General features: G+C 49.6%; 45 protein-coding genes, 2 pseudogenes and 1 riboswitch (2 of these 48 running past the window's edge). Of the genes and pseudogenes, 32 read left to right on the top strand and 15 right to left on the bottom strand.

Annotated features, from left to right (window positions below; all coding sequences use genetic code 11):
• The 3 genes in view from zwf to PJI16_13845 are tightly spaced (at most 42 nt apart) and all read right to left on the bottom strand, a layout consistent with a single transcriptional unit that may run on beyond the window.
• On the bottom strand, positions 1 to 1053 hold the 5' portion of the coding sequence (zwf, locus tag PJI16_13835) for a glucose-6-phosphate dehydrogenase (GenBank protein ID MDT3778642.1). 498 nt of this gene lie to the left of the window's left edge; the window shows 1053 of its 1551 coding nt (coding positions 1–1053); its start codon is at positions 1051 to 1053; the stop codon falls past the left edge of the window.
• Positions 1054 to 1074: 21 nt separating this feature from the next.
• Positions 1075 to 1968, bottom strand: coding sequence for a decarboxylating 6-phosphogluconate dehydrogenase (gene gnd, locus PJI16_13840; protein MDT3778643.1), 894 nt, complete (start codon positions 1966 to 1968; stop codon positions 1075 to 1077).
• Between the two features lie 42 nt (positions 1969 to 2010).
• Complete coding sequence (locus tag PJI16_13845) at positions 2011 to 3882, bottom strand: glycoside hydrolase family 15 protein (protein ID MDT3778644.1); 1872 nt, start codon at positions 3880 to 3882, stop codon at positions 2011 to 2013.
• Between the two features lie 729 nt (positions 3883 to 4611).
• Here PJI16_13845 and PJI16_13850 point away from each other — a divergent pair.
• From PJI16_13850 to PJI16_13875, 6 genes are all read left to right on the top strand, one after another.
• Positions 4612 to 5721, top strand: a complete 1110-nt coding sequence (locus tag PJI16_13850) for a phosphotransferase (protein MDT3778645.1) — start codon at positions 4612 to 4614, stop codon at positions 5719 to 5721.
• Positions 5722 to 5743: 22 nt separating this feature from the next.
• Positions 5744 to 6469 (top strand): nucleotidyltransferase family protein, encoded by a 726-nt coding sequence (locus tag PJI16_13855; GenBank protein ID MDT3778646.1) that lies wholly within the window; start codon positions 5744 to 5746, stop codon positions 6467 to 6469.
• Positions 6470 to 6688: 219 nt separating this feature from the next.
• On the top strand, positions 6689 to 8635 hold the full coding sequence (locus PJI16_13860; GenBank protein ID MDT3778647.1) for a diguanylate cyclase: 1947 nt from the start codon (positions 6689 to 6691) through the stop codon (positions 8633 to 8635).
• Between the two features lie 580 nt (positions 8636 to 9215).
• Complete coding sequence (locus PJI16_13865; protein MDT3778648.1) at positions 9216 to 9962, top strand: OmpA family protein; 747 nt, start codon at positions 9216 to 9218, stop codon at positions 9960 to 9962.
• Between the two features lie 54 nt (positions 9963 to 10016).
• Complete coding sequence (gene ybgF / locus PJI16_13870) at positions 10017 to 11447, top strand: tol-pal system protein YbgF (protein ID MDT3778649.1); 1431 nt, start codon at positions 10017 to 10019, stop codon at positions 11445 to 11447.
• Between the two features lie 345 nt (positions 11448 to 11792).
• On the top strand, positions 11793 to 12902 hold the full coding sequence (locus PJI16_13875; GenBank protein MDT3778650.1) for an acyltransferase: 1110 nt from the start codon (positions 11793 to 11795) through the stop codon (positions 12900 to 12902).
• Positions 12903 to 13225: 323 nt separating this feature from the next.
• On the opposite strand, the gene PJI16_13880 is transcribed toward PJI16_13875, so the two are convergent.
• The 3 genes from PJI16_13880 to PJI16_13890 form a co-directional block, all read right to left on the bottom strand.
• Entirely contained in the window at positions 13226 to 14263 is a 1038-nt protein-coding gene (locus PJI16_13880) for a DUF362 domain-containing protein (GenBank protein MDT3778651.1), read from the bottom strand.
• Positions 14264 to 14298: 35 nt separating this feature from the next.
• Positions 14299 to 15153, bottom strand: coding sequence for a terpene cyclase/mutase family protein (locus tag PJI16_13885; GenBank protein MDT3778652.1), 855 nt, complete (start codon positions 15151 to 15153; stop codon positions 14299 to 14301).
• 415 nt (positions 15154 to 15568) lie between these two features.
• Positions 15569 to 16573 (bottom strand): phosphatase PAP2 family protein, encoded by a 1005-nt coding sequence (locus PJI16_13890; GenBank protein ID MDT3778653.1) that lies wholly within the window; start codon positions 16571 to 16573, stop codon positions 15569 to 15571.
• A 1155-nt stretch (positions 16574 to 17728) separates the two neighbouring features.
• Positions 17729 to 17809: riboswitch (cyclic di-GMP riboswitch) on the top strand.
• Positions 17810 to 17904: 95 nt separating this feature from the next.
• Between PJI16_13890 and PJI16_13895 the strand changes: the two genes are divergently transcribed.
• Both PJI16_13895 and PJI16_13900 read left to right on the top strand, forming a co-directional pair.
• Positions 17905 to 18078 (top strand): Flp family type IVb pilin, encoded by a 174-nt coding sequence (locus PJI16_13895; protein MDT3778654.1) that lies wholly within the window; start codon positions 17905 to 17907, stop codon positions 18076 to 18078.
• 149 nt (positions 18079 to 18227) lie between these two features.
• Positions 18228 to 18431, top strand: coding sequence for a Flp family type IVb pilin (locus PJI16_13900; GenBank protein MDT3778655.1), 204 nt, complete (start codon positions 18228 to 18230; stop codon positions 18429 to 18431).
• Between the two features lie 293 nt (positions 18432 to 18724).
• Here the strand turns inward: PJI16_13900 and PJI16_13905 are convergent.
• Positions 18725 to 19863 (bottom strand): IS3 family transposase gene (locus PJI16_13905; protein ID MDT3778656.1). Its coding sequence is split into 2 segments (ribosomal slippage): positions 18725 to 19611 and positions 19611 to 19863, totalling 1140 coding nucleotides; the frame shifts between segments, so codons are not numbered across the junction.
• A 198-nt stretch (positions 19864 to 20061) separates the two neighbouring features.
• On the opposite strand from PJI16_13905, the pseudogene PJI16_13910 reads away from it, so the two are divergent.
• The 11 genes and pseudogenes from PJI16_13910 (at position 20062) to PJI16_13960 (ending at position 32085) form a co-directional block, all read left to right on the top strand.
• Positions 20062 to 20307 (top strand): annotated as a pseudogene (locus PJI16_13910) (pilus assembly protein).
• Positions 20308 to 20534: 227 nt separating this feature from the next.
• The gene (locus PJI16_13915) at positions 20535 to 21428 is read left to right on the top strand and encodes a TadG family pilus assembly protein (GenBank protein ID MDT3778657.1); all 894 of its coding nucleotides are present in this window, start codon (positions 20535 to 20537) and stop codon (positions 21426 to 21428) included.
• Positions 21429 to 22715: 1287 nt separating this feature from the next.
• Complete coding sequence (locus PJI16_13920) at positions 22716 to 23243, top strand: A24 family peptidase (protein MDT3778658.1); 528 nt, start codon at positions 22716 to 22718, stop codon at positions 23241 to 23243.
• Positions 23244 to 23423: 180 nt separating this feature from the next.
• Positions 23424 to 24266 carry a Flp pilus assembly protein CpaB gene (gene cpaB, locus PJI16_13925; protein ID MDT3778659.1) on the top strand — a complete coding sequence of 281 codons (843 nt, stop codon included), beginning with the start codon at positions 23424 to 23426 and terminating at the stop codon, positions 24264 to 24266.
• 46 nt (positions 24267 to 24312) lie between these two features.
• A complete protein-coding gene (locus PJI16_13930; protein ID MDT3778660.1) occupies positions 24313 to 25812 on the top strand; it encodes a type II and III secretion system protein family protein in 1500 nt (499 codons plus the stop codon).
• Positions 25813 to 25838: 26 nt separating this feature from the next.
• Positions 25839 to 26267: a hypothetical protein gene (locus tag PJI16_13935; GenBank protein ID MDT3778661.1), complete on the top strand. Its 429-nt coding sequence runs from the start codon at positions 25839 to 25841 to the stop codon at positions 26265 to 26267.
• A gap of 1 nt (position 26268) precedes the next feature.
• A complete protein-coding gene (locus tag PJI16_13940) occupies positions 26269 to 27522 on the top strand; it encodes an AAA family ATPase (GenBank protein ID MDT3778662.1) in 1254 nt (417 codons plus the stop codon).
• Between the two features lie 34 nt (positions 27523 to 27556).
• The gene (locus PJI16_13945) at positions 27557 to 28882 is read left to right on the top strand and encodes a CpaF family protein (protein ID MDT3778663.1); all 1326 of its coding nucleotides are present in this window, start codon (positions 27557 to 27559) and stop codon (positions 28880 to 28882) included.
• 90 nt (positions 28883 to 28972) lie between these two features.
• Positions 28973 to 29950 carry a type II secretion system F family protein gene (locus PJI16_13950; GenBank protein ID MDT3778664.1) on the top strand — a complete coding sequence of 326 codons (978 nt, stop codon included), beginning with the start codon at positions 28973 to 28975 and terminating at the stop codon, positions 29948 to 29950.
• A gap of 9 nt (positions 29951 to 29959) precedes the next feature.
• The gene (locus tag PJI16_13955) at positions 29960 to 30913 is read left to right on the top strand and encodes a type II secretion system F family protein (GenBank protein ID MDT3778665.1); all 954 of its coding nucleotides are present in this window, start codon (positions 29960 to 29962) and stop codon (positions 30911 to 30913) included.
• Positions 30914 to 30978: 65 nt separating this feature from the next.
• Positions 30979 to 32085, top strand: a complete 1107-nt coding sequence (locus PJI16_13960; GenBank protein MDT3778666.1) for a tetratricopeptide repeat protein — start codon at positions 30979 to 30981, stop codon at positions 32083 to 32085.
• A 644-nt stretch (positions 32086 to 32729) separates the two neighbouring features.
• On the opposite strand, the gene PJI16_13965 is transcribed toward PJI16_13960, so the two are convergent.
• The 3 genes from PJI16_13965 to PJI16_13975 form a co-directional block, all read right to left on the bottom strand.
• A complete protein-coding gene (locus tag PJI16_13965) occupies positions 32730 to 35438 on the bottom strand; it encodes a PAS domain S-box protein (GenBank protein ID MDT3778667.1) in 2709 nt (902 codons plus the stop codon).
• Positions 35439 to 35490: 52 nt separating this feature from the next.
• On the bottom strand, positions 35491 to 36714 hold the full coding sequence (locus PJI16_13970; GenBank protein ID MDT3778668.1) for a DUF3391 domain-containing protein: 1224 nt from the start codon (positions 36712 to 36714) through the stop codon (positions 35491 to 35493).
• Between the two features lie 228 nt (positions 36715 to 36942).
• On the bottom strand, positions 36943 to 37515 hold the full coding sequence (locus tag PJI16_13975; GenBank protein ID MDT3778669.1) for a tetratricopeptide repeat protein: 573 nt from the start codon (positions 37513 to 37515) through the stop codon (positions 36943 to 36945).
• 165 nt (positions 37516 to 37680) lie between these two features.
• Between PJI16_13975 and PJI16_13980 the strand changes: the two genes are divergently transcribed.
• The 9 genes and pseudogenes from PJI16_13980 to PJI16_14020 all read left to right on the top strand — a co-directional run bounded on the left by PJI16_13980 (position 37681) and on the right by PJI16_14020 (position 49889).
• Positions 37681 to 39153: a YihY family inner membrane protein gene (locus PJI16_13980; GenBank protein MDT3778670.1), complete on the top strand. Its 1473-nt coding sequence runs from the start codon at positions 37681 to 37683 to the stop codon at positions 39151 to 39153.
• Between the two features lie 27 nt (positions 39154 to 39180).
• Positions 39181 to 40629: an alkaline phosphatase D family protein gene (locus PJI16_13985; GenBank protein ID MDT3778671.1), complete on the top strand. Its 1449-nt coding sequence runs from the start codon at positions 39181 to 39183 to the stop codon at positions 40627 to 40629.
• Positions 40630 to 40712: 83 nt separating this feature from the next.
• Positions 40713 to 41498, top strand: coding sequence for a hypothetical protein (locus tag PJI16_13990; GenBank protein ID MDT3778672.1), 786 nt, complete (start codon positions 40713 to 40715; stop codon positions 41496 to 41498).
• A 263-nt stretch (positions 41499 to 41761) separates the two neighbouring features.
• Positions 41762 to 41965: a hypothetical protein gene (locus PJI16_13995; GenBank protein MDT3778673.1), complete on the top strand. Its 204-nt coding sequence runs from the start codon at positions 41762 to 41764 to the stop codon at positions 41963 to 41965.
• A 247-nt stretch (positions 41966 to 42212) separates the two neighbouring features.
• Positions 42213 to 45902, top strand: a complete 3690-nt coding sequence (locus PJI16_14000) for an NB-ARC domain-containing protein (protein MDT3778674.1) — start codon at positions 42213 to 42215, stop codon at positions 45900 to 45902.
• 149 nt (positions 45903 to 46051) lie between these two features.
• Positions 46052 to 46924: a carbon-nitrogen hydrolase gene (locus PJI16_14005; protein ID MDT3778675.1), complete on the top strand. Its 873-nt coding sequence runs from the start codon at positions 46052 to 46054 to the stop codon at positions 46922 to 46924.
• 455 nt (positions 46925 to 47379) lie between these two features.
• A pseudogene (locus PJI16_14010) lies at positions 47380 to 47706 on the top strand (DUF559 domain-containing protein).
• Between the two features lie 168 nt (positions 47707 to 47874).
• On the top strand, positions 47875 to 48936 hold the full coding sequence (locus PJI16_14015) for an agmatine deiminase family protein (protein ID MDT3778676.1): 1062 nt from the start codon (positions 47875 to 47877) through the stop codon (positions 48934 to 48936).
• A complete protein-coding gene (locus PJI16_14020) occupies positions 48933 to 49889 on the top strand; it encodes an NAD(P)-dependent oxidoreductase (protein ID MDT3778677.1) in 957 nt (318 codons plus the stop codon). The genes PJI16_14015 and PJI16_14020 overlap by 4 nt, the downstream gene beginning before the upstream one ends.
• Before the next feature lie 101 nt (positions 49890 to 49990).
• On the opposite strand, the gene PJI16_14025 is transcribed toward PJI16_14020, so the two are convergent.
• Positions 49991 to 50323, bottom strand: coding sequence for a hypothetical protein (locus tag PJI16_14025; protein ID MDT3778678.1), 333 nt, complete (start codon positions 50321 to 50323; stop codon positions 49991 to 49993).
• A 208-nt stretch (positions 50324 to 50531) separates the two neighbouring features.
• Positions 50532 to 51809 (bottom strand): DUF3391 domain-containing protein, encoded by a 1278-nt coding sequence (locus PJI16_14030; protein ID MDT3778679.1) that lies wholly within the window; start codon positions 51807 to 51809, stop codon positions 50532 to 50534.
• A gap of 467 nt (positions 51810 to 52276) precedes the next feature.
• Between PJI16_14030 and PJI16_14035 the strand changes: the two genes are divergently transcribed.
• From PJI16_14035 to PJI16_14050, 4 genes are all read left to right on the top strand, one after another.
• On the top strand, positions 52277 to 52906 hold the full coding sequence (locus PJI16_14035; GenBank protein MDT3778680.1) for a hypothetical protein: 630 nt from the start codon (positions 52277 to 52279) through the stop codon (positions 52904 to 52906).
• Between the two features lie 218 nt (positions 52907 to 53124).
• Positions 53125 to 53793, top strand: coding sequence for a hypothetical protein (locus tag PJI16_14040; protein MDT3778681.1), 669 nt, complete (start codon positions 53125 to 53127; stop codon positions 53791 to 53793).
• Positions 53794 to 53921: 128 nt separating this feature from the next.
• Positions 53922 to 54407: a response regulator gene (locus PJI16_14045; GenBank protein ID MDT3778682.1), complete on the top strand. Its 486-nt coding sequence runs from the start codon at positions 53922 to 53924 to the stop codon at positions 54405 to 54407.
• A 451-nt stretch (positions 54408 to 54858) separates the two neighbouring features.
• The gene (locus PJI16_14050; protein MDT3778683.1) at positions 54859 to 55725 is read left to right on the top strand and encodes a hypothetical protein; all 867 of its coding nucleotides are present in this window, start codon (positions 54859 to 54861) and stop codon (positions 55723 to 55725) included.
• A 219-nt stretch (positions 55726 to 55944) separates the two neighbouring features.
• Here the strand turns inward: PJI16_14050 and PJI16_14055 are convergent, their stop codons facing one another.
• The 3 genes from PJI16_14055 to PJI16_14065 form a co-directional block, all read right to left on the bottom strand.
• Positions 55945 to 56553 carry a Slp family lipoprotein gene (locus PJI16_14055; GenBank protein ID MDT3778684.1) on the bottom strand — a complete coding sequence of 203 codons (609 nt, stop codon included), beginning with the start codon at positions 56551 to 56553 and terminating at the stop codon, positions 55945 to 55947.
• 477 nt (positions 56554 to 57030) lie between these two features.
• Positions 57031 to 57354: a hypothetical protein gene (locus PJI16_14060; GenBank protein MDT3778685.1), complete on the bottom strand. Its 324-nt coding sequence runs from the start codon at positions 57352 to 57354 to the stop codon at positions 57031 to 57033.
• A 25-nt stretch (positions 57355 to 57379) separates the two neighbouring features.
• Positions 57380 to 57671, bottom strand: partial view of a cytochrome c gene (locus PJI16_14065; GenBank protein ID MDT3778686.1) — the final stretch only. 314 nt of this gene lie beyond the right edge of the window; the window shows 292 of its 606 coding nt (coding positions 315–606); the start codon falls outside the window, past its right edge; its stop codon occupies positions 57380 to 57382.

The raw sequence follows: 57671 nt of genomic DNA on the forward strand, positions 1-57671 counted from the left end.
TTCCACAAAGACTTTTAAGGCAACGAATGTTTCCGTGGTGGAGTCAGGTTGAACTCCTTCCTCTCGTCGATAGCCTGGTACCTCCTGGCCCTTGATGTTGCCGTGGGCATACTGAGCGCGAACGGTCATCTTTTCGACGTCTTCTCCACGAATTGGGCGTAGTCCGCGTAACACATCCATTCGAGCGTTCCGAACCACATCGGGGTCCAGCGAGTAGGGGGGCTCCATTGCAATCAGACAGAGCAGTTGCAAAATGTGATTTTGCACCATGTCTCGAAGGGCTCCTGCCCCCTCGTAATAGGTGGCTCGCGTGCCAAGGGTAACGGCTTCGCTGACGGTCAATTGCACGTGGTCGATATATTTATGGTTCCATAGCGGTTCAAAAATGGAGTTGGCGAACCGCATAACCATAATATTCTGGACAGTTTCCTTCCCCAGATAATGATCGATGCGAAAAATTTGTGATTCATCGAAGACATTTCCAATAGCCGTATTAATGGCTTGAGCGGAAGACAAATCGTGTCCAATTGGTTTTTCCACAATGACTCGGGAGTACGTGTCCGCTTGATCAGGCGCAGCCACTAACCCGGTGTTCTGGAGCCCCTCACATGCGGGTGCAAAAGAAGTTGGCGGGATGGCTAAATAAAAGATGCGATTGCCTGGTAGTTTGAACGGTGATTCAATCTCCTTTAGGCGTTTCCGGATTGTTCCATAGTAGTCGGAGGCGACAATATCCCCTGCACAATAAAACAAGCGACTTTGGAAAGATTTCCACTTGTCGGGTTCAAGCGTTTGCCGGGAAAACTTTTCAATGCCTTTACGGGCGATACTGCGAAAATCATCATCCGACAGAGGTTTCCGTCCTAACCCCAGTACGGCAAAATTGTCCGGTAGCAAGCCGTCCAGGAGAAGGTTGTAGAGGGCAGGCAGAAGTTTGCGTTGGGTCAGATCGCCTGAGGCACCAAAGATGACTATCGTGCATGATTGAGTCGATGCAGTTCGGTTAGCCGTGACGGGTGTGTCGATTTTAGGAGAAGAATCACTCGGTGACATGTTGACCTCGCAAGAAACGGGTTATAGTCGGACGCTATGTCCCCCAAAAGCCTTTCGCAGTGCTGCTAACATTTTTTCCGCGAAGGAGGTGTTCTGCCGGGAGCGGAATCGCGTGAATAACGCGGTCGTCAGAGTGGGAACCGGTACGTCCTTTTCAATGGCATCCATAACCATCCATCGTCCCTCGCCGGAATCCTGAACGTAGCCTTGTAATTGTTCCAGCTTAGGATCCTGTTTAAGTGCTCCGGCTGCTAGTTCAAGTAGCCAGGACCTGACTACACTGCCATGCATCCATAGATCGGCGATTGTGGCGAGATTCAAGTTATAGTCACTCTTGGACATAAGTTCGAAGCCTTCCGCATATCCCTGCATCATACTATATTCAATGCCATTGTGAACCATCTTGACGTAATGTCCAGCGCCATGGTCCCCCACATGGGCCCATCCATTTTCCGGAGCCAAAGTTGTGAGGATGGGGGCCAATCGTTTGACGGGTTCCGGTTTTCCACCTACCATCAAACAATAGCCGACTTGCAATCCCCAAATACCACCGCTGGTTCCGGCATCAATATAATGGATGCCATGGGGGTGAAGATCGGCAGCCCGGCGAACGTCATCATGAAATTTTGTATTGCCTCCATCGATGATGATATCGTTCACCTCCAGGATCTTTCCAAGATATTGTACGGTCTCTTCAGTGGGTGGCCCTGAGGGTACCATGACCCAGACGACTCGCGGTTTGGGTAATTTGGTGATCAAATCTTCCAATGACGAAGCCGCAGTTGCCCCTTTTGTTTCGGCCTCGGTGATTAGGGCCGCCGAGCGGTCATAGGCCACGACCCGATGTCCTCCCTGGCTCAATCGAGTGACCATGTTCATCCCCATTTTGCCGAGTCCAATAAAACCGATGTCCATATGCGATTCTCCTATGATCACGGTTGGTGGGCGCTTCATTTCTCAATGGGACTGACGTGAGGGCGATGATGACGGTCGATGACGCCTCACGACCGTGTGGGCAGCCCGTTTCGTATTGAGAGCCAGATCAAGATTGCAGGCGGCCGTAATGAGAGCAAAATGCGTAAAGGCCTGGGGGAAATTTCCTAACTGTTCACCCGAGTGTGAGACTTCCTCGGCATATAATCGAAGATGATTTGCATAGCTTAACATTTTTTCAAAGATCAGTCGCGCTTCCGTCAATCGCCCAGCTTTCGTCAGGGCTTCCACAAGCCAAAAGGTACACATGCTAAAAGTGCCTTCTTCGCTGTCCAGGCCATCCGATGCGGCCTTCCCGTTTTCATAACGGTACACGAGGCTTCCTAATGCCAGTTGCTCGAGTGTGCGGTCAATGGTTGAGAGCATGCGAGGATCGGTGGGAGACACGAAGAACACGAGAGGCATGATCAGGTTGGCGGCATCCAACGCTTCGCTGTCGTAGGATTGGACGAAGGCTCCAACGTCGGCATTCCAACCCCGTTCCATAATTTCCCGGTAGATCCGGTCGCGTTCCTCCATCCATCGAGCCCGGTTCCCTGGAAATCCTCGTTTGTCGGCCAGACGAATGCCACGGTCTAAGGCCACCCAACACATCACTTTGGAATAGACAAAATGACGCCGTCCTCCTCTGACTTCCCAAATGCCTTCATCAGGTTGCTCCCAATTATTGCAGACAAAATCCAGGAGACGACAGAGATTCACCCAGAGATCATAGGAAATGGACGCGCCATGTTTATTGTAGAGGTAGACGGCGTCCATCAGTGCACCGTACATATCCATTTGCAGTTGAGACGCTGCCCCATTGCCGATGCGTACGGGGCGGGAACTGCGGTGGCCATCCAGGTGGGGCAGTTCTTCTTCCGTCAGATCGCGGCGACCGTCGATGCCGTACATTAATTGAATGGATCCGTCTGGATTCAGTTCGCAGCAACGGGCATTGAGCCAATCCATAAAACGGCTGGCTTCCACCGTAAAGCCCAGGCGTAATAGTCCGTAAATAGAAAAAGCCGCATCCCGAATCCAGGTATAACGATAGTCCCAATTGCGGGGACCGCCGATATTTTCGGGGAGACTGGTTGTGGGAGCGGCCACAATGGCCCCGGTGGGAGCATAGGTCAGGAGTTTGAGGGCTAAGGCGGATCGGTGGACGACCTCCCGCCATCGCCCATCGTATTGGCATTGTGCCAGCCAGCGCTGCCAGAAGGCGGACGTATTGCGAAAAGCTTCGTCGCCGGATTCGGGGGTGGATAAGAGTTGGTCGCCGTTTTTAACTTCCAAGTATTCCAAAAAAAAGGTCAGGCTTTCGCCCTGATGGAGTGTGAATTCCTGATATGCGAAGTTTTCTCGCGTATGAAGGGGAATGGGACTGACCAATCCCACGGATTGATCTCCGGATTGAAAGATGATGCCTTTTGGTCGGGTCTCGATGTCATGAGGATTCCTGCCAAAATTAAATGCGGGCGTGCATTCAAGTCGAAAGGTGACGGTTCCACGGACAACTGAGAGCATTCGGATAATTTGGTGGCGGCGAGGCCGGTATCCGGCTTCGTCCGATTCGATGGGCATGAAGTCAGTGAGTTCGCCGACCCCATCATGTTGCAGAAACCGGGTCAGCAGAATATTGGTTTCCGGCAGGTACATTTGTCGGGTATTGCCATTGGTGACGGGGGCAATCTTGAAATATCCTCCAATTTTATGATCAAGAATGGCTCCAAATATGCTGGGGGAGTCAAATCGTGGTAGGCAACACCAATCAATGGATCCATCGATACCGACAAGAGCGATAGTATGCAGGTCCCCGATAATCCCGTAATCGCCGATGTTTTTATAGCTCACGGATGGTTCTCATCAGAAGAAATATGGCTGAATCAAGAAAGACAAAAGCTAATATACCCAAAATAGAACAATAAGCACTACATATAGCGATAAAATAATTATTGAGGCTCAATATCTAGACTTAGTTTAACCCAAGGACGAAATTTAAAATTATGCGCAGCGCATCTGCAGGGTATTTCTTCCCGTGATCAAAATCCGAAATGGCGTTAAGGTTTAGGGGAGGGGTAAACATGAAAAATCAAGCAGTAACCAGTGTTACACCATGATATCAATGAGTCGTGTTGAGAGATCTATCTGGAGTGGTGGTTCTTCGGAGTGTTTCCCAAAGTTTTGTTGAGGGGTTTTTCTGTTGCGGCTAAAAAAATTTCCTTTCTGACCCACATCTCCATCCTCCACTGCTGAGGAGGACTGAATTGGAGGAAGAGGTGGCGGGGATGAATTGGTGATTTCCATAGTGCACCTTTACATTTGTGGGTGATTATGGTGGTTTGTGAGGCGTTTCCCTCTCTTATTACTACTTTTCGTCAAAATTTTCTCAATCTTAAATGCAAGGGTAGAAAGATGTCGTCAGTTAGTAAGCAGGGCATCCTTTGGTCTTGCCTATGCTTCTCCAAATTCTCCGAGTCTCCAATGCGTTCGAGCCTGGGCAGAGGAATTCCATTGCAAAATGAGTTTGTCTTCTTTCCTAATTAATGACAAAAAGTTGGTATGGCCATATAATCAAATGAAATGACGCCACAAACTTCTCCGTCTTCGACGGGTCTTGATCTCTCGCGTGTGTCCTTTACCCTCCGAAACCATCTTCCGTTCACTGCCGAACTTGAGCAATGCATACGGTTGGCAGGCGATGCTTCGAACCGTCGTTATTACCGTTTGTACTTGTCCATGGCTCCAGTTACTTCTCTGATTCTGATGCAGTTAGCCGACCCGGAAGGCTTTAAAGTCTCTGAGGAGGCTGTAAGTGGTGCCGGGGGAGAAATCACCGAATTGCCGTTCACGAATATTCTGAAACATCTGCAAAAGAATGGCGTTCAGGTTCCCGTGTTATATTTTTACGATGAATCCTCTGGCCTGCTCTATCTTGAGGATTTTGGTGACGTGACGCTGGCCCAAGCCTGGCAGAAGTCTTCTCCCGGCACGGGGGAGGATCTATACTGCCAGGCCATTGATCAACTCGTTCACCTTCATCTCCAGGCCTCACGTGCTTCTACTGTTCCCTGTGTGGCCTTTACACGATCTTTTGATGTGGCCCTGTATCTCTGGGAGTTTGACCATTTTTTGGAATATGGCGTTGTGACGAGAGATCGGCCCATGTGTGTCGACGATTATGTGCCCGTTCGAGAAGAATTCAGGGAGATTGCTGAATGGTTGACCGCGCAACCGAAGGTATTTACCCATCGTGATTACCATTCCCGTAACTTGATGGTGGATGGGGAACGTTTGGGCGTCATTGATTTTCAAGATGCCTTGATGGGCCCTGTCACATATGATCTTGCCTCCCTGCTGAGGGATTCCTACATCTCTCTCGATGAGGAGCTAATCGATCGTCTTATTGCTCGTTACATAGAAGGAATGCGGAAGAATTTATCATTGTCGCAACAATCGGCTATGCTATTACATGATCCTGTGGCGTTTCGTCGGCTATTTGATTTTACGAGTATTCAACGCAATCTGAAGGCTGCCGGGCGGTTCGTATACATTGATCGTGTGAAAGGGAATTCAAGCTTTTTGGCCTCAATTCCTCAGACATTAAAGAATGTTCGTGCTAATTTAGATAAATATCCCCAACTCCACCGACTGCTCACCCATCTCTCTCCGTATATTCCTGAATGGCGCTAACTTCTTGCTTATTATGAAGGCCATGATTTTGGCCGCGGGTCTGGGTACTCGCCTTCGGCCGTTGACCAACACGATTCCCAAACCCTTATTGCCGGTTGGAATGACCCCGCTCATTATTTGGAATCTGTTGATGTTGCGAGCATCTGGAATTCGTGATGTCATTATCAATCTCCATTATTTGGGGCATTTGATCGAAGAGGTGATTGGTGATGGATCAGGTTGGGATATGCAGGTGAGGTATTCTCGTGAACCAACCCTGTTGGGAACGGGTGGGGGATTAAAAGCGGCCGAGTGGTTCTTTGGGCAACACCCGTTTCTTGTTATCAATGGTGATACGTTGATCGATTTGGATGTGAAGACATTGGTAGAGTTCCATCAGGCTCATGGTGGTCTGGCCACCTTGGTCCTTCGAGATGATCCGCAAGCGGCCCAATGGGGGGCAGTTGAATCGGACGCACAAAATCGCATTATCAGAATAAATGGCCGGGGAATGAGCAATGCCGAATTAACTGGCCCCCTGTCTGAACGAATGTTTGCCGGGGTTCATATTCTCCATCCATCTATTCTCCACGATGCTCCTGCGGATAGATCGTTTTCCATCATCGATTCTTATACGAATGAGCTTGCGGAGGGGACAAAATTATTTGGATTTCTTCATGACGGCTACTGGTCCGATATTGGAACGATGGCCCGTTATGCTCAGGCGCAAGCCGATGTGGAGGCCGGAGTGATAGCTCTTAAGACCTAAGGTGGTCCTTCTGATGATAGGCTGCCCAGCATTTTCCTCCATGGATTGAGTTGTCTGGGATATGCTGCGAATAGGTTGCTTAGGAATTGGCGCCAAAAATCGCACCCCCTTTTGACGGGTTGACGTCCAGAGAAGCTTGCCAAAAGATATCGATATCGGGTTTATTATCTAAATACTCCCTGTGTTTTTCCCATTCCTTGCGGCAGGGTGAAGGTAATCGTGGCCATTTTCAATCAACTCCATCATCTACTAGAAAAGTCCTTGCGGGATTTTCAAGCGAAATCGAGTGATCTTTCCGATACTCAAGAACAGGAACTTACCCAAGCCCTTCACCGATTGACGGGTCGACTTACCGAAATACTTTCGACAAATTCCGACCCATATCCTACAGCCGAATTGCTTTCGGGTTGCAGTCAGACCGTTTCGCTGAGGGCTCCCACTCTTCTACCGGAACCACCTCAGATCCATTTCGTGACTTCGTGTGATGGTGTGGTCCTCATGGCCAATGAAGTGGTGGGTGATGTCCTGGGAATGGATCTGGGTGAAATAGGGCAGGTTTCCATTGCCGATTATGTTGCTCATGAGGAATGGGAAATTCTTCGAAACCATCTTTGTGCGCTTGACGTTCCTCCTAAACTCTTGAATAGCATGCTGACGATTCTCCCAGCGGGGAAACCATCGCGAACGATCCCATGTGTGGTAACCCCTATGCTTGATCAGTCGCAGAAGGTGACTGCGTGGCACTGGGGATTGACCCTGGAAGCGGAGCACTCTTCCTCCCAGCCTTTTTTCCAATTGATGCAGAGTCTCGAATCGCAATTGTATGCCGGTCAGAGTATGGATGTGTGTCTGACGAGGATTTGTGATGGCCTTGTGCAAGCCCTTGGATTTCCCTTTGTGTGGGTGGCCACTGTGCGAAAGGGTAGTGTGCCCCAGTTACGCGCGCATGCGATAGCAGAGGCTTTTGATTGGGAATCTCAGGGAGCTCTGTGGTGGAGTGAGGTTTCGCAGCAAGCTGAGTTCTTTCAAGCTTGTGAGGCATCTGAAATGTCACTTCTTTCTTCTTGTCTTTCCCCCAAAGGTGGCATGGTCTGGTTTCCGCCGGGATTGCAGTTACACCAAACCTGGAGTATTCCCCTGTCTTTTCAAGAGAATTGTTCCGGTATGCTGGTGGTGGGTTCTCAAGGCCCACAGCCGGTTGATCCGACGGTACTTGGATGGTTGCAAGCATTAGGATATGAAATCGAACGGTTGATGGCGCATGGAAAGCAGCTGGATCAATGGCGATTGCAAAGTGTGGCTTTGGGCTCAGTCTTTGATCCCATATGTGTGACAGACACCCAGGGACGTTTGGAGTGGGTGAATGAAGCCTATGCCGCTTTGCATGGCTCCTCGACTCAATCACTGTTGGGTTTTCCGTTGAGCTCGTTTCCTCATGCGGAACTGCAAGTCAGGAGGTCTCTGTCAGATCCCTCCACCCAAGAATTCAATTTCGTGAAGACCGAGGTTTTGCAAACGGGTACCAATGGTCAATCTCTGGTTTTTGAGCAAGTGGTGACTCCTTTGCTTAATGAACAGGAAGACCTCACGCATTTTGTGGTGATCTGGCATGATGTGACTGCCCGGAAGACACAAGAATTGATGATGAAGCATCAGGCCTATCACGATCCGTTAACCGATCTCCCGAATCGAATTATGTTTGAAGACCGCCTGGAGCAGGCGTTGGCGCAAGCCAGGCGGAATGGAACTTTACTGGCATTATTCTTTTTGGATCTCGATAATTTCAAAACCATCAATGATTATCATGGTCATCAGATTGGAGATCGCGTCTTACGCATCGTGGCGGAACGTCTGACAACTTGTGTGCGATCCACCGATACTGTTGCGCGTTTGTGCGGGGATGAATTTACCGTGATTCTTCAAGGGCTTGAACATGTTCAGGATATTCGTCAGGTAGCCTTGAAAATTCTAGAATGCCTTATTCCACCCATTCGATTAGGAAAAGAAAAAATTCCTATTCAAATCAGTATTGGAATTTCGGTTTATCCCAAGGATTCCACGGATCCCCATCGATTGGTAGAAATTGCTGATCAGGCGATGTATCGGGCTAAAGAATGTGGTGGGCAATGCTGGAGGTTTGCCACGTCTGAATGGAACGATGAATAGTCCTTGCCACCCTAATTCTCTCCTCCTGTATTCATCCCGAGGCCGTCCATTCTCCCAAAATGGGGATTCCCTTCATCCTTCTCACTAACTGACTGTGCTCGGCCGGCTTCTTCAAAAATTCATTGATCCCGCGCATACTTTTCCCGCCTAAGAATCTCCCATGTTTTTGTGTCCTTAAAACGCGTTGAGAAAAAGCCACGATTGTTGATTAAATGCTGCTTCAGTTATATCACTCACCTCTTCTTGTTGTGGAGGTTCTTTCCCAACTCCTCCATTAATACCTCCCTGAATCCTGTTCATATTGTCAGAAGGGCATTGGGGACGGTTCTTGGCGGAACTCTGGGGTGAATCCCCTAACTCTGCACTACATCTATGGAATTTGAGGTAATTGGTGTGGGCGCTTTTCTTATAACTGTTTGAAAGCGAGGGGGACTTTGTGATCGAAACGGCTCGACGAGGAGTGCCTATCGTATCGGCATAGTCCCTTGGCCTTGTTTTTGCTAATTCTTATTGTAGTTGAAGAATTTCAAGAGGCATTTCGTGGTTTGTTCGTTGTGCTGTTGAACAAGGAGTTCGAAATATGACTGTTCATTCATCGACCCGCAGAATCTATGTTTGGGGAATAGTGATTCTGATGATGTTGCTGGCCACAGGGTGTGGACATCGGTCTTCACAGGGAGTTCATAAATATGGCAAAAAAACTAGCGCCCCAACTGCAGTGGCCGCACAGGGAGATTTTACAACGGGACCTTCAGATCAAGCACTAAACAATGGGTCATCTGCTGGGGAGGGGTATTTCCCGGAAGGGACAGGGACTTTCTCCGATTTGCTTGCGAAAGATTCCTTGATTCGGGAGGATAATACATTTGGGTCTGGTCTCACGCCTTCTGACTCTCCCAATGATTATTGGGAGAATCGGACTCGTGCGGAACAATTGACCGCACAAAGCGGTTTGCGGGATGTGCATTTTGAATTTGATAGCTTCCAACTTAATGAACAAGCCAAGGTGACATTAGTCGCCAACGCGGATTGGCTGAAAGCGCATCCGCATGCCGAGATTACCATTGAAGGACATTGCGATGATCGGGGGACGGCTTCGTATAACCACGTCTTAGGTGAAAAGCGTGCGATTCGCACCAAAACCTATCTCTCAAGTTTGGGAGTCCCTGCTGAACGACTGCATGTGATGTCATTCGGTAAGGAGAGCCCGGCCTGTTGGGATTCCACCGAACCGTGTTACCAGAAGAATCGGCGCGCTCATATCGTCCTAGATATCAGTGTAGCCTCGACCCCAATGCCCTACGTCGCCGACCGCCGGGATTGGTAGAGGTCCTTTGCGGGGCATGGACCGTTTATGGTTTCTGAGAGGATAAGGAAGACTATGCTAAGCCGTCATTCGTTTTCGTATCGTTGGAGTGTTCGACTTGTCATTGTGGCCTTGAACGTGATCTTGGCTGGGTGTATGGCTCAGCAAGCGGATGTGGTTCGAATCAAACGGGAATTGGACGCCAAAATCGGCCAGCTGGATAAGAGTAAAACATCACTTCAGCAAGCCGTGAGTGAGGCGAATACGGCATTGGAAAAAGCGAATACCCTTATCGCCAAACAGCGGGTTGAGATTCAAGAGTTACTGCATGCTCGTGCCGAAGTGATGGATCAGGTTGCCACCTTAAAGGAAACGGATCTCTCTCAGGTTCGGGGGGGGGTTGAAAGCAATCAGAATCAGGTTAGCGAATTAACCAAAAAAATGGCGTGGTATGAGTCGGATATGAAGGACGTCCGAACCCAACTTCAACAATCTGAGCCTCTGGTGCATCAACTTCGAGATCGTTTGGCAGGGGAAGAGCAACTTCTGACGGAGCAAGGAGGTAAGTTAGGCGAATTCCGGACTTCGTTAGTGGATTACCAACAGGTGCTCGCTTCTCTTCGTCAACAAGTTGCCCAACAGGAACAGCAGGTAGGGGAATTACGAAGACAGATCGAACTGAAGGCGCAACAACATGATGCTCAGGCGCAGCAGGTCCAGGCGAATTTTGAAGAGGTTCGGCGAAGTATACAGTCGGTGGTAGGGACGTTAGAAAAAGTCAGTGTCACATTCGGGGGGCGTTTGGATGAACATGAACAGAAACTCTCCAGTGTGGCTGGTCAACACAATAGTTCCCTTTCCTCCAATGCTCAAATGCCTGAAAGCCGAGATCTATCAGCGCGGTCAACTGTTACCAGAGATTTATTTCCTCAACGCACTCCACCATCGTCGCGGTCAGATGCGATGGATGGCTTAATTGCCACAAAGGAACGTTCTCATCCTCTTGTGACCGGGTCGGTTGCCGCATATTCCCCTTCATCTCAACCATCGAGGACATTGCCGGCTCTGGGAGGGCCTTCAGGAACGGGTTCTTCCAATAATGTCGATATGCAAAACGCCCAGGTGATTTATGACCGGGCGATGTCATTTCTTCGTCAGGGTAAATTTAGCGAAGCTTCCAAAGGATTTTCGACATTTTTGCGAACTTTTGCAGACTCTCCGTTAGCCTCAAATGCTCAATATTGGTTGGGGGAGTGTTATTACGGGGAAAGACGGTTTCAAGAAGCGATTGATGAATTTGAACGAGTCTTTGCATTTTACCCTTCCAGCAATAAAGTCCCGGCATCCCTCCTTAAAATCGCCTTTTCGCATATCGAATTACGGGAGCTTCCAATGGCCCGGTCGGTTTTTCAACAACTTGTACGGACCCACCCCCAAAGCCCAGAAGCTGGCAAAGCTTACGGTCGTCTCCAAGAAGTGAATGCCTTCCTCGATAACCCTTCCTGAATTTCCAATTACCCCTGCGTCGTTTTTTCTCATCTTGTCTCACATAGACCATACCGGAATTTTTTCACCTGTGGTGAATATTTTAGTCTGTTCTGGGAACGAGGAACTTGCAGCTCGTCCCTGTCATGATTCCAGAGAAAAGTGCCTGGCATTATAATAATTCTTAAATGAATCCTCTCCTCATAATCCGTAAAGAATCGAAGTAGGTTCGAAGTCTGCTTCCCGCGAGATTTTCCTAGCACCCTATTCAAGAAGTTCCCTTCAGAAACCGAAGCTTCGCTTACGGGTTATATCAACTCTGATCACAAAATTATGCTATCTCCGAACAGGGAAAATGTTCAAACCTTGACAGGCCTCCGGGGGGTGGCCGCGATATGGGTTGTGCTTCTGCACGTGTGTTTTGGGGCATCAGATGGGTACTTGCCGGGATTCTATGAAAAAATTCAATGGGGGTTAGGGAAAAATATTATTCTCCAAGGATTCTATGCGGTTGATGTCTTTTTTGTCCTTAGCGGATTCATTCTGACGTATGTGCATCGCCATGAATTTGAAGGTCGATTGACTTTGCATGGAGTCGGGAGTTTTCTTTCGCTTCGATTGGCGAGAATTTATCCAATGCATCTGGTTGTCGTCGTTGTACTCATTGTAGCCGCTTTCCTTGGATTTTGGGATCAAAAGGCCATTTCGTATGGGGATGTTTTTCGCAATGGCACACTCACAAATATTTGGGTAAATCCTTCGTTGAATACTCCTGCCTGGTCCGTGAGTGCCGAATGGTTAGCCTATCTCTTTTATCCAATCATCATAAAACTTCTGATTCCGATTCGACGAAGAGACTTTCAACTCCTGATCATTTTCTTCCTGGTTACCGTGTACCCTATGTGCATTATTTTCTTCCAATGGCAATGGGAGTGGCATTATGGTTGGGTGGCTGTGGCTCGGGTGTTGAATGGATTTATATTAGGGTGCATGATGTTTTGCGTTCAGAAGCATTTTGACATACTCAACGATCCGTTGCGGACATCTCGTTGGTGTCTGGTCTTTTTATTGGTATTCATGGTGTTCCTGGTATTGGGACTTCCAATTGTGTTTCTGTATCCCCTTATTCCATTTATTATTGTGACTTTGGCAAATGCACGAATGGGAATTGCTCAAATATTCGAGAATAAGGTAGTTGTATTTTTAGGAACCATCTCATTTGGGATTTACATGGTTCACTACCCGGTATTAGAAATTGTTCGATCCGAATTCAATGACTACTATTCAGGAGTGAATTCCGAACTCAATCAACCTCTGTTGTGGATGCATTTATGTGGAATTCTTGGTTTTGTGATTGCTGTTGCTTCCTTGTGCTATTTCTGGATTGAAAAACCTACCAGGGATTATCTCAAGCGGAAAATAGGTGATCGAAGAACACAGCCCCACCAATTCCTGACTCAGGGTGTCAATGGATAAGCTGCCTCTATGTGTGGAGTAGCAGAATGTCAATTCACAAGCTTTTGAAAAAGGTGTTGTGCGATATTTCTTTCAATGGACAAGAGCAGGTTGTGAGGCAATGTTGAGCGGCAGTCTTGTGAATGGGGCATCATTGTTTTCTTAGCCTGCTACAAGGTTTATTTCTCCTTGATATGTCCGTTCGACAAAACAATAGAGCAGGGTGATAATGACTAGAGGCTCACTTGGAGCCAAGGTGAGTGTGTATCTGACATTTTTACAATTGAGGAATTCGAAGTCAGGATAGGGAAGTCCTGATGAACTCCCTAAAGTTGGTGTGTTCGTTAGGTGAGACGAATGCCTTGGTGGGCGGGAATTTCCGGGACCAGGGCGAAAGGATGATACACTTGTTCCCAGGATTCTCCGCGTTGTTCAATCAACGATTCGTGAATGGGACCTAACCATTGGTCGGCTTTACGAAGGTATTCGATTTTATTTGGATTAATGCCCATTATTCGGCAACAAGTGGCATCGACGGCAGGGAGATTCCTTCCCATGACCAGAACTCCGGATTGAACAGGATTACCCATTATCGGACCATCCCCTTCCATTCCGGTTATGCCGTCGACAATAGCGAAATGCGGCTTGAGAGTCGCATTGATATCCAATATAGATTGCGGAATCCCAGCCTGATGTAACACATTCTTTGGCCATCCGTAATAATTTCCTGGCATCACACCAAAAAAATTTTTCATGGACAGGGTGGCTCCAGCCCAATGGTGTGTTTTCATTTTGGCCAGCGAGACCACCCAATCAACTTCCTGGATTACTCGAGGAAACGTCATGGTGGCCATTGTGGTCTGACCTCCGAGGTTAGGCCTGATTACCCCTTCCATCGTATTCAGGTCTTGAAAGGGGATGCGATCTTCATACAGGACATCTGCCAAGCCGGATTCCTCCAAAACTAAAAGAGTATCGTGGCGATGCCCAGGCCCTTCGGCCACGACGACAGACGCCGCACCCATGGAAAGGAACGCCTCGACGGCCCCTCGAACGACCAGGGGATGGGTATTAATAGGCGCTAACGATTGATGGGGCTCGACTAAATTGGGTTTTAACAGAATACGTTTTCCTTTGATCTCTAAAGGGGTGATCCCCAATTCTTGGAATCCTTGGCGAATGAGTATCGCAAGATCAGCTTCGTATGATTGTGCATGACCGATAAAGGTCTGCGCGGTCAAGCGAGGGCCTATAAGCCAATGAAGGAGGGATAATCCCGAAACAGCTAATCCCCCTCCCAGCAAACAAGCCTGCAGCAATTGTCTTCTTGTAAGCGTGGGTTGATCGGTTTGCGTGAGAGTGGTGGTCGTGGAATGCGCCATTTTCTTCCTTGGTGGTAGGTACCCGAAGCGGGTGGTTAAGTTTTTGACGCAGTGAACAATGAGTATAGTCCTTGTTGCGCTTTCGCACCGCACAAGAGCAATGCCAGGGAGGGAATGGCATAGGGCCCGTACCGCTTTTGACGATGCAAGCAGGCGGATACCAATTCCTCTGTGTTTGTGGGTTTTAATCCCCATGCACCGAGGCCCAGAAGTGTCCAGCCGAGTGAAATGGGAGTTTGGAGGTGATAAAGCTCGTGTGACGCATACTGGAGGCTTTCTGCTATTTCGTGAAGAGCGGTGCTGCCAGCCAATGCCTGTAAGGCAATGGCCGTGCACTCCGGAAGGGGAGGTAACGCACGGTTGAATACTGTGGTACTTCCGTAATTCCAGCCACCCGTGGGCAATTGACGGTTGATAAGCATTTTTTGTCCAGCTATGGCACGAGAGTGGGTGCCCAAACCCACCTTCTGTAACGCCATGAGGGCGAGAGCAGTGGGTACCACCCAGCTATGGGTGTCAGCAACCCATGGCCAGCCTGGGATGGTAGTGTCGTGACCAATAATTGTAGGATCCGGATTTGAGAAATGGTGTCCCGTAAATCCTATCAGATAGTCGACAGCTCGTGATTGCGCTTCGTGATACCGGGGAAAGCCTTCCCAAGCGAAGATAGCGAGAGGTGTTGGCCAAGATGCTTCCGGGTGTGAGGGAGAGATGCTCACGCGTCCGTCGTTCATCTGTTGGGAAGCTAAATACGCCCTACCCCGGTTACAGCTTTCACGATCGAATGCATAGGAAGACAATGCCATAATAGCCCAAGCGCTCGCATCGGGCCTGGCCTCTTCCCCGGAGTGGTAGGGAAATCCCCCGTTTGGAAGTTGAATAGATCGCAAGAGTTCAAGAGAATGAAAAAAGGGTCCTTGACTCATTGAGGATAATAAAAAACAAAAGAATGTTAAATGAAAAACGATCTCTCATGTTGTTCGGTTTAAACAGGCAGAACTTTAAAGAATTCCGATCACGATTTAGCCCTGTCCCCCCTTCGTCATCCCCGCTCGGTAGTTAGCGGAGATCCATCAGAAAAGCCACAAAGATGGATACCCGCTTGAAAATGTCGGGGAGGACGAGGACAGGGGTAGTGGGGAAATCGGGACGGCGGCATGATATGGGAAAATCCCATGCCTTCAGAGCGTGATGGTGTGTGGTGTCTTGGATTCTATAGCACCAGATCGGCACAAAATAATTTCGAACTTCTTGTCAATCCAAGCCTGGCAATTCGTCGCTGTTGGAACAATCGGATTAGACCTATTAGTATATCCCTGAAATACTTGATGGACTTTTAACGAACGTTGTCTCATCTTCGTGGGGAGAAAATACTCCATCAGCCTGGATTTCCTTCCCGGTAACCACATGCCGTGCCAAATAAATAATGCACCAGGCAGTCAATAGTCCCCCGAATACATCGATCAGGTGATGTCCACCATGGATAAGCACTCCTGGGAGGACCAAAAGATTGATGAGAACTATTATAGGAAGCAACCAGCGGGAGGTGCGTGCGGAATACATAGCCAAAACGGCCATGATCGTGTGATACGAGGGAAAAGCCACCAGGCCTTCCATGTCCCTTGGAGAAATAAATTTAGGGCCTTCAGCCCCTAGGCGCAATAATTCGACACCATAGGATGAGCCAACAAGTGGTCTTGCCGTCTGCTCAATTGTGCCGGAAATGTCATAGAGCACGCTTGGGCCAAAGGCCGGGAACAGTGCCCAAAAGGCAAGCGTCACCAGACCTGAAGCGGTTATTGAAAGGATAAAAACATGGAGTTCTTTTTGTTTTCCTCCAAATCCTAAAATAATAAACAGTAAAGCCATTTGCGGTATTGAAGATAAATAGGCATAGCGCGTCAATTCATTTAATAATGGATGTTGACCAGCAAATTGAACAATGTCGGGCCATGAATACCCAATCCAAGAATCGATCTGAACCAGAAAGGGATCAATGGGTTCTCGCCAAAGCGGGAGTAACAGATAACCGAAAACCGATAGCATAATTGTAAACAGAAGAAGCAACCCGGTGGCCATAAGCGTCATAGCGATTCGCTCACTACGCCCGCTTGAACGGTAGAACAGTCCCACTGTAATCATGAAAATTCCCAAGGCGAAAAAGAGGCTATAGGAAAACCAATCGAAACCAATGTTGCGCACAATAACCATGCCAAGATCGAAGATAGCCAACACAAGTATGGTATTGCGTAAAAAACGCTCGACTGGCCATAGGAAAGGTTTTGTAAGTGGGAAAGTCCCCACTCTCATTATGTACATCCTTGCATTCGAATGGAGTCACTATAGTTGTGGGCAGGTACGGACCGCACCGTTAAATAGTGTCTATACTGCTTTGCATGATTTGACGAACGTGTCCCGATCGACTTGAAAATCCCCATCATCAACCGGAGTGTTATCGTGGAATTGTAATTCACCTGGTGAAGAGCGTGACGGCAAAAATTGGTGCTTATATCAATTGTATTCCTCCCTGTAGGTGTGGCACCGGTATTTGAGCTTAAAGCTGTGGAGATGGCGGGAAGGCGGATATACGAAAACAAATTCAACTGATCAACCAAACGGTCTAATTGAGTGGTTATAGTTCGGTTAAGAAAAGGCATCGGAAATGGTTAGATTGGTTCAGAATGGACCACCTTGCGAGGCGTCTTGAAAAATGGTTCAGACCAAGTTCTTTTCGGAATTTTCCCATAATATCTTGAGATCGTGTGTCCGAGTTTTTTCTAAAGAAAAATTAGTAAATTAGGGGGTGAGCATAAAAGTTCAAATTTACTAACCCAGCTCCTATTATAATCCTGCGTCAATGTTGTTGACTGACTTACTGGAGTTCACCGCCAAAACAGGCTTCGCACAGAGAAATATACAGTGTATTCTTAGCCATCATCAGCGACATTCCCTCGTCATTATCATATTCCATCTGCCCTCCACGGATTTCTTCTCCTTTTTCCTTGTCGGTAGTTAGCAGAAATCCCTCCAAGGAACCTAAAAGATTGATGCCTGATTGAAAATGTCGGCCCTGACACGGGAAGAATGAGGGTAGTGGTAGTTCGTCAGTCGGTTGGCTGTGTGCATTGCACTCCGACCATATAGCTCACGCCTGCTATCATCCCACGTCAAGTCTGCAGAGGTACGGTCGGGGACGGTCTGACCCGACATCCGAATTACCTTCATATCACGTCTTCGACGGACGTTCCGAACAATTTTGATCTCCTTCGTTAACAAAGGGGGGCAACACATCGTACCGCCTCACAATATGAAACATATTCAATGAAAAACATGAGCAAGTTTTTCCTGAAGTGGTCGATAATGAAGCATGAAAACGAAGAGACACAAAATACGGAATAGAAAATTTTCATGGATTTACGAGCATTTGTTCATGACTATGAAACATGGATTCGGTCGGGTGCCCCTTCCCGATAAGGGCGAACACGTCGTAAGACGTGGGCGCAAAGCCACGGGTCAGGGTTGGTCCCTGATAGCCGGGTTGCCGAAGGCACGGAGAGCCAAGGGGCAGCGTCTGCGTCAGAATTTTCCGGGCAGTCTGGCGTAACGAAAGTATTTACCTTCGCCCGTTAAGGAGATGCGCTATGGTTAACCAAGTAATGCGTTTCGTGAATGATGATGAGGGAGCCACCGCTATTGAGTATGGCTTGTTGGCCGCATTAATTGCCGCAGTGATTGTCACGGCCGTGACTGCTGTAGGGACTGCCCTCAGTGGTACCTTTACTACGATTTCCACGAGTGTTGCGGCTCCAAGCTAAGGGAGAACTCCTTCCCGCAGGGGTGCTTAGAAGTGCCGTTCCCTGTGGCATCTCATAGGGGCGGTACTTCCGCGGGAAGCCCATGCTGAAAGGTGGCGAAGTCTTGAGAAGTGGCGAGAAGGTCAGTAAAGGATAGGGAGGCCAGCATCATGCAGACAATTCTCCTGAATCATTGGCATCACTGGGTAAAGAACCTCCTTGTTGATGAAGAAGGTGCCACGGCGATTGAATACGCACTTTTGGCTTCGCTCATCGGGGCCACGGCGTTAAGTGCTCAAGCTGCTTTGGGAACCGCCGTTGGGAACATGTATACGCAAGTCATGGGTGTCATCGCGGGTGCGTTGGGTAGTTAGCGGGATACTGATAAAGTCTGTTCTCAGTGGTGTTGAAGGGGTAACCACCTTAAAAAATTTCGCTCAAGTCTTTCAACCGACGCATTTAGATGTCTTAGCGTCTTCGCATTGTTCTATACCATGGTTCGTACCTTATTCCGGACTTGTGACGTATCCGATCCATCTCTAACGGTTGTGTTAGTGGAATTTGAAGGTATGGCCTGATCGCTACCCTCCAAACCTGGTCTTCCCCCGGTTTCACGGACAGGTTAAAGAAGAGTTTTGGACTTGCTTCGTTTCCGTAGACACTCACCCTAGTTTGCCATCTGCTGCTCATACGCTGTTGGGCTGATATTTCCCAGGTGCTGATGACGTCTCGCCCGATGATAAAACACCTCAATATAATCAAATATTTCTGCTCGCGCGGCTTCACGGGTTTTAAAGATGTGGCGACGTATTTTCTCCTTCTTCAGGGTCCCAAAGAAGGACTCGACCGCCGCGTTATCATAACAGTTTCCTCTGCGACTCATGCTTGGTCGCAAGCCATGCGTCTGGCAGAACCGATTCCATTCATCGCTGCTGAACTGCGATCCCTGATCCGAGTGGATAATCACGTCATGCTCGGGCTTGCGTCGCCACACGGCCATCAGGAAGGCGTCCAGCACGATCTCCTTAGCCAAGGTGGACTTCATCGACCAGCCGATGATCCGGCGTGAGTAGAGATCCATCACCACCGCCAGATACAGCCACCCTTCGTAGGTTCGAATAGAGGTGATGTCGGTCGCCCACGCACAATCCGGCCGGTCTATCGCAAACTGTTGCTGCAATCGAGTCGGTGCCGTAACCGCAGGCTTGGTGTAGCGGATACCTGGCTGCTTGTAGCCGCGCTGGGCGCGTATCTTGTGACGCTTCATGATCTTGGCAATCCGGTTCTTGCCCACCCGCTCACCCACTTCACGCAGATCGCAGAGAATGCGGGGCGCACCATAGGTACGGCCACTCGCCTCATGCGACTCGCGGATCAGACCCAACAGGCGGTCATCGCCTTGCGCTTGCTGGGACGGAGGGCGCTCCACCCACGCGTCATACCCACTGCGCGATATATCTAACAGGCGACACATCGGCTGCACCGCATACCGGTCCTGATGCTGCAAGATGAAGGCGTACCTCACGCCGGGTTTTTCGCAAAGTACGCGGCCGTTTTTTTTAGGAGGTCACGCTCTTCCTGTGCACGGCTGAGTTCCGCCTTCAGCTTCAGGTTCTCGCGCCGAACCTCTTTGAGCTCCGCCTCATATCGATCGGTGGCGTTGGGGCTATAGACTTTCACCCACTTGTACAGACTTTGTACTGAAATCCCCAATCGCTTCGCCACATCACCTACCGCGTACCCCCGCTCGATAACTTGCTTGACCGCCTCTTCTTTGAACTCATCCGCAAAACGCCCCTTCGTCATACCGTATCCTCCCATGCTTTATTTTAAAGTAGAGGAGTGTCTACCGATTTGGAGGAAGTCCAGAGACTTTTTCGATGTGTCCGCAAAATCAGGGGAAGACCAACCATTTAGATAGCCAAATGGAAACAAGGAGACATGAGTGGGCACCGAAGCAAACAAGTACAAAAGCTGAGACGATCCTAGCGCGGCTCGACGGCGGTAGAGTTTGCCCTCATTCTGCCGATTCTTGCGTCACTTGCATTTGGAGCGATCGATTTTGGGCGCATGTTGTGGTTTAAGGAGGTTCTGGTGAATGCGACCCGCGTGGGAGCGCACCGGGAGACAATATTTTATTCGGGCAACGGCCAGACAGAAATTGAAGCAGCCATCACGGCTTCTCTTGCTACGGGAGGAGTGGATCCATCAGGGCTCTCGGTGGTGGTCAATGGGGTCGGAAGCCCATAGGGACCGCCATTAAATGTGGTGTCTACCATCCCTTGGAATTATTTTGTCATCGATAAACTCATCCCTGCGATTTCGACTCCAAACCTATAAGCCTCTGTGACCACGATGATGGAATAAGAAAAGGTGGAAAATGTCTTGTCCAAATCTTCAATGTGACGGAGAAACAAATATGTGGAAAAAACAACGATGGTCCCTTGTCTCACCGTTTTTGAACCAACGGGGCATTTATGGCGGTCGCAATGAGTATCATGGCCGGCGTGTCGATTGATGTCGGACAGGCTTTACTCACACAAAATGAATTGCACAATGCCTTGGATGCCTCCGCGCTGGCCGCTGCGAGGCAATTGGGTGTGACATACCTTTCCTTGCCCATCGCTCCGCAGCAGGACATGGGTCGGGCACTCACTGGTAATGAACAATCACAAGTAATTGCTCAGGCGACGGCTGCGGCATTTGCCAACAGTGCTTCAGATGTTAGTCGTCTGTCTCTTTCGCAGGGAGATGTTGAATTTGGCATATGGGATTTCAATGCGCAGACGTTCAATCCAACGGTGAACCGGCCGAATGCCATTCGCGCGACTGTCCGACGTGATGGTGCGGCAAATGGAGCGATGCCGACATTTTTTGCCGGTATGTTAGGTGTGAGTACTATGAATATTTCGACCAGTTCGATTGCCGCATTAGGGACTTCAGGAGGACCTGTCCCACCGGGAGTGGCCGATGTGCCGTTTGCAATTTTCACTAACTGGTTCAACGGAGTTGCCAACTGCGATGGGGGTATACAATTTTCTCCGACTGGGCTGAATGCCTATGCGGGATGGCATGTTTTTGATCAGAACCCGGCTAATGCGAATACGCTCCGTAATACTATTGATGGGTTGAAAGATGGAAGCTATCAAAGTCCAGGGATCATCCCAGGGCAGACTCACTTTACGTTTACTGGTGGAGAAGTTGCTTCTGCCTTTCCCAATCTGATCGATCTCTGGGATGCGAAGAAACAATGGAATAGTGATACTGGACGGTATGAGTGGGATATCAATCTACCCGTATATCAGATGGAGGATCTTGTGGTAATCCCAGTGGTTCTATCACCATTGTGGGGTATGCTAAAGCGGTGGTGACAAACGTCAAGAAAAAGAATATTCAAGCGGAAGTGAAATGTGAGGGTTTTTTTTGATGGAACGCCAAATCCCAACCAGGCTGGTGGGGGGGCTGTGGCGCTTCAGCCCTTATCGGTTTATCCAAGATTAGTGTCCTGATGGTGGGTGGACAGACGGGAGCCTGAGAGGGGTTCTCAGCGACTGTTGTTCCCTGGACCGGAGAAGTCAAGGCTAAGCCTCTGGGACTTTTTAAATGTCCCCTTCTCAATGCTTTTCAAGAGTCAAATCGTGAGTCTCCGCATTTATGCACATGCGTATCCTTCCTGAAAAATCATCTGACGGAGAACTCATTTTCGTTTCTTTGTTGGTCCCGAGCCCATTTCAACGGCAATGTCCCTATCCTTCCATCATTCGCGCTTATGTGAGCATCCCTACTCGAAGAACCGATAAATCCCTTTTGCCGCCTTCTTGCCCGGTAAAAAATGAAAGTGGGGAGAAAGAACTCAGAGCATGACTCTTTCAAATCCATTTCCTGACCTCTCGCTTAATTCTCATAAATCTTTTTCGTTATTTCCCGACCTTGTTAATCGGGAGTTCATCTGCTCCCATCAGCCGCGACATTTGTAATCGAGAGTCTATCTTACCCCACTTCTGATGGATTCTCGCTAATCACCGGCGGAGGGAGTGGAGAGGGGTGGGCAGGCGGTGGGAGGAACGCGCTCGTTTGACGTAAGGGAGAGTGCTTCCTGCTGAGTGACCGTGGGGATGACGAGAAGGAAAACTCGTAGTTTATGGAGGGGAAAAAGATGGATTCTCAAAGATCAAAGTCGAGCATGACTAGGGAAGTGCTTGGTTATTTCACGCACAATAGAGAACGTGTAAAAAATTCACGACGTGGTTGTTCAACATCCTTTCCCTCCGTTCAACACAAAAGAAAATGTTTGAGTTCCATGCCTCAGATACTGTCGGCTGAATGGCAGATATGCCGTGACATACACAGGTCCGACATGACTAAGTGTTCTGGATGGCCACATCGTGTGAGGGCCTCACTGAAACCTTACATGTTTGTCCAATGCCGGAAATGTAAAATCGGAATTTTTTAAATGTAATATTAAAGGCAGCCAAGGTGCATGAATAATTTTTGGATGCAAGCCTTAAGAAAGTCCGGCAACCCTCCGAAACATGAACCGTTCCCTGTGCTTTTGCTTCATGTTCGATGCTGGTTTATGTGTTTATTGGAAGGAGTCGTTATTGGTGTACCCTCTTGAAAGTGTAATTATGAATCTAATTAAGGAATAATCTGAAGGCATGAGTTCTTCATTTCTTTTATTTGGATTAGCCTTGGGGTTGATAGTGGCCGCTGTCACTGATGTTCGGGAGGGGCGGATTCCCAATTGGCTGACAGGTTCCTTGGCAGTCTTTGGAATTGGATTGAATAGTCTGGAGTATGGTTGGGACGGATTCCTATTCAGTCTCGGAGGTCTGATTATGGGGTTGGTCTGCTTGATATATTTTTATCTTAAAGGGGGAATGGGCGCCGGAGATGTGAAATTGCTCGGAGCAATTGGAACAATCCTGGGTCCGGGCCAGGTGGTATTTGCGTTTGCATTTGCGGCCATGTTGGGTGGGTTGTATAGCTTGGCTCTAATGTCAAATCAAGGGGGGATGCGTCATGCCTGGGATCGGATGTTTCTCCTTCTTTCAACTCTCAAAATTACGCGGACCCTTCCGGTTTCGGGTGAAAATAAAACAGCGGAACCAAAGTTGCGGTATGCCCTCGTGTTAGGGCTGGGTACCGTGATCGCCAAAACGTTGTTTTATTATGATGTGTTGTAACTCGCGTTCGTTTAGGTATGCGAGTTGAATATGAGCAATCGGGGAAGATTCTTCTTGTTGTCTATTAAGAATGCCATTTGCCATCCGATATGCATGAGGTAGAGAAGTTGAAACTTCAGGATTGATAAGCATGAATGCAAATTTTGGTCTTGATTTGGTGAAGAAGGGGGAGGAAGTCTCATGGGACAAAAACGTCCACTCGTATTTTTAGGAATTGCCATGATGATTGCCCTGGTGACTACGGTCATGGTTTATCGGTGGCTACAGGGGCAACGAATGATTGAAGTTGACGCCCCTGAAGTGGTGATGGAGGGTGTGAGTGTCGCGGTGGCCAGTGCCGATATCCCCTGGGGAACACCACTCGGCGAAAAAGCCGTACGAGTCATGACATACCCAGAAGAAGGCGTCCCAGTGGGTCATTTTAAGGACCTTGCTTCCTTGAACGGCCGAGTGGTGCTGACGAACCTGAAAAAAAATGAGCCTATTTTAGAGTCTAAGTTGGCTCCCATTGATGTGAAAACGGGCGGAGTGTCTGCAGTCATGGATCCCAACAAACGGGCGATGGCTGTGAAAGTGAATGAAGTAGTAGGGCTTCCGGGTTTTGTGCAGCCGGGTGATCGGGTCGATGTGATGGCAACTTTTGAAGATCCTAGGGCTAAAAAGAAGGACAATGGCGGTGCGAAAGAAGAAGTGACCAAGGTAGTTTTGGAAAACACACTCGTGTTAGCAATCGATACGCAAATGGAGCGATCAGCCGGAGAAGAAAAACCTACTCCGGTTAAAGTTATTACACTGGAAGTGTCGTTAGAGGAAGCCGAGAGATTAGCCATGGCCGAAAACGGTGGGAAGTTACGATTGGCCTTAAGGAGCCCACTGAACCCTGAGGTGAAGAAAACCAAAGGTGCAGACTTTAAGGATTTGATGCGATCCCACCAACTCATTCCTCCGCCCCCTAGAAGGGGGAAACCGAAGGAGCAAGTTGAGGTGATCCAAGGGACAGACCGAAAAACGATGAAATTTTAAGAGGGTCGTCGAGAGGGACGCGATGAGCGTTAGGAAAGGTAAGGTTATGAATCAGACTCACGGTTTTCTATTCAGGAGCATGGTGTTGGCCCTTGGCCTAATCCTTGGGGGCTACACGGGAGCCTTAGGGGAAGGCCTCACCACTCAGGCTGTCCACGTCAATGAGCCTCAAAGCCTACGACTAACGGTCGGAGAATCAAAGATTATTGAACGAGAGACGGCCTTTAAGCGTGCGTCGGTTGCAAATCCTAAAGTGGCGGATCAAATTGTGCTTTCCAGTAAGCAAATATATCTGACCGGGATTGAAGTTGGGACGACGACTTTGACCCTCTGGGGGCAAGATGGCCAGGTGGCAAATGTTTTTCAAGTCCAAGTTTCTCCCGATGTGACTCGATTGAAGGAGCAGCTTCATACGATGTTGCCTCATGAACCCGGCATTGAAGTGATGAATAGTCATGAACACATTACTCTGGCCGGCAATGTCACCAATATGGAGTCCTTGGCGAAAGCCTTAACTCTCGCTGAGCCCTATGCTCCGAAAAAAATCATAAATATGATTCAGGTGGGTGGTGTGCAACAGGTGATGATGGAAGTGAAAGTTGCGGAAATGCAGCGCGGGCTGATGAAGCGACTCGGGGTCAATTTTAAACGGGCTCAGAAAAATCACCGTGATTTTTCCATCGGACTCATTAATGATCTGTCCACGGTTGATGCTTTCGAGCCGTTTGCGCATGCACAATCCTCACAAACTACGACCCTGGAATTTCCGAGTGTCCGAACGCTGGCCTCGAATCTGATTTTAGGGTTCGGGATTGGTGATGATTTATGGACCCTCTTTTTAGATCTGCTGAAGGAACATTCTCTCTCAAAAACCTTAGCCGAACCGACCTTGATTGCAGAGAGCGGGCAAGCCGCGGAATTTCTGGTTGGAGGAGAATATCCCATTCCAATTCCCCAGCAACTCGGCCAGGTGACGGTAAAGTTTAAAGAATACGGGGTCGGGTTGAAATTTACCCCCACCGTTCTTTCGGAGGGACGCATCTCCGTGATTGTGAACCCTGAGGTGTCAGAATTAGATTTTGCCAATGGCATTGTCATACAGGGATTTCAGATTCCCGCTCTGACGACCAGACGAGTCAAGACCGTGGTGGAATTGGGGGATGGACAAAGTTTTGCCATTGCGGGTCTTCTCCAGGAAAATATCAAGGAAACGGTTTCAAAATATCCTGTCCTCGGTGATGTTCCGATTTTGGGAGCGTTATTCCGGAGTACCTCATTTCAAAAGAATGAGACCGAACTGATCGTAATTGTGACCCCTCATTTAGTGAAACCTCTGGACATGGCGAAGCAGACCTTGCCCACGGATCATTATTTGGAACCCAATGATTTTGAGTTGATGCTGATGGGATATATGGAAGGGGCGTTTCCCGAGTCAGGTGTCGCCAGGCCGAGTGAGGCCTACACTCTTGGATCACCGAGAGTGGCAGGTAGAATGCCTTACCGTAAAGGTGGGATGGAAGGAATGTTTGGCCATCTGGCCCCATAGGAAATTTGATGAAAAAGGAGTATAGCATGCAACGCCAATCAATTGTGACAATGGCCGGTTTGATCGGCCTGCTTCTGGTGGGAGTGGGTGGCTGTGGTGTGTGGCCAGTCATGACCGAGGACCATGGACGACGGCCTCACGCCATGGGGAAAAGTGATCAAGTCTTCTCGCCTTGGGCACCCCAACCTATTCACCTTCATGAAGAGTATGGGTTGCCATATCGACAGGCTCTCGAAAATCAAATCGTGAATCCTGCGTCGGCCAACAATCTTGGTCCTATTCCTGGCTCAGCCGATTCACATGCTCTGCACCAAAGTCTGGCTCGGTATCAGTTGATGTTTGAAAGCCCGCCGTACTCCCCGTTTAAATTGAAGGGTGGTTCCGGCGGTGGCTCATCAAGCGGTGGTTCTTCAGGCGGTAATGCCTCAATTGGGGTCTCTTCGGAGGGATATTAACATGAAGGATAAAAGCTGGAAGCCAAAACGTATAGGCGCGGATTCCTCAGGGGCCTCATCTGATGTGCCAGTCATTGAGCTTTCCATTCGCTCGCAAGAATGTAAGGCGACCCTTGAGAGCATCATTCGGGAAACTGACGGTGTGCAGCTCAAGGACGGTCCGGATCCGGGAGTTCCTGCACTCATGATTATGGAACTTGAAGACACTCCGGAGGATACTTTCTCCCTTATTCGAGAGATGATGAAATTGAATAAAGGGATGGAGATATTCCTGACCGCTGCCAGCCTGGAGTCCAATATTTTATTGGAAGCCATGCGTGCCGGAGCAAAAGAGTTTTTAGCCCAACCACTCCAAAAGCAAGAAGTGAGCGATGCGATAATGCGATTTTTGGATCGGAGCACCGCCCCAGTTCGTCAGGGTGACGGACAACGAGCGGCGGGAAAGGTTCTCGCATTTTTTGGCGGAAAAGGTGGGGTGGGAACGACCAGTATCGCGGTAAATTTGGCTGCTGCTATAAAAAAAGGGCCCAACAACCCGTCCGTGGCACTGGTGGATGTCAACCAGCATGGTGGAGATCTTCCCTTGTATCTCGATTTGCAACCGAACCATAGCTTCCGGGATATCGCGACAGATTTGTCCAGGCTAGACCAGGCATTTCTCATTCGTGTCCTTACCAAAACGGAATTGGGCATTCAGGTGCTCCCGTCGGGGTATGACGATCTCAGCACAGGTCGATTAAGTCCTGATTGTGTGGAGGCAACGCTCCGACTTCTTCAATCCAGTTTTGACTATGTCATTCTGGATTGTGGGCACGTGTTGGATTTGACCACGAAAAAGGCACTGGAGCTTGCGACGTTAATTATGGTGACATCCACGTTGATGGTTCCCGTAGTTCATCGAACGAAGCGGATTCTAGAGTTGTTGCGTGGTTCGGGATTTCCTGCGGAAAAAATCCGGTTGGTAATGAATCGATTTTTATCGGCGGAACAGGACGTGCTGAAAGAGACGGAAGATATTTTGAAACAAAAAGCGTTCTGGCTGCTCCCCAACGATTATCCCTCAGCAAGTCAAGCCGTGAATAGCGGAAAGCCGTTGATCGATGTGGCTCCCCGGTCGGCAGTGGCTCAGTCCTATCGGGATCTGGCTGGTTCCTTTGACGGGCAGGCGAAAAAACAGGCAAGCAAGGGATCGTTAGCAGGATGGTTGAATCCCTTTAAAGGGCGGAATGTTCAATCATCCCCTTCAGGGGCATAATTTATCCCTTTCATGAGATTGAGGAATCTGGTCTATGTACGAAACAAAATGGGATGAAGTGGGTGCGGGAGCGGGCATTGGGGGGTTAAACCTGGGCCCATTGAAGGAACGACTTCATCGTCAGGTGATTGATACCCTTGATTTGGCGGTTGTCGCGAAGTTGGATAATAATCTTCTCAAGGTCGAGCTGACTAAGCTGGTCCAGGAAATGTTGGAGAAGGAATCTGTCCCTCTCAGTATGAAGGAGCGGGAAAGCCTGATTTCGGACATTGAGCATGAAGTTATGGGTTTAGGCCCACTTGAACCGTTGGTGCAAGATCAATCAGTGAACGATATTCTGGTCAACCGGGCCGACCAAATTTACGTGGAACGGGCGGGAAAACTTGAATTGACTGATGTAAAGTTTCGTGATGAAGCCCATCTCCGGAAAATTATTGAAAAAATTGTGTCGGCTGTTGGGCGACGAATTGATGAATCGTCGCCAATGGTTGATGCTCGTTTGTTAGACGGGTCACGCGTGAACGCCATTATTCCGCCGTTGGCATTGAATGGATCTTCTATTTCGATTCGAAAGTTTTCCAAGGATAAGTTGCAGATTTCGGATTTAGTGAACAAACGTTCCCTTACTCCCGAGATCGCAGAACTCCTTCGTGGGATTGTTGAAGCTCGACTGAATATCCTGATCTCGGGAGGAACCGGCTGCGGGAAAACGACCATTCTGAATATTCTGTCTGGATTTATTCCCTCAGACGAACGCATTGTGACGATTGAGGATTCAGCGGAATTACAATTGCGGCAAGAGCATGTGGTCCGGCTCGAAACCCGCCCTCCCAACGTTGAAGGGCGAGGAGAAGTGAGTCAGCGGGAATTAGTCAAAAATTGTTTGCGTATGCGGCCGGATCGAATTGTGATGGGTGAGGTGCGAAGTGGGGAATGTCTCGACATGCTACAAGCCATGAATACAGGGCATGATGGATCTCTGACTACGATTCATGCCAATACCCCACGAGATTGTCTGACGCGGGTGGAGACATTGGTAGCCATGGCCGGGTTGAATCTGGCTACGAAGGCCCTTCGCCATTATATCAGTTCCGCTATCGATGTCATTCTCCAAATGACTCGCTTGTCGGATGGATCCCGGAAAATGACCAGTTTGTCAGAAATTGTGGGTATGGAAGGCGAAACCATTACTCTCCAGGAAATATTCTTGTTTCAACAAACCGGACTGGATGAAGAACGCAAGGTGCATGGGCAATTCAGGGCAACTGGAGTGCGACCGAAATTTGTCGAACGGTTTAAAGCATTAGGCATTTCTTGTGATCCAAATATCTTCGACCCTGAGAAAATTTATGAAGTGTAATAACCACTATTTCAATTGTTCCACTTTCACAAAGGCCTTAGTTGTGATGGTTCGTCTTGTTGATTCGTCATCTTGTTGGGAGGACGTATCATGACCGTGGCCATTAGTATTGGAATATTTCTGTCCATTATTCTGTTTGTGGAGGGAGCCTATTACTGTTACCACCAATATGTGAATCCCCAGAACCGGAATTTTAAGCGGCGCTTGCGTGGGGGATCGGGAAAACCGGGAGATCTTCAGAAAGCAATAGATGCGCCTGGAATTCTTCGAAATCGCAAGATGAGCGACATTCCGTGGATTCAAAGCTTGTTGGGGTCTATGACGACGTTGGGGGGACTGGAAAAATTACTTCAACAGGCCAATAGTCAAATGCCGGTTGGGGTATTTTTCCTCTTATCCGGAGTGCTGGGAGGAGTAGGGTTACTGGTTGCCACTTTTCAAGACTATGGGATGTTTGCTGCCATGGGGCTCAGTCTTGTGGGGATGATGCTTCCATTGCTTCAGATGAAACGGAAGCGGAAACGTCGTTTTAAGGAATTTGAACGGCAATTACCCGAAGCTTTGGATTTAATGGCTCGTGCCCTTCGGGCGGGGCATGCCTTTTCTGTGGGTATGAAGATGATCGGGGATGAATTTCCAGATCCGATTGGTCCTGAGTTTAGTCGAACCGTGGAGGAAATTTCGTTTGGAATCGATGTCCCTCAAGCGATGAACAATTTAAATGGGCGGGTGATCAGTACGGATTTAAAGTTCTTTGTCACGGCCTTAGTCGTTCAACGAGAGACTGGTGGAAATTTAGCGGAAATCATTGAGGCGATTTCTCGACTCATCCGGCAACGATTTGAATTACTTGGTCGAGTCAAAGCGCTTTCGGCTGAAGGCCGGATGTCGGGGATTATTTTATTCTGCATGCCGATTGTGATGAGCATTCTGTTGTGGTTCTTGAATGAAGCCTACATGCGTATTTTGATTGAGGATGAGATGGGTCAAATGATGGCTCTAGGTTCAGGTTTGTTGATGATCGTGGGAGCCTTTGTGATGAAAAATATGTGTGATATTAAAGTCTAGAGGGATGGCATGATGGATCCATTATTCTTGATCAGTCTTTTGGTGTTTTTTGGGGTTCTCGTTGTCGGCTGGGGTATGTGGAGTTATGTGCAGTCCCAGGAAAAGGTCAAGGACTGGAGTATACGGGCGAAAGGCCAGTCGCTCTCGCAGAGTTCCTCGCAAAAAACTGAAAAGAAAACGAGTTTTAAAGATCAAGGCATGAAGCTGCTTGAGCGATTAGGCCAGGTCAATAAGCCCAAGGATCAAGCTGTCACCACTCGTTTGCGTGCCGCATTGGCAACGGCAGGATATCGAAATCCGCGGGCGATTGTAGTGTTTTTGGGAACCCGGATTTTTCTGGCAATTCTGCTAGGTCTGACCTTTCTCGTTTTTGGTTCAGAAGTGATGCAGGGAAAGGATCCCATGTTTTTCCCCATTGTGCTGATTGGTGTCATGATGGTGGGATTTTATGGTCCCCAACTATGGTTGAGCAGTGCCATCACTAAACGTAAAGAACGTTTAGTGAACGGGTTTCCTGATGCGCTTGATTTAATGGTGGTATGCGTAGAAGCGGGGTTAGGGCTGGACCAAGCCATTTCACGGGTGGGGCAGGAAGTCAAGCAAGGTCATCCCGATCTTGGTGATGAATTTATCTTGTTAAACTTGGAGCTACGTGCCGGTTTAAGTCGGGAACAGGGACTTCGGAATTTGGTCAATCGGACAAACCTCGACGATATTCGCAGTTTGGTAGCCCTGCTGATTCAGACGGATCGATTTGGTACGAGTATTGGCCAGGCGCTTCGAGTCCACTCGGATTCCATGCGGTTAAAACGAAGACTGAAAGCTGAAGAGCGAGGGGCACAGCTTCCAGTAAAACTGATGATTCCTCTTATATTGTTTATTTTTCCAGCATTAATGGTGGTGATCATTGGTCCTGGTGCTATTAGCCTTATGCGAAATTTAATGCCGGCTATGGGAGGGTGAACTCGAAAGAGATCCACGAACAATAGAATCGTTAAACATTTCAAAAGTGTAGAGGAAGACATAACATGGGAGTTTCATTCCACAAAATAACAGAACAAGAAATTCCAACAGCCAATTTGACTGTTTGGGCGATTGCGTTACTGGCGATAAAAGAAACCTTTCAGATGAGGTACACAATGATGAAGGCGAGCCTCCTCGTAACTTTGTTCGTATTGTTCAGCTTGGGTGTCGTTGGGTGTGCCCAAAAAGAACAGTCCATGTTCACCCTACAGGATGAACATTACCAGCAAATCATGGAACGGCAGAAGGCGGGAATCGATTCGGAATCCCAAGCGCCTGTGGATCTCACTCAAGTCATGAAGGGCGAGGAGTATGAAAAACTGGGAGATGCCCATTTGCAGCAAGGCGATTTCAGGACGGCAAAAATTCAATATGAAAAAGTGTTAGAGGCTTCCCCTGAACAGATTCCTGCGCGATACAAGCTGGCGGTGATCTATTTGGAAAAAGGATCTCCTCAGGAAGCCTATAACCAATTTCACCAAATTTTGGATTATGATTTGAATTTCGCACCAGCTTACGAGGGGATGGGGCGAGCCTTGCTGAAGATGGAGAAGGACCAGGAGGCGGAGCAGGAGTTCCAGGCGGCGCTATTGTATGACGGTGAAATGTGGACCTCTCAAAATTACCTTGGCATTGTGGCCGATCGGCGTCATGATCATAAAGAGGCGATCCACCTGTATGAAGTTACCTTGCAAAAAAGGGCAGATGATCCATCGATCTTGAACAATTTGGGTATGGCGTATTACCTCGATAACCAATATGAAGAGGCGGTCAGGACCTTTCAACAAGCGATTCAGGTTGGTGGATCCAATGATAAAATTTCGAATAATTTAGGATTAGCTCTCACCAAACTTGGGCATTTCGATCTAGCCTACGACGCCTATGCCCGAGGAATGGATCCAGCCAAGGCCTATAATAACTTGGGTGTGGCATTTTTGGAGATTGGGAAGTTTGCGCGAGCTTCCCGTTGTTTTGAGAAAGCCATTGAAACCCAACCGACCTTTTATGAAAAGGCCAAAGAGAATCTGTTGCTCAGCAATCGAATGCTGTCGAAATTCCCCATGGTTCAGCAGCAAACATTACTGCGACGGGACCCCGTGTGTGTGTCCTGAGCCATTTAAATCCCCTGGATGGACGCGTTGTGTCAATGCCTTCTGCCCAGATTTGATTGGTCCGCTTGAGTCATTCCCGACAGGGATGATCGGGAGTTTATTGGTTGTGGAAGAAATGGACGTCTTCTGACAATCATTTAGAAAAATCCTTACCTGATTTTTCGTTGACTTACCTTCATGTAGAATTGCCACCGTGGGGAAGGAACCGTCCTCTCGTGGACCTTCCCTTCGTCAAGCTCACCCAATATATGAATTTCAATGATTGGCAATTCTCGCGTTGTGCGAGCTTGTGGGTGAGGCGGTCGGGTAAGCCGTATGTTTTCCTAGTCTGTTCCTTTTTTGAATTTGTCCGTTTCCTAAATTGTTTTCGATACGGACGATGGTTGTTCCCTGCTTCTCAATTATCCTATCATGCATCCAATATCATCTTTTCCTTTAAAATGACTCTCGGTGAGACTGCGGTAGAGAACAACAGGAAATCTATCGGCTAAGCCGAATACGCTGGACTTTGAAATTAAATATTCCCTGCTCTTTGTTCATTCTGTGTGACGGTTTTTTCTTAATACGAGGGTCGAGTAATCTGTCTTTCAGAGGTAATACTCGAGTCAGAGACCCCAGCTATTACGATGAGGATCTCGAGCACGTCAGTGGGTCGTCTCACCCTTGTTTTGAGAAAACATGCATTCAAGAGTTTTTGCCAGGTCGAATATTTTATAAGGCTTGACCAAAATCCCTTGGAATCCATGTTCTTGAAAATCGCACATAATGGGATCGTCTGAATATCCGCTGGTGACAATAGCTTTAATGCGAGGGTCTAATTTTCTAAGATGCTGAATGGCTTTCACCCCTCCCATGGCGCCTGGAATGGTGAGATCGAGGATGACCACTTCAAATTTTTTTCCATCCGCCAGTCCTTTGGAAACAAGGTTGATGGCCGTTTGCCCATCTGGCGCGCTGACCACATCATAGCCGAACTGCGTTAGCGCATCCTCAACCATACGGCGAATGCTGTGTTCGTCATCCATAACCAGGACCCGTCCTCTATAATTTCGGGGAATGGCTGGAATGTTCTCTGTCTCAACTTCTGGCGTGACATGTGCGGATGGTAGAAACAGGGTGAAAATTGTGCCGACTCCGACTTTTGATGTCACGCTGATGTGTCCATGATGTTGCTGGATAATGCTATGGGCGGTGGCTAATCCCAACCCGGAAGCGCCTGGTTTGGTGGTGTAATACGGATCAAAAATGTTTGCCAGTTGGCGTGCCTCAATCCCGTTCCCCTGGTCCTCAAAAGAAATTCGCACATAGTTTCCAGGGATGAGTGCCGGCGAAGGAAGGGCCGAGGAATCATTCAGTCTCACGTTTTCTACTTTGAGGCTCAAGTGACCAGCGTGAGGCATGGCCTGTCTTGCATTGAGAGTAATGTTTTGAAAAACCTGCCGGATTTGACCGGGATCAGCATCAAGAGGCCAAAGGTCATCGGGGATGTCGAAATGACAACTGATTGATGACCCTGATAGGGCAAAAATCGTGCTTTTTCGAAGTAATTCTCCTAACGCGATGGATGTCTTTATCGGCGCTCCGCCCTTGGCAAAGGTCAGAAGTTGTTGGGTCAATTCTTTGGCGCGCAAGCAGGCTTGCTCGGCTTGCTCAAGATTTTGAGTCAAGGGGTCGCTCGAGACCATTCGCAATTTGGCCACAAACACGTTGCCCAATATCGTCGTGAGGATATTATTGAAATCGTGAGCCAGCCCTCCCGCCAAGACCCCCAAGGAATTGAGTTTGCTAATTCGTTGTTGTTCTTCCAGTTGACGGGATTGGTCGGTGATATCCCGGAAGACAATCACGGTGCCCACGAGGTGACCACTATGATCGCGGATCGGTCCTTCTCTAACGGTAATCTTCCGTTGCCGGCCACCTTTGGTCAGTAATTGCTGAGGGGCATCCAGCTCAGAAAGGACAAGTGTTCTGGAAGAAAACTGTAAAGACGGCTCAGCATCGTTTTTTTTGCTATCACCGGTCAGACGGAATATTTCTTGGAATGGCCGGTGCAAGGCCTCATGGGTTGTCCATTCGGTGATCTGCTCGGCCAACGGGTTTAAGAAAGAAATCCGTCCTTCTCGATCAGTCGTGATGATGCCTTCCGCAACCGATTGAAGCGTGGTGACCAGATGATCCTTTTCAGCAATGAGGGCCTGCTCGAGGCGTTTCCGGTCGGAAATATCTCGAAGGATAAAGCCGTGATGTGTGTCCATGCCGACTTTCCAACTCGTGGAAGAAATTTCCAAGGGAAAAGATTCGCCGCTTTTCCGTAGGCCGGTGAGCTCCAATGGCTGCTGAAGGGGAAAGGTTGAAGGTCGACCATAACTGATATCTCCCAGTCCTTTCCTGTACATGTCTCGATATCCTTCTTCCAGTAAGGTCACAATCGAATGCCCCAGGACCTCGTCAGGCTGATATCCGAACATTGACTGGGCTGCAGGATTCCAAGAGACAATGGTTCCGTGTAAATCGGCGGAGATGATTCCTTCATGGGCGGAGTCCACCAGAGAGGAAAATTGAGAATGGAGTTCGGTCATGGTCTGGCTGACCCGCACATGATGCGTAATATCCAGGCCATATCCCCGCACGAGACCTTTTTCCTGGAGAGGGGAGAAGGTCCAATCAAAGTGGTGGCCCTCGACAATGACCGTGAGACCTCTGATGGGGGTTATCGTTTTGAGGCATTCTAGCGTGAGCTGTGTCAGGGTGCTTGGAAGCACCATTGGCACGCCGTCTTCCCGAAATCCATAGGTGTCGAGGAGGCGGATCATCGCTGGGTTGGCATAGGCCAGGTGTCCTTGAGCGTCCACTTCCACGATGGGATTTGGGCTTTCTTCTGGCATCGATGCAAGGTGGTGATGCCTTTCGTGTTGCTGGAGTTCCAGGCTGAGATCACGAAAAATAATCAGCGCACCAGAGTGGCGCGGATCTGTCAGTGGCGTGGATTGGAATTCCACCCATCGGGTTTCCCCACTTGGCCGTCGAAGCAAGAGTTGAGGCGTCCATATGGATTTTCCCGTGGTGATCGCTCTGGTGATCGGGCAATGTTCTTCTTGTGTGCCAAGATCAATATAGAGACATTCCGCATGTGCATGGAAGGATTGTCCCAGGCATGAGGTTTCGGTTCGATGAAGAATCCTGGCGCCTTCCAGATTCAGGGAAAGAATCTGCCCTTGTGTATTTACGTGACAGATCCCAATGTGGATGGAGTCCATCAGGGTATGAACAAAGGCTTGGGATGAACGTAATGCCTTCTCTAGTCCTGAAATGTCCATTTGATTGAGTTCTTGAAAAAAATGTTGCCGATCCACTCAGCGATTCCTTCCTATCATAGTGACGACATCGTGAGAACGATACCTCGTCTTACCATAAAGCTTCAAGAATTTTTGACATATCCCATCCTTCCCGAGAAGGGTCCAGGGCTTTTTCAATTGATCGAAAAGGTGTTGTTGGGCTTTGTGCCGCCAGATCAATGATTGCCTGCTCGGGATAGGGTTGGTCCAGAGAGTCCTTAAGTAATTTAATGGTAGGGGTCATTCGGCTATGACTAGAAACCCACACGACTACGGCCTGTTCGCCGGTATTCAGGCGAACCAGGGAACCAATTGGATATACACCTAAGAGTTGGATTAATTGTTGTACAAGATACAGATGGTATTGCCCTTCGACAGCAGCCTGATAGAGTTCGGATAAGGCCCGGGCGGGCGGCACAGGTGGACAGCTGCATCGTCCACTAATTTGTGCGTCATAGGTGTCGGCAATGCTCAGTATTTGGGTGAGTTCCGAAATCTGAAGCCCTCGTAATCCCTTGGGGTAGCCGGATCCGTCAAGCCGTTCATGGTGTTCCAAGACCATCCGTTTCGACTCGTCAGGGATATCCGGGAATTGCTTAAGAATAGCCACGCCTATTTCGCAATGCGCGTGCATCAGTTTCTGCTCTTGCGGTGTGAAGCGCTCCACCTTTCGGATCATATTCAATGGGAGGCGAAGTTGTCCGACGTCGTGGAGAAGGGCGGCTAGCCCAACGAGTTTTAATTGCGTCGGATCGCAGCCGTGTTCTTGTCCGATTGCCATGGCTAACATGCCCGTATCTACCCCATGAGAGGCCAGGTTGGGATCGAAGCGACGCATTTGAATCAGCGATACCATGGCGGCCTGATGGTCTAAAATCCCATCAAGCAGGATGCTGACCACACTTCGGACTTCTTGGACGTGCTGGGGAGTGGGTGCTTCCATCTGATGGAAAAATACCTCCATGGTGGAGATCGCTTCCGCGCGAAGGAGACGTGCGGCTTCAATATCTTCCGGATTGGGCCCTGAGCCAACCCAGGGGGATGTGAACGGGGTTGTGTGAGAAAGATCCTGGTCCTCTGATGTGTGCTGAACGTCACTTGTCTCGGCAATATCGCATCCTTTTTCGGTGTCGATCTGGACTTCCTTGATTCCGTAATTGCGCAATAAGGCAATCTCATCCTCTCGTTTGATCGTCCATTTGTGTCGGAGAAACGGGGTTTTGAACCATGATCGGTCCATGCCGGTGATATACATCCCAGGCCTCAGGTCCTGAATGGAAATACGTTTAATCATGGTGCAAGGTTGGGCAAAAGGGGATAAAAAACGCACCAGATGAGATATGAGATGTACAGATGGGTACCAACCAGCCGGGGGCCGGATAGAATTGTGTCAATGGTAACCATATTCCCGAAAAAGGGCAAGAAGATGCTAGGGCTGAACCAGCCCGCCAAAGGCTCGACTGAAGTGGTTGACGCAAGATCGAAACGATGAGCAAATTTTTGGAGAAAAACATGAGAAGGATTAGGAGGAGCGTTTGAGAATTCGATCAATGCGGCCGGCAATTTCCGTCGCTTCCTTCTGGTGATCTCCCGCCAATAGGAGGGCATGGTAGTTTTGCAGGGTTGAGAGTAATTGCGGGTCCGAAAGTCCCCAGGACTTTTCTCGAAGGGCCAAGGCTCGTTTGAGAAGTGGGCGGGCCATCTCTAATTGGTTTTTCTGCTGATACAACGAGGCGAGTGCGGCTAAAGGATCGGCCATCCGAAGATGTTCAGCACCCAACGATTGAGCCAGCAAGGGCAAGGCTTCCCAATAATAGGCTTCGGCCAGACTCTCTTCTCCTTCTAGCCGGGCGACCTCTCCCAACTGAAAAATTACCAGCGCATATCGTTCATCGGTCGGCCCATGTTTGCGAACGGACGGTAACAGACTATGAAGCAGGTCTTTGGCTTCTTGAAATTGTCCACGGGTGATATTCGCATGGACTTGCTCCCATTGCCGATCCCATTCGGAGGATGTCGGGCATCCGGTAAGCAAAGAAATGAGGCCTGCAAGCAGCCACCATAAAAATAATGTTCGGTGTGCGGGGTGTTTCATAAATATCGGAGGACGAGTCTTTACGCCTGACTAGGGAGCCAAGTAAGTGAAGAACCACGCGTGTTAGAAGTTGGGCCCGATCATGGGAAAATCCTGTGGCATTCTGGACATTTTCTGTCACTCTTTGTAGGGTACCCGGGTGCAAGACCTGTGACGGAGATGAAGATGATTGACCAAGTATTGCGATATTGCCAGGAGGATGTGTGGAAGGAGGATGTCAATGCGCTAACCGGTTTTCGACAGTTCGGCGTCAAAACCTTGCGTTTGGCATTGGTGGCGGTCGCCGAATTTCAGGAAAGTGTCCTGAGTATTCGAGCCACCAGTTTGGTCTACACCACTCTCCTCTCCCTGGTTCCGTTTTTAGCGGTCACCTTTTCGGTCCTCAAAGCCTTCGGCATTCATCAAAAGATCCAACCTATTCTGGCGCAAGCGTTGGATCCGCTCGGGCCCAAGGGAATTGAGATTACCACGAATATCATCCAGTTTGTCGACAACATGAAAGTTGGTGTTTTGGGGGCGGTGGGCGTTGCGGGACTGTTCTATACCACATATTCGCTCATCGAAAAAATTGAAGAGGCACTGAACTCAATTTGGCGGGTTGATGCAGGTCGCCCTTTGGCCCGAAGGGTCACCGATTATTTAAGTGTCGTCCTCGTGGGTCCTGTATTCGTCTTTACGGCCTTCGGACTCACGGCCTCGGCGCAAAGTCATTGGCTTGTCCAAAAAATTCTGGAAGTCCAGCCGCTTGGCCATCTGATGGTCGTGCTCACCAATCTGCTGCCCTTCTTTTTTATGTGCCTGGTGTTTACGTTTATTTACAAGTTTCTGCCCTATACAAACGTCAAATTTAACTCAGCGCTTGTGGGAGGGGTGACGGCAGGACTGCTCTGGCAAGTGGCCGGATTGGCGTTTGCATCCTTTGTCGTAGGGACAGGACGATATAGTGCCATTTACTCAGGCTTTGCCGTGCTTATCCTCTTTCTCATTTGGCTCTACGTCGGGTGGCTCATTGTACTGGCGGGAGCTCAAGTCGCCTATTATCATCAGCACCCATCCGCATATCTGCTTCATTTGGGTCGAAAGCGCCAGACTCCACTCTTTCGAGAATACCTCACGCTGTCATTGCTCACGCATATTACCCGCCGGTTTTTATTGGGGAAGCCGCCTCTCCAGGTAGAGCAGTTAGCTCGCGCGCAGGGTGTGCCTCTAACCTTGGTGGAGTCGCTCATCGATGATCTGGTGAAAGGGCAGATGGTTGTGAAAGGTGATGACCCCAAAGGATTGGTATTGGCCCAGGCACCGGAAAACATTCCGGTTGTCGAGGTGTTACGAGTGGTGCAGCATCAATCCCATGGCGGACCCCAAGCCTTTACGGTAGGGACCGATATCATTAGTCGGGTGCTTATGCGTCGGGATGCGGCGGTGGAGGCTGCTTTGGAAGGTATGACATTGCGGGATTTACTACGACGTCAACCTGAAGTCGTTGAAGAAGAGGCTGGAACCGACCATCCCCAGACCCAAGATTCTGGTGGGGCTTTTCATCCTGAGTCGGAGGGTGAGGATCCCGGTCCTCCAGACCACCTCCAAGAATCCAGACAAGCCGACCCTCCTGTCGTTGGGAAAGGGCCGGGAAGGTAATCAGCCTATGGTGATAAAAGGAACAAGATGAATATGTGGATTGTCCCGGGTGCGCCGTTGATGGAGGGCCAAGGCTGGCGGATTTGGTGTTCGAAAAAAGGGGAAGGCAACTTTTCTCCGCCGCAAATCGAGGTGCGGCAGAAGAATGCGACGGTCCCGTCAGAGAATACATGGACACTCCTCCCCCAACTTCCAGGATTGAAGCGGCGAATGGGCGTGATGGTCCTTACGCTCAACACTCCAGGTCCGCCAGAAGGCGCTCTCTATTCGGTCACCCTGTCAACAAATCAAGAGAGCCAGGTCTTTCAATGGTGGACGATGCCGTACCACCTCGCCGCTCAACAGGTGACCTTTCTGTTTGCCTCCTGCTTTTGGCATAACAATGATCGCGAGGGATATTACCGGTCCGGTCTTCAGGAGTTGGGCCAGTTGGCTCATCCGCACTTTAAATTATTACTGGGTGATCAGGTGTATGGAGACTGGCCGAATGCGTGGGATTTAGGCGATGAGGGCATCGAACTCTATGCGAAGCGATACGCCCAATATTGGGGAGATGAGGCCTATCGGGAAGCTTTACAAATCTGCCCGAACTTTTTTACCTGTGACGACCATGAATACTGGAACGATTATCCTGAAAAACAAATCCAATTACCTCAGACCTGGTATTCGAAGAATTGTAAAAAATACGGAGGAGGGGCTGAAGACCTCTATTACCAGTATCAACGATGTTTGAATCCTGACGAGGCTCGCTGGTACCGGTTTGAGATCAATCCGGTCTCGTTTTTTATGACCGACACCCGTTCAGAGCGCGAAAGGTGTAACGACAAAGGGACCAGTCATTTCATGTCAGAGGAACAGTGGGTGGCGCTGGAAGCCTGGCAACAGGGATTAACGGGGCCCGGAGTCTTGGGGCTGGGCCAACCACTCTTTCAAAAAGACGGGGATTTCCGTGACCATTCCTTGTCGAATTTCAAGCAGGACTACGCCCGTCTCTGGCGGGTGATCGAACGGTCCTTAGCCGGACAGAATGCCCAACAGCGGCCACATGACATCCTGATTCTGTCCGGGGATATTCATACGGGTCGATATGCGGAAGCCCATGGGCCAATTTCCGATGCCCCCTATGGGGTGCCGGAATTCATTGCCTCGCCGGCAGCCATGATCAATCCAGGTAATACCAGACCCGAAGCCCCGCCAGAAAAAATCCGGGTCCTTCCCAATGCGGAAGGAAAGGAGTCGGTGTGGCGGATCGATCCTCATACGAACATCGATATCATGACCATTCAAAATAATGTGGGTCTCGTGCGCATGGTGTCCGGAAGTCAGAATGGGGGATCGCCACGAGTCCGATTCGAATTGGAATTATGGAGTCTGCCGGCCAAGGTTATTGAAATTGATTGGGATGAAACCGCTCCACCTCAAGGTCTGGGTGGTCCCCTGAGGTGCTTGTGGAAGAAGGAGTTGTTGCTCCGGTAATGGATTATTCGACTCGATGGGTCATGGATGCCAGCCTATGTCCTGTGTGCGTTTTCTAAGCCTCGTCTAGAAAGGAACTCATCATGCGCCATTCTCAAACTTCGACCAGAAATCCGGACATTAAAGACTGGACCAGCAAATATGGAAAACGCACCAACCTGCAATTTTTTAATGATGCGTTTGCGTACTTGCAGAAACAGGATATTGGCAATCGTGGATTGATGACCGTAGTGTTGATCGGCAGCCGGGATGTTCCCGGGCATACGCTACGAACCGCCCAGTCCATGTTGCGTTGGGATCTCCGCCCGAGTTTTTGGTCGCATGTCTTTGTGGTGGCGGAAACGGTGACCTCTCGAACCTCGCTGAGATCCCTGCCGATCCTGGAAATCCCGCTGCATCCACGGAATGGGATCTTTCCAAGGCCGGAATGTAATGGCATCAACGGAGGCACCTTAGGCCTGTATGAGAATAAGGATATTGATGCCAATGTGGGGTTGGTGGCGGTAAGCATGTCAGACGAGGATGCCAAGAAACTTAAGAAACGGGCGATGAACTGGAATCAGGATCGTGTGCGTTACAATTTTTGGGAGATGTTGGGAGTTTGGCAAAGTTATCTCTGGTCCCAAGGGGCCAAACGCAATCCGTTGCGGGAAGGCACGCCGATCGCGGCGTCCTCCTATATTGAATTCATCTTTGAAGGACTCGGCTTGGGTGTGACACCGGGTACCTCGGAACGTAATAGCGCCCCGGAGCATCTCTGGAATGCGGCCTGCTGGTGGCACAAGGCCTTCAAGGAACAAGACCGGAAAGTGGCCGGGGTGTTTGTTGCTCGAGATCGCGGGTGTGCCATGGCCGGTTGCGACGAATAGGTTCTAGATGTATAAGGATGTTACGGTTAGGGCCGTGGCTGGAATTCCGTCATTCCCGCAGTAGTAAGCGGGAATCCATCTGAGAAGAATCCTGATAGATTCCCGATGAATGATGTTGGGAACTACACCGTGTTTTCTCGTATCTCCGAAGGCAAGTCTTTTCCCCTTTGTGCCGCCGAGTCCCAAGTTTTTATCTACTTCTTCCTGCTCCTCCTCGGGCTTTACTTTATCTGCTGACTGGCATGTATGTGACTGGACGAGAGATGCCGGGTTTCGGCCCGGCAGCCGAGGTCCTTTTGTTTCGGCAAAAGGACCCAAAACCACTGACGCCCCGCCCTTCTCATCTGATTGATCGGACGCTAAACACGGGGGAGCGGGCCAACTCGCTACGCACACACAAGGCCCGCCAAGACAAAGAGCGTCCGATCAGGGGACGGGCGGCAGGCGTCGGAGAAGGGAGGGGCTAGAGACTTCAAGGGATTCGATGTTGAATGGCAGGCGCTCCTGGCATGATTCCAACACAAGAATGTTTCGGAAATTGTTTGGAAGATGGATCAGTCTCCTGTTCCATTCCTTCCGCACAGGCTTTACTTTTTTCTTGCCACTGTCCATCATAAGCGATTGCAGAATCATTGAATTCTCAGGCGCTTAAAGAGGTAATATCCCAATGTGAAAGGGACATTGGATTAGATAATCAAACGGGATTCACTCGAGATGCCAAAAAAAATTAATTCCCCCCTTTCTGGAAATCAGCCACGAATCTTTCTCTCTTACGCCCGGGAAGATGGCGAAGACTTCGCGCGTGACCTTCGGAAAAAGCTCACCGAACCTGAAGATCCGGGCCAGCCAAAATTTTCCCTCTGGCAAGACCGCACGCAAATGGAAGGGGGCAAAGACTGGTGGGACCAAATTCTGGAAGCACTCAAGCAGGTGGAATACATGGTCCTGGTTATGACTCAAGCCGCATTGGTCTCGCCCATCGTCAGAAAAGAATGGCGGCAGGCACGGCAGGAAGGGGTTGGTGTCATTCCGGTCTTTGGGCAACCCGACCTGGATCTGTCCCAACTCCCTCGCTGGATGCGGGATGTGCATTGGGTTGATACCGACGTCCCTGAACAATGGACCCGCTTTATCCGCACGCTGGAGAGTCCGTATCAGGGTACGCGGGTGTCATTCATGCCCGATGACCTCCCGGCCGGCTTCGTGCCTCGGCTCAAAGAATTCGAAGAACTGGCCGGAAGCCTGCTGGACCCAAAGCAGGAGGAGCCGGTCGCCATCACTGCTGCCCTGAAAGGCGCCGGGGGCTATGGGAAGACGACGCTGGCCAAGGCCCTCTGTCACGATGAACGGATACAGCATGCCTTTCACGACGGCATTCTCTGGGTCACGCTGGGTGAACAACCCAATACCATGGCCGGATTGACGAAACTCTATGCCCCCCTCACCGAGGAACGTCCCAACTTTGTGGACGAAGAAGATGCCTTGGCTCGGCTGGCTGAGGTCTTGGGAGACAAAGATTGTCTGATGGTCATTGACGATGTCTGGAATGCCGCACATTTGCGCCCGTTCCTGCGTGGAGGCAAACGGTGCGCGCGGATCATTACCACAAGAGACAGCTGCACACTTCCTGAAACCGCCAGACTTCGGGTGCCGGTGGATGCCATGCAACAACAGGAAGCGTTGGCCCTGTTAGCCTTCGATCTGCCGGCCAATGATTTGGCAAATGCCGAAACTACAGCGCTTCAATCCTTAGCCGCACGATTAGGGGGATGGCCGTTCTTGTTGAAGTTAGTCAATGGCGCCCTCCGGGAACGGGTGAACACGATGAGGCAGCCCCTTCCAGCCGCGTTGGTTTATGTGCAAAAAGCCTTAGAAAAGCGTGGTCTCACCGCATTTGATGCCAGAAATCCAGTCGAACGCAACCAAGCTGTGGCTGCTACCCTCACGGCTAGTTTCGAACATCTGAAAGAAGACGAACTCGTCCGCTATCAGGAACTCGCAATCTTTCCCGAGGATGTCGAAATTCCGCTGATGGCGATCGCCAAACTCTGGAATGCAACCGGAGGTTTGGACGACTTCGACACAGAGGAACTCTGCACCCGGTTGAATCAATTATCACTTCTTTTGTCCTACGATCCCACCACACAACGAATCCAATTGCATGATGTGGTGCGAACCTATCTGGAAGAACAAGTGGCTTCGCATTTACCGGGACTTCATGGACAATTTCTTGATACCTACGACCTGAAGCATGAACCAATCAAATCCGCACAAGACCCTTATCTCTGCCGCTACCTGGCCTATCATCTGGTCAGGGCCGAGCGGTGGGAGGAGTTAAAAAACTTTCTTCTGAATGTGGACTGGCTCTATGCCAAGTTGGAAACGTTAGATGTGCCGGCTCTGCTCTCGGATTTTGATTGGATAAGGAGTGAGGAAATCTTCAGCGTGGTTCAGGGAGCCATCAGACTCTCAGCACATATTGTAGGAAAAGATCCGAAACAATTGGTAGGGCAATTGCTCGGTCGTTTACAAAATGAAGACTCTACTGAAATCAAGAATTTGGTTGAGAAGTCTAAACGATGGAGAAAACACCAGTGGCTCCGGCCGTTGCAAGGAAGTCTAATTGCGCCGGGGGGGCCACTCATTCGGACTCTCAGCGGACATAGTGCCTTAGTAAATGCAATTGCGGTAACGCCAGATGGGACGAGGGTGATTTCGGCCTCGTATGATCAGACGTGCATTGTGTGGGATCTAGCCACAGGGCAGGGGTTATACACTTTAAGCGGACATTATGATTCGGTGAGGGCGGTGGCTGTGACGGCGGATGGGATACGGGCGATTTCGGCCTCCCAGGATGGGACTTGCATTGTGTGGGATTTGATGACAGGGCAGAAGTTACAGACTTTTCACGGGCATCATGGTGGGGTAAATGCGGTGGCGGTGACGCCGGATGGGAGGTGGGCGATTTCGGCCTCCCAGGATCAGACATGTATCGTGTGGGACTTGAGGACGGGGAATGAGTTGCAGATCTTTCGCGGGCATCGTGGCTGGGTGAGCGCAGTGGTGGTGACGATTGAGGGGACACGGGCGATTTCCGCCTCGGAGGATGGAACGTGCATTGTGTGGGACCTACACACGGGGAAGGAACTGCATACCTTACGGCGCGGACATCCTGGCCAGGTGAGCGCGGTGGCGGTGATGGCGGATGTGACGCGGGCGGTTTTGGCCACGACTGATCAGACATGCATCGTGTGGGATCTGGGCACGGGGCAGGAGCTGCAGACCTTAAGGTTGAATCGTGCCTCGGGGAGGGCAATGGCGGTGACGGCGGATGGGACGCGGGCCATTTTGGCCACGACTGATCAGACCTGCATCGTGTGCGACCTTGGCATGGGGCTAGAACTGCAGACTTTATACGGGCATAGTGGCCCGGTGACAGCGGTTGCGGTGACCGCGGATGGAACGCGGGCGGTTTCCGCCTCAATCGATTGGACGTGCAAAGTGTGGGATCTTAGCGTGGGGCAGGAGCTGCAGACCTTACGCGGGCATCGTGACTGGGTGACTGCGGTGGTGGTGACGGGGGATGGGACGCGGGCGATTTCGGCTTCGGGAGATCGGACATGCAAAGTGTGGGACCTGAGCACGGGGCAGGAACTGCATTCCTTGTGCGGATATAGCGGCTGGGTAATTGCGGTGGCAGTGACGCTGGATGGGACGCAGGCGATTACCGTTTCGGAGGATTCGCCATGTATCGTGTGGGATCTTGCCACAGGAAAGGAGCTGCAGACTATACCTGGATGTGGTCGCGGGGCGACGGCGGTCGTACTGACGGCGGATGGGCGTGCGGTTTTGGTCTCGGGTGATCAAACCTTAAAGGTGTGGGCCCTGGATACGGGGCAGGAACTGCATACTTTACGCGGACATAGTGGCGGGGTGACCGCGGTGGCGGTGACGGGGGATGGGACGCGGGCGATTTCCGTGTCGGACGACCAGACGTGCAAAGTGTGGAACTTGGGCACGGGGCAGGAACTGCATACTTTACGCGGACATAGTGACGGGGTGACCGCGGTGGCGGTGACGGCGGATGGGACGCGGGCGATTTCCGCATCGAACGACCAGACGTGCAAAGTGTGGGACTTGGGTACGGGGCAGGAACTGTATACTTTACCTGGACATAGTGGCAGGGTGACCGCGGTGGCATTGACAGTGGATGGGATGCGAGCGGTCTTGGCCTCGGATAATTGGACGTGCAAAGTTTGGGATTTGACCAGCATGAAGGAGGTCGCCACTTTTATCGGAGAGAGCGTGATTAGCTCCTGCGCGGTTTCTCCTGATAGCAAAACGATTATAGTTGGAGAAAGAGCCGGGCGTATTCATATCCTCCGTCTTGAGGGAGTTGAGTGAGGGAACAATTTTTTTGCTTGTCCTGTGCATGCAAATAAATTAGTCTTCTAGGGTTTTATTAATTTTGTATTTTTTGCTCCCTTTTAAGTGTTTTTCTTTTCAAAGAGACAGTGAAGGGAAGAGGGCAGAAAGTAGGTTTGGGAACTGACATGAAAATTGGATTGATTCAAATGGCCTGCTCGGCCAATCCTTTTGAGAATCTGGAACGAGCCGTTGGCAAGGTTGAGGATGCGGCGCGAAACGGGGCGCAGATTATCTGTCTGCCTGAGTTGTTTCGCTCTCAATACTTTTGCCAGAAGGAAGATGCGGTCTTGTTTGATCTGGCAGAAACCGTGCCTGGGCCTTCCACGGAGGCATTGAGCAAGATTGCCAATGCCCGTGGTGTGACCATTTTAGTGTCGGTGTTTGAGCGGCGGACGGCAGGGGTGTACCACAATTCCATTGTCGTGTTGGATGAACGGGGAGAGATGGCCGGTCTGTATCGGAAGATGCACATACCCGATGATCCGGCCTATTACGAAAAATTTTACTTTACCCCAGGGGATCGGGGGTTTCAGGCGATCAAGACGACGCATGCAACGGTCGGGACGTTGATCTGTTGGGATCAGTGGTACCCCGAAGCGGCTAGGATGACCGCCCTACAGGGAGCGGAGATCTTATTTTACCCTACGGCCATTGGTTGGCATCCCAAAGAAAAATCAGAAGAGGGCCAGGCCCAGCGTGAAGCCTGGATAACCATTCAACGCAGCCATGCCATCGCCAATGGTGTGTTTGTGGTGGCGGTGAATCGGGTCGGCCATGAGGCTCCGGCCGGGGGTGATGGGTTGGAGTTTTGGGGCAGTTCGTTTGTGTGTGATCCGTTTGGTGTGGTGCTGGCTCAAGCGTCAGTTGAGAAAGAAGAAACGCTGGTGGTGGATATCGATCTGAAGCGCATTGAGGAAGTTAGACGTAACTGGCCTTTCCTTCGCGATCGACGCATTGATGCATATGGAGGAATCACAAAGAGATTTTTAGATGAATAGCACAGGGCCTATTTGACTTGTCCTCGGTAAGATCTGAACTGTCATTCCTTTCCATCCCGCTTTCTGTTGAATGGAGAAGGCTTCAAGATAAGGAGAGCGAACTCATTGTTGTCTACCATTTTTTTCGATACAACCTGGGTTGTGACATAAAAATCTAGACATGGGAGTGCTGAATAATAATAATTTCCAAGGGCAAATTGACCCACAGGTACGTTGCATACCAGAGGCCTCGGGACGGTTCAAAAAAGTTCGTCTAGCAAGGCCGCAGCCATTTTTGCCCGCAGAGCGTACTTCCAGTACGTGAGCACGGAAAAATGGCGAGAACGCCGCTGGCGGCTTTTTTCAACAGCCCCATACATGTCTGTTGTGCTTCGCCTATTTATAAGGCTAGATGATTCGGTTGCCCCGCTGTGATGTGGTTCCGAGAGGAACTGAAGGAAGAGTGAGGGGGAAAGTTGAAGCGAATTTCACCGAGATGGCGATCCTTTGCGGCTCATTTACGTGGGAATCAAAGCGATGCTGAACAGCGGCTCTGGGAGGAAATTCGAGATGGTCAGATCAAGGGATGGAATTTCCGGCGGCAACATCCCATCGGTAAGGGTATCGTTGATTTTTGTTGTTTGGAAAGGATGCTGATCATTGAGCTGGATGGTGGAGAACAACGAGAACAAGAAACCACTGATGAGGAGTCCACCAAGTATTTAACGGCTTTAGGGTTTCGTGTACTTCGATTTTTAAATGATGAGATTCTGGCTAAACCTGAGAATGTGGTGGAGGAGATCGTGAGAGTCATGGAACATTCTGAGAACCCACATTCTTCCTCTAGCCCTGTCACCTGTTCAGAGCCGAGCACTAGCATGGAGATGGAATCAGAGGATGCCCATACTCGCATTTTCTCTAATCAGGCAAAAGTCCCTCATACGGCGAGAGGATCTGCGATAGGGGTTCGAATGCCCGCAGAGTGGGAGCGACACGAGGCGACTTGGCTAGGATGGCCCCATAATACGAAAGATTGGCCGGGGAAAATGGGAGCAATCTCTTGGGTGTATGGGGAAATGGTTCGAAAGCTCTCTGGTGGAGAAACTGTTCGAATTCTCGTGAATGACAAAGACCATGAATTAAAAGCCCGGCGGGTGTTAGACAAAGTTGGGGTCGATATTACCCGTATTCAATTTTTTCGTGTGCCGACCAATCGGGGGTGGGCGCGGGACTTTGGCCCTATTTTCGTGAGACGGGATCAGCCTGATCATCAAGAAGCGATTGCCCGTTTTCGCTTTACCGCCTGGGCCAAGTATCCGGATTGGCAATTGGATGATCGTATCCCGGTTCGGTTAGGCGCGAAACTGAAGATTCCCGTGGTTCCGGTTGAGCGAAATCGGAAAGGGGTTGTTCTGGAGGGTGGTGCCATCGATGTGAACGGCCAAGGGACCTTGTTGACCACGGAAGAATGTTTGTTGGATGCCCAGGTGCAGGTACGGAATCCTGGGTATTCTCGACGGGATTATGAGGAAGTGTTTGGCAGCCATTTAGGCATTTCCCAGGTTCTCTGGTTGGGACAAGGCATTGCTGGTGACGATACGCATGGGCATGTGGATGATGTGTGCCGGTTCGTGGATCCCTATACGGTGGTGCTCTGTCAGGAATCCAATCCAGCCGATGAAAACTATCGTCCATTGGCTGAAAATGCCGAGCGATTAGAGGGGATGCGGGTGGAAGACGGGAGAAAGTTACTGGTGGTGCCCTTGCCGATGCCTGGGCCGCTGTATTTTGAAGGACGACGGCTACCCGCCAGTTATGCCAATTTTTATATCGGCAACGCTGTCGTGTTGGTGCCCACCTTTAATGATCCTCAGGATCGGGTGGCGGTAGGGATTGTGGCTGACCTGTTTCCTGATCGCACCGTGGTGGGTATTCATGCCGTGGATCTGGTCTGGGGGTTCGGGACCATACATTGTTTGACGCAACAACAACCAGCCTCTGATCATTTGTCGATCTTCAAGGAGCGTTCATGAATACCTCTTCCCCTGCGGCCGATCCTATTATTCTTCCCTCGCCTGTTCGAATTGGATGGATTGGGACTGGAGTCATGGGCGCCCCTATGTGTGAACATCTTCTTCGTGCGGGGTATGCCTTGACGGTACATACCCGCACCCCTTCTAAAGCTCAGATGTTGTTGGACCAAGGGGCCCGGTGGACAGAGTCTCCGGCAGCCTTAGTCGCGGAGGCCGATGTGGTGTGTACGATGGTGGGATTTCCTCAGGACGTTCGTCGGATATATCTCCAACCAGATGGCTTGTTGTCACAGGCTCGTCCGGGTCAGATCTTTGTGGATTTCACCACTTCTGAGCCGACGCTGGCCGGTGAATTAGCTAGTCAGGCCGGTTCAAAATCTGCGTCGGCTCTTGATGCGCCGGTTTCTGGCGGTGACATTGGGGCCAGAGATGGCACATTGTCCATTATGGTGGGTGGGGATTCAAGGGTGTTTGAAGCGGTCAGACCGATCCTATCCGTGTTTGGAAGAACTCTGGTGTATCAAGGCCAGGCCGGATGCGGGCAGCATGCCAAACTCTGTAATCAAATAACGATTGCGGGCACGATGATCGGTGTGTGTGAAGCGTTATTGTATGCCCACAAAGCCGGGTTGGATGGCGAAACCTTGTTACGCTCCATATCCAGTGGGGCTGCGGGATGCTGGACACTTGACCATTTGGCGCCACGGATATTGAAACGGGATTTTGAAGCCGGATTTTTTGTGGAGCATTTCATTAAAGATATGGGTATGGCGTTAGATGAAGCCAAACGAATGGGCTTACTTCTGACAGGACTGTCACTTGTTCGAAAGCTCTATGTGGCGATTCAAGCCAAGGGTCACGGGCCTTCCGGTACCCATGCTCTGTTGTTGGCACTAGAAGATTTGTCGCCGACCTTTCTCACCGAAGATTCCTCCCCCTCGCTCTTTGTCTGAGTAATTCAAATTCGGACCTGAATTTCCCCAATTTTTTGCCTCTGTGAGAATCTGCCTTGCTCCAATTTTTGGAGAGTGTTCTATCTTTAACAAAAAGGGGATTAGCTCTTTTCTGTGAAGGTTCCGAGAAATAAAATCGCTAACCCGAATTTTTTCTTTTGTGGTTTTTCCTCGTTATACCTTTCCCGGGTTCCTCTATCATGGTGGGTGGTGGGTTTTGTCGATTGGGAAGCATGATCTTTTTCTAAAGGATGGATCTTTGATGCCATGTGTGTGGGGTGAGTACTTTGCCCGTTGATGGATGGAGTGGAGGAAGGCATGGGCAATGTCCTGGCTTGTCCTTCATTCAGGATGAATGCGACCGAGAGGGCCAGGCCTGTGAGGCAGAGAAGACGCCATGTTCTTGTGGTCGGTTGCTGTCGGATCTTTTCCATTCTTGAGCCCTCCGTTCCGCCTCTGGTGCGGTGCGGGTTGGTCGGGAAATGCCTGGGCCTGTATCGGCATTCCGTTTTTAAACCTTGCGGGCGGACTCAGTGGTGCTTTTTTCTTGAAATTGCTGTGAATTGCGGTTCGGCGTTCGGAAACGGATCAATCCCGAGTGGAGCGAGAAAGTCATCGCGATCTGACCGAGAGGAGAGATGGCTACAACGTCATCCAATTTTCCAGAGCAGAATCAAGGTCAATGCCGACTTGTTCCGGAGCGAGGACCCGCACAATTTCTGGCCGTGGTTCATGAGAGGAGAGCACCGAGACATTGAACGGGATCGGTTCAGGCAAGGGGCGATGAATTTCGTCCTGGATAAGGAGGATTGTAGGTTGAAGCAGATTATCTCTTGAATTCGCTGTGACGATTCCCCTTTCACCGGTACTTAATTCCACCAGGGCATAGGTGGGATAAATTCCGATAAGATTAATGAAGGTCGCCACTAGCTCGCCATCTAACAGCCCTTTCCTGCCTTGTTGATACAACGTTTGGAGTGCGATTCTGACCGGGACAGGATTGCCGGTATGGTGACCGGTCAATAATTCATCATACTCGTCGACAATACGAAGGATTCGGGTGGGTGTGTGAATTTTCGCCGGATCACTTTTCGCAAGATATCCTGAGCCATCTAGTGCGATATGATGCTCGCGGATTAACGTGTCGACCTCGTCAGCCAAACAAGACTGTTGAGACAGCATGTCGACTCCCCGTCGGGGATGTTTATAGTACAGGCCTAATTCTGAGTCAGATAACTGGTTGAGCGGCCGATGAAGGACTTGTGGGAGGTTCAAGAGCCCCACGTCATGGAGGAGGCCCGCGCTTGCCAAGTGTTGTAACGTGGTGTTGTCCAACCCCACAGCTCGTCCAAGTAACACGCATAATGTACTGACCGCGAGCGCGTGATCGTACAAGACAGGAGAAAAGTCTCTTGTCCGAATCATGGCGATGCAGGCTTCTTCATGTCCGAGGGTTTCAGCCATAACGGATTCAGTGATTTGATGAACCTGTTCTATGGCGAGCCCTCCGGTTTTCTGTAGTGTGTGGAGGATATCCTGCACGCCCTCAAGCATATACTTCCGCACCAGCTTCATCGTGGTGAGTTCACCGGATAGTGATTTTCCCTGAATAGAGGGTGAGAGCAGCTGAAGACGTTCAGTTCTCGGGGGGACGGAGGAATCACGTATCGGAGGACCCTGTTTGGATGAGACCTCATCATTTTGAGTCTGTGGCAGTTCAGAATCTGATGCCACATCATGTCCACGATTAGTGTCAATCGTGATTTCTTGAATTCCGGCCTGTTGTAATTTGGCAATGTCACTTGAATCTTTAATGAGAAACCGGTGCACGAGGAAGGGAGTCTTCAACCATGAGCGATCGATTCCACAGAGGTACATTCCGACTTGAACCGATGTTGTTGGAATTCGTTTGATGGCCATAGGTTTACCGATGAGACGTTTTAGAATGGAAATCTCATTCCCTCAATTGAGGAAAATGCCCGATGTCTTCTTCGGTGTTCTTTCGCGCGTTCTTAATCTTCTCCGTCATTGCCGGACATGTGATGAGATTGAAGCGCTCCCCCTATCAAGAATGTCCCTGTTGTCCGGTGAAAGAAACATCTATGAATTGATAAAGCCTAGGGACGATCAGAGAACGCAAGAGATGGTGCCTGCCCTCGTAAAGCTTAAGTGTGCTCCTTGCCAGGCCGAAAAGGTGAAGACAGCTTTCACGGGGGATGGCGATGGGTGGATGTCGAACATCATTTCAGAGCAAGTGGGCAGACTCCTTGACTGTTGGCCCTGCTTCTCTACAGGATGTGTCCTCGACAGTTTGGTTATTCCTCGGAGGCGTCCTTCTCTCCATATTCCTGTCATGGGGTCTTTCTTCTTCCAGCTATGCGGCCTCAATGACCGATTTTCCGATTAAGCCTGTTCGAAGGGCGATTCCCATCCTTGGGACCACGACGAATGCACAATCTGAACAGGTGGGTATTGTCGCGGAAGTTCAATTGGAGTTTGTTCAGCGACGAGATCACAAAGGGTTGGATCTTCAATTTCTTACCAGGCCAGGGAAGTTTTCACCCTATGCCCAACAATCGGTCAAAGACGCCCTCATTCTGGTTGTTCAGGCTGCCGGACTTAATTCTGATTCCTGGACGGTCAGGTTTATGCTCCCATATCCCGGTGTCACACTATATGGGGAAAGTTTATCGGCCATGGCGGCGTTGAATGTCGTGGCCCTTGCCAAAAATGATCCTGTAGATGAGACGACGGTTCTAACGGGGACCGTCACCATGGATGGACATGTGGGAACTGTGGGAGGAGTTCCCTTAAAGATATTAGCTGCGCATGAACAACGGTATCGGCGAGTGCTCATTCCGGAGGAACCGGACGTGGCGGATGATGATTGGGAGACTCCATTCCTGATGGAAGTGTCACCGGTGGGGTCCATCAAACATGCATATCTCGCGTTAACCCATCGCCCCCTTCGAAGCCATCTCAACGAGCAGCCTTTTGCTGCAACGCTATCTCAATAACCTCTCTTTTGCTGAACATCCGGTCTCATGTATGGTAATCCCTGTGGGTGAGGGGTGTGATGTTCGAACTGTATGGTATACCAAGGGTGTTTCCGGCCAGCTTGCTTGTATAGTTCAAATGTTTCTATGGTATCCATCCGACGAGGGCGCATCTGTTGTGTTGGAGTTTTCTTTCGTAGGATGACGTGCTCAAGCAAACATTTATGGAGTAATCTTCGATGATCCGACCATGTTTCGCGGTTGATATTGATAATGTCTTAGGCTGCGCGGAGCCGGAAGTGCAGCGGTTGTTTCAGGAATTGACCGGGAGGTTATGGCCTGTGGGTCTGTATGGGAGTGCTGGTGGATTAGATGCAAGTCAATTAGCGCCTGAGCTTCTTGAGGAAATTTTCTCCAGGTTTCACCAGGAGTCTATCCCACGTTTACCGCTGTTTCCTGGGGCAAAGCTGGCCTTGACACTCATCCATCGTCGTTATCGGATTATCATCGTGACGGCCCGGCGTCCGTATTCTCGACCCCAAACTCTTCGTTGGTTAGAGGAGCATGGTCTTCCTTTTGATGCGCTGTATCACACCGAAGAGAAAACCGACATTCCCGAATCGATAACAGCCGCGATTGACGATCACCCTCATCATATTCAGGCCTATCGTGCTCTCGACAGACAAGTTTTTGTCATGGATCAACCCTGGAATCGTGGAATTCCCCATGCCGATGTTATTCGTGTGACCGGCTGGGATGCGCTCCTGCAGTGGTTGCATTTCCGACAACTCCAGCAATTGCCAAAAAAATTTCCGGAGACTCCTTCCTTTCGACAGTTGTTCTCCTCTCATCTCAATGTTCCTTCCTTGACGGCGGTGGGTGTTTCGACGGAATCCGCAAAACCATAAAAGTGGGATTGTAGGTTATGCAGGAAAGGTTTTTTGAAAATTGCCGATAGAGGTCAGTGGTTCTTTGTTATTGGGAATCGGTATTTTCCCTCACAAAATCTCTCGTTTAGTCAATTCAAGGAATATTCATGATGACTCTGCCTATCCATACGGTTCTGCTTGTTGATGATAATCCCGATGACTGCGAAATTGTGAGAGAGGCATGGGACGAAATCACGCTTGGACAAGAATTGCGGTGTGTGAATGATGGCACCGAATTGCTGGATTACTTATACCGCCGTGGCCTCTTTTCAAGGCGAGAATGTGCGCCACGCCCCAGTGTGATTCTCCTGGATTTAAATATGCCTCACATGACCGGAGGGGAAGTTCTCACTGAAATCAAGAAGAATCCATCTCTGGCATGTATCCCCATTGTGGTGTTGACCACGTCGATTGCTCCAAAGGATATCTGTTCCACCGCCGGTATGGGGGTGAATGGATACATGCAAAAACCCAATTCCTATGCCGGGTATATCCAGATGTTTGTCAATTTGAGAAAGCACTGGGCGGAAGTCCTAAAACAGCCATTGACGGGACGTGGTGGGAATTGCTCTTCCAATGTCGCCTGGTGTTGAAAGTCGGTGTTGTGCCGTATTCGCCATTATCCCAGACAAACTTTGGTGTCTTTTCTTTTTTCTCTCTTCCATCCGTGTGGGCGTTCACGTTTTAGATTGGTCTTTCCGTTCCTCTAGTCATGGCCTGGTACGTGAAGAATCTTGAACGGAAAGGAACGCATTAAGGGCACTTCATAAGACCGCTTTCTCCTCTTTTGGTTGTTCGCACTCTTCTTTTCGGTGTGCCCGGTTTTCACTACTTCTGAGCCAAAATAAAGGGCATGAATGTACGCTATGCCGGGATAAGTGTTTTCTGGTTTCTCTCCCCCTTAAGTTCCCTCCTCAATAACCGACACTATTCTATATTGACTGCCGAGTAGTGATAACGGGAGATCCACCTGTGTATTCATCTATCCAGGGATCCTCTGATTATTCATTGCGATTGAAAACCTTGAGGACAATGGGAAATTCTATGAAAACACTTTTTGGCTTGACGGGCGCAGTTGTCATGTTGGGAACAACACTGTTGACGACAAGTTTGGCCTTTGAGGCATCTGAATATTTGATATTGACCCGTCACCGGGATTCCAATGGTCATTTACTGGCGGGGCCAACTCACCACCAACCGCAACCATCCGTGATTCAAAAAACGGTCGTTCCTGCTCAACCCCAGACTTTTGAACGGCGAAGTACGGAGTGGGGAATGAATGCTCAGGAGGTAAAACTCAATGAACCGGTGCAGCCAGTTTGGGAACTCCAATCTCCGGTATTGGAGCCTTATGAGCAACGTGTAGGGTATCGTCGTCAAATCGAAGAAATTGATGCGTCGTTAACCTACACATTTTATGAAGATCAACTTGCTCAGGCGAATTATCTCTTTGAACCAAAACATGATGATGCTGTGGACTATGTGCAAGATTTTCATACGGTGAAAGATTGGATAACCCAGTCCTATGGTATGCCGACGTCGTTTCAAGAAATCTGGTTAGATTCGTTGTACCAATATGATCAAAGTCTTTGGGGACAAGCCCTGCTTCGTGGCCATTTGAAGATGGTGGCGGAATGGCGGAACGAGACTACAAATATTACTCTCATATTAGACGGTGGAGAGGATACGATAGGGTTGATGGCTGATTTCGATAGCGTGGCAATTATCGCTCCCGCTCCTATGGAAGCCAGGATAATTGAGGGAAATCCTATTGTGGAAGACGTCTCCATTGGGGAAAGCTCTGTCAGGGATGAGCATTCATTGGAAGCTCCGCCAATGGAAGCTCTGCCAGTTGAAAAGATGCCGACCGAATCCATATCCCCAGAACAATACCCGGACACGAAGTTATAAATCTCTCGTCAATTTTTCAGTTTATTTGAAATACCCATTTTTTTTGGGGAGGAGGCCATGCCTCCTCCTTTTTTTATTTATAGATATTGAATCGCGTTGGTATGGCTCCCCGGATTTCTTAGGTTGTCCTAAGCTTTAGGAGTTAATGGTGTGCTTGAAGAATCCGGCCTCTCCGGGAAATTAGTAGCGAGGGTGAGTTTGTGTTTAGGAGAGAGCGCATTACCAATATCCAAATGGGTAATACGGATAAAAGCGGCCATATCCACCCCAGTACGGGTATGCATAGGGGTAAAAAAATGGTGAAGGATAAGGTCCATACCGGTGGTATTCAGAAGAATACGCTGGCCAGATTTTGAAATGTTTTATGAGGAGAGTGGGATAGGTATATATGTCTTCATCGAGACTCCGTTGGACAGAGCCGGATAATTCTCCTGCCAAGGTGATCCGGCTTCCGGGAGGGACTGTGGCAGGATCTAAAAATTTCTGCTGTTCCGCAATAAACCGTCCTTCGGATTGAGTGAGTTCAGTTGTTGGCTCCTCCTCAGTGATGAGGGGCAATTGAAGGATCGTGAGTTGAGTTCTGTCTTCTAAGCGTTTTGCCGCCAGGATTTGCCCTCCCAGTATAACCAGTTTTCCCTTGAAGCTGTCCGGGTCATTTTTAATGCGCGGAAACATTAATCCTGGCTCAATGTGTTCTGCCAGGTCAGGAGGAAGAGAGTTTTTGTAGGAGGTAGAGCATCCGGCACAAATGGCTGCGAGCGAAAAAAGGAAAACTAGTTTATAGCGAAAAATAACACGTGAAAGTCTACTGGTCCTGTAGTAGGTCATTTTGCTCCTTCATCATCTTATTACAGGATATTCCTCCATGATCAAGAGATGCAAATTAAACAGATACCTCAGATGATCCGGTCGACCCGAAAGGTTTTTTTTTGTAAACACGACTGGCTCCATTTCCCCCAGATGTGATCTCAGGCTGGTTCCTCCATGGTGACTATACCCTCCGGCTCGTTTACTCAATCTTTGTTCTGTCCTGCTTGTAAAGGAGGGGGGGCGCCAGGGAGTTCTGAGGTATCGTTAGGAATTCTGGGATAGCCATGGGTATGATGTCATCATGGACTGTTAAAGGCAGGTCAAAACGATAAATATTCTGGAGTATCGAATAATGCAATTATCATGAGAAGATAAGGAATATGCGGGGTGTGGCACTTTTGGTTCGGTCCTTCCAGATGGAAGACTGGATTTGGCTTAAATAAAAAACCGAATGACTGTTGTTTCTCATTCTTGGTCGTGAATCGCTCTCAGCAATCAAGGCTTCTTTTTGGGTGTGGAAAATGTGATCTCGGTCGCAACCCAGTCACGGTTATCAGGGACTCCCTTTTTTGAAACTTCGGCCACGAGTCGGTCCCCAACCTGCGGTCGGGCATGTTCTACATGAATGCCATTTTGTTGAAACGTAATTTTAGGGTGAAAGGCAAGGGTCAGGGTTTCTCCTTTTGGGGTTGTGACTACCACATGGTCATTTCCCGATTCCGTGACGGTTCCCATGACATGAGCGGCATCGCCGTGTGCCCAGGCGGGAGCAGTCAGAAACATGGAGCACAGAATGGCTAGAATACTGAAATATTTCATGATGACAACTCCTTGGATGATAAAATCAATGGTGGTGCTCCTGGGGTACCACATCTTCTCCTGATAAAAATTGATCAAGGGCTTCTTGTTGCTCCCGTTCTGCGCGGGTAAGAGGGTTATATTGTTTCATCTCTGCGATTTCTTCAGGAGTGATATCGGGGAAATGTCGAATAAGGTGAACTAATTTCCAACTGTCGAGATCTTCCTCCGGCGGACCTTTCCCCCAGGCCGGCATTCCGGTAAATCGAATGCCGTAATGAATGACATAAAACAATTCGCCATCAGCCATCGCTTGAATGGCTGTGTCTCTGAGGTCA

The organism is Nitrospira sp. MA-1, from assembly GCA_032139905.1.
In the GTDB taxonomy this organism is placed as follows: domain Bacteria; phylum Nitrospirota; class Nitrospiria; order Nitrospirales; family UBA8639; genus Nitrospira_E.

Excerpts from the sequence above, each read along its gene's own strand:
- gnd (MDT3778643.1), bottom strand. The coding sequence starts at position 1,968 with ATGGACATCGGTTTTATTGGACTCGGCAAAATGGGGATGAACATGGTC.
- PJI16_13850 (MDT3778645.1), top strand. The coding sequence starts at position 4,612 with ATGACGCCACAAACTTCTCCGTCTTCGACGGGTCTTGATCTCTCGCGT.
- PJI16_13855 (MDT3778646.1), top strand. The coding sequence starts at position 5,744 with ATGATTTTGGCCGCGGGTCTGGGTACTCGCCTTCGGCCGTTGACCAAC.
- PJI16_13865 (MDT3778648.1), top strand. The coding sequence starts at position 9,216 with ATGACTGTTCATTCATCGACCCGCAGAATCTATGTTTGGGGAATAGTG.
- ybgF (MDT3778649.1), top strand. The coding sequence starts at position 10,017 with ATGCTAAGCCGTCATTCGTTTTCGTATCGTTGGAGTGTTCGACTTGTC.
- PJI16_13880 (MDT3778651.1), bottom strand. The coding sequence starts at position 14,263 with ATGGCGCATTCCACGACCACCACTCTCACGCAAACCGATCAACCCACG.
- PJI16_13890 (MDT3778653.1), bottom strand. The coding sequence starts at position 16,573 with ATGAGAGTGGGGACTTTCCCACTTACAAAACCTTTCCTATGGCCAGTC.
- PJI16_13895 (MDT3778654.1), top strand. The coding sequence starts at position 17,905 with ATGGTTAACCAAGTAATGCGTTTCGTGAATGATGATGAGGGAGCCACC.
- PJI16_13900 (MDT3778655.1), top strand. The coding sequence starts at position 18,228 with ATGCAGACAATTCTCCTGAATCATTGGCATCACTGGGTAAAGAACCTC.
- PJI16_13915 (MDT3778657.1), top strand. The coding sequence starts at position 20,535 with ATGGCGGTCGCAATGAGTATCATGGCCGGCGTGTCGATTGATGTCGGA.
- PJI16_13920 (MDT3778658.1), top strand. The coding sequence starts at position 22,716 with ATGAGTTCTTCATTTCTTTTATTTGGATTAGCCTTGGGGTTGATAGTG.
- cpaB (MDT3778659.1), top strand. The coding sequence starts at position 23,424 with ATGGGACAAAAACGTCCACTCGTATTTTTAGGAATTGCCATGATGATT.
- PJI16_13930 (MDT3778660.1), top strand. The coding sequence starts at position 24,313 with ATGAATCAGACTCACGGTTTTCTATTCAGGAGCATGGTGTTGGCCCTT.
- PJI16_13935 (MDT3778661.1), top strand. The coding sequence starts at position 25,839 with ATGCAACGCCAATCAATTGTGACAATGGCCGGTTTGATCGGCCTGCTT.
- PJI16_13940 (MDT3778662.1), top strand. The coding sequence starts at position 26,269 with ATGAAGGATAAAAGCTGGAAGCCAAAACGTATAGGCGCGGATTCCTCA.
- PJI16_13945 (MDT3778663.1), top strand. The coding sequence starts at position 27,557 with ATGTACGAAACAAAATGGGATGAAGTGGGTGCGGGAGCGGGCATTGGG.
- PJI16_13950 (MDT3778664.1), top strand. The coding sequence starts at position 28,973 with ATGACCGTGGCCATTAGTATTGGAATATTTCTGTCCATTATTCTGTTT.
- PJI16_13955 (MDT3778665.1), top strand. The coding sequence starts at position 29,960 with ATGATGGATCCATTATTCTTGATCAGTCTTTTGGTGTTTTTTGGGGTT.
- PJI16_13960 (MDT3778666.1), top strand. The coding sequence starts at position 30,979 with ATGGGAGTTTCATTCCACAAAATAACAGAACAAGAAATTCCAACAGCC.
- PJI16_13970 (MDT3778668.1), bottom strand. The coding sequence starts at position 36,714 with ATGATTAAACGTATTTCCATTCAGGACCTGAGGCCTGGGATGTATATC.
- PJI16_13975 (MDT3778669.1), bottom strand. The coding sequence starts at position 37,515 with ATGAAACACCCCGCACACCGAACATTATTTTTATGGTGGCTGCTTGCA.
- PJI16_13980 (MDT3778670.1), top strand. The coding sequence starts at position 37,681 with ATGATTGACCAAGTATTGCGATATTGCCAGGAGGATGTGTGGAAGGAG.
- PJI16_13985 (MDT3778671.1), top strand. The coding sequence starts at position 39,181 with ATGAATATGTGGATTGTCCCGGGTGCGCCGTTGATGGAGGGCCAAGGC.
- PJI16_13990 (MDT3778672.1), top strand. The coding sequence starts at position 40,713 with ATGCGCCATTCTCAAACTTCGACCAGAAATCCGGACATTAAAGACTGG.
- PJI16_13995 (MDT3778673.1), top strand. The coding sequence starts at position 41,762 with ATGCCGGGTTTCGGCCCGGCAGCCGAGGTCCTTTTGTTTCGGCAAAAG.
- PJI16_14000 (MDT3778674.1), top strand. The coding sequence starts at position 42,213 with ATGCCAAAAAAAATTAATTCCCCCCTTTCTGGAAATCAGCCACGAATC.
- PJI16_14005 (MDT3778675.1), top strand. The coding sequence starts at position 46,052 with ATGAAAATTGGATTGATTCAAATGGCCTGCTCGGCCAATCCTTTTGAG.
- PJI16_14015 (MDT3778676.1), top strand. The coding sequence starts at position 47,875 with ATGCCCGCAGAGTGGGAGCGACACGAGGCGACTTGGCTAGGATGGCCC.
- PJI16_14020 (MDT3778677.1), top strand. The coding sequence starts at position 48,933 with ATGAATACCTCTTCCCCTGCGGCCGATCCTATTATTCTTCCCTCGCCT.
- PJI16_14025 (MDT3778678.1), bottom strand. The coding sequence starts at position 50,323 with ATGGAAAAGATCCGACAGCAACCGACCACAAGAACATGGCGTCTTCTC.
- PJI16_14030 (MDT3778679.1), bottom strand. The coding sequence starts at position 51,809 with ATGGCCATCAAACGAATTCCAACAACATCGGTTCAAGTCGGAATGTAC.
- PJI16_14035 (MDT3778680.1), top strand. The coding sequence starts at position 52,277 with ATGACCGATTTTCCGATTAAGCCTGTTCGAAGGGCGATTCCCATCCTT.
- PJI16_14040 (MDT3778681.1), top strand. The coding sequence starts at position 53,125 with ATGATCCGACCATGTTTCGCGGTTGATATTGATAATGTCTTAGGCTGC.
- PJI16_14045 (MDT3778682.1), top strand. The coding sequence starts at position 53,922 with ATGATGACTCTGCCTATCCATACGGTTCTGCTTGTTGATGATAATCCC.
- PJI16_14050 (MDT3778683.1), top strand. The coding sequence starts at position 54,859 with ATGAAAACACTTTTTGGCTTGACGGGCGCAGTTGTCATGTTGGGAACA.
- PJI16_14055 (MDT3778684.1), bottom strand. The coding sequence starts at position 56,553 with ATGACCTACTACAGGACCAGTAGACTTTCACGTGTTATTTTTCGCTAT.
- PJI16_14060 (MDT3778685.1), bottom strand. The coding sequence starts at position 57,354 with ATGAAATATTTCAGTATTCTAGCCATTCTGTGCTCCATGTTTCTGACT.